Annotated in this window: 63 protein-coding genes, 1 tRNA gene and 1 pseudogene (2 of these 65 only partly in view); 34 read left to right on the forward strand and 31 right to left on the reverse strand. The window is 64.6% G+C overall.

The window, feature by feature from the left end:
- Positions 1 to 410, reverse strand: the 5' portion of a protein-coding gene (locus AUR64_RS09420; protein WP_058581655.1) for a DUF4112 domain-containing protein. It extends 19 nt beyond the left edge of the window; 410 of the gene's 429 nt are visible here — the first part of the coding sequence; the start codon lies at positions 408 to 410; its stop codon lies off the left edge, out of view.
- A 159-nt stretch (positions 411 to 569) separates the two neighbouring features.
- Between AUR64_RS09420 and AUR64_RS09425 the strand changes: the two genes are divergently transcribed.
- From AUR64_RS09425 to gfo6, 3 genes are all read left to right on the forward strand, one after another.
- Positions 570 to 2,105, forward strand: a complete 1,536-nt coding sequence (locus tag AUR64_RS09425) for an aldehyde dehydrogenase family protein (RefSeq protein ID WP_058581656.1) — start codon at positions 570 to 572, stop codon at positions 2,103 to 2,105.
- A 133-nt stretch (positions 2,106 to 2,238) separates the two neighbouring features.
- The gene (locus AUR64_RS09430) at positions 2,239 to 2,883 is read left to right on the forward strand and encodes a hypothetical protein (protein ID WP_058581657.1); all 645 of its coding nucleotides are present in this window, start codon (positions 2,239 to 2,241) and stop codon (positions 2,881 to 2,883) included.
- 163 nt (positions 2,884 to 3,046) lie between these two features.
- Positions 3,047 to 4,123 (forward strand): D-xylose 1-dehydrogenase Gfo6, encoded by a 1,077-nt coding sequence (gfo6, locus tag AUR64_RS09435; RefSeq protein ID WP_058581658.1) that lies wholly within the window; start codon positions 3,047 to 3,049, stop codon positions 4,121 to 4,123.
- 291 nt (positions 4,124 to 4,414) lie between these two features.
- Here the strand turns inward: gfo6 and AUR64_RS09440 are convergent, their stop codons facing one another.
- From AUR64_RS09440 to AUR64_RS09455, 4 genes are all read right to left on the reverse strand, one after another.
- On the reverse strand, positions 4,415 to 5,221 hold the full coding sequence (locus AUR64_RS09440; RefSeq protein WP_058581659.1) for a carbon-nitrogen family hydrolase: 807 nt from the start codon (positions 5,219 to 5,221) through the stop codon (positions 4,415 to 4,417).
- Between the two features lie 2 nt (positions 5,222 to 5,223).
- Positions 5,224 to 5,661 carry a CoxG family protein gene (locus AUR64_RS09445; RefSeq protein ID WP_058581660.1) on the reverse strand — a complete coding sequence of 146 codons (438 nt, stop codon included), beginning with the start codon at positions 5,659 to 5,661 and terminating at the stop codon, positions 5,224 to 5,226.
- 37 nt (positions 5,662 to 5,698) lie between these two features.
- Positions 5,699 to 5,923, reverse strand: coding sequence for a DUF7123 family protein (locus tag AUR64_RS09450; RefSeq protein ID WP_058581661.1), 225 nt, complete (start codon positions 5,921 to 5,923; stop codon positions 5,699 to 5,701).
- A 62-nt stretch (positions 5,924 to 5,985) separates the two neighbouring features.
- Positions 5,986 to 6,171 carry a DUF7525 family protein gene (locus AUR64_RS09455; protein ID WP_058581880.1) on the reverse strand — a complete coding sequence of 62 codons (186 nt, stop codon included), beginning with the start codon at positions 6,169 to 6,171 and terminating at the stop codon, positions 5,986 to 5,988.
- A gap of 220 nt (positions 6,172 to 6,391) precedes the next feature.
- On the opposite strand from AUR64_RS09455, the gene AUR64_RS09460 reads away from it, so the two are divergent.
- A complete protein-coding gene (locus tag AUR64_RS09460) occupies positions 6,392 to 7,621 on the forward strand; it encodes an LEA type 2 family protein (protein WP_058581662.1) in 1,230 nt (409 codons plus the stop codon).
- Positions 7,622 to 7,722: 101 nt separating this feature from the next.
- Positions 7,723 to 8,103 (forward strand): annotated as a pseudogene (locus AUR64_RS09465) (DUF7528 family protein); the annotation flags it as partial.
- A 112-nt stretch (positions 8,104 to 8,215) separates the two neighbouring features.
- On the opposite strand, the gene AUR64_RS09470 reads toward AUR64_RS09465, so the two are convergent.
- From AUR64_RS09470 to AUR64_RS09500, 7 genes are all read right to left on the reverse strand, one after another.
- Positions 8,216 to 9,247: a PhoU domain-containing protein gene (locus AUR64_RS09470; protein ID WP_058581663.1), complete on the reverse strand. Its 1,032-nt coding sequence runs from the start codon at positions 9,245 to 9,247 to the stop codon at positions 8,216 to 8,218.
- Between the two features lie 205 nt (positions 9,248 to 9,452).
- The gene (locus tag AUR64_RS09475) at positions 9,453 to 10,517 is read right to left on the reverse strand and encodes an ATP-NAD kinase family protein (RefSeq protein ID WP_058581664.1); all 1,065 of its coding nucleotides are present in this window, start codon (positions 10,515 to 10,517) and stop codon (positions 9,453 to 9,455) included.
- A 93-nt stretch (positions 10,518 to 10,610) separates the two neighbouring features.
- Positions 10,611 to 10,898: a HalOD1 output domain-containing protein gene (locus AUR64_RS09480; RefSeq protein WP_058581665.1), complete on the reverse strand. Its 288-nt coding sequence runs from the start codon at positions 10,896 to 10,898 to the stop codon at positions 10,611 to 10,613.
- A 339-nt stretch (positions 10,899 to 11,237) separates the two neighbouring features.
- Positions 11,238 to 11,930: a competence/damage-inducible protein A gene (locus tag AUR64_RS09485; RefSeq protein ID WP_058581666.1), complete on the reverse strand. Its 693-nt coding sequence runs from the start codon at positions 11,928 to 11,930 to the stop codon at positions 11,238 to 11,240.
- A 74-nt stretch (positions 11,931 to 12,004) separates the two neighbouring features.
- Positions 12,005 to 12,796: a DUF5803 family protein gene (locus AUR64_RS09490; protein ID WP_058581667.1), complete on the reverse strand. Its 792-nt coding sequence runs from the start codon at positions 12,794 to 12,796 to the stop codon at positions 12,005 to 12,007.
- A complete protein-coding gene (locus tag AUR64_RS09495; RefSeq protein WP_058581668.1) occupies positions 12,793 to 13,467 on the reverse strand; it encodes a DUF2110 family protein in 675 nt (224 codons plus the stop codon). The genes AUR64_RS09490 and AUR64_RS09495 overlap by 4 nt, the downstream gene beginning before the upstream one ends.
- The gene (locus AUR64_RS09500; RefSeq protein WP_058581669.1) at positions 13,467 to 13,991 is read right to left on the reverse strand and encodes a transcription factor; all 525 of its coding nucleotides are present in this window, start codon (positions 13,989 to 13,991) and stop codon (positions 13,467 to 13,469) included. Before AUR64_RS09500 ends, AUR64_RS09495 begins: the two co-directional genes overlap by 1 nt.
- Positions 13,992 to 14,122: 131 nt before the next feature.
- On the opposite strand from AUR64_RS09500, the gene AUR64_RS09505 reads away from it, so the two are divergent.
- Positions 14,123 to 15,148 (forward strand): M48 family metalloprotease, encoded by a 1,026-nt coding sequence (locus AUR64_RS09505; protein WP_058581670.1) that lies wholly within the window; start codon positions 14,123 to 14,125, stop codon positions 15,146 to 15,148.
- A 58-nt stretch (positions 15,149 to 15,206) separates the two neighbouring features.
- A complete protein-coding gene (locus AUR64_RS09510; protein WP_155120558.1) occupies positions 15,207 to 15,554 on the forward strand; it encodes a hypothetical protein in 348 nt (115 codons plus the stop codon).
- A 7-nt stretch (positions 15,555 to 15,561) separates the two neighbouring features.
- Here the strand turns inward: AUR64_RS09510 and AUR64_RS09515 are convergent, their stop codons facing one another.
- The gene (locus tag AUR64_RS09515) at positions 15,562 to 16,098 is read right to left on the reverse strand and encodes a tRNA (cytidine(56)-2'-O)-methyltransferase (protein ID WP_058581672.1); all 537 of its coding nucleotides are present in this window, start codon (positions 16,096 to 16,098) and stop codon (positions 15,562 to 15,564) included.
- A gap of 121 nt (positions 16,099 to 16,219) precedes the next feature.
- Here AUR64_RS09515 and AUR64_RS09520 point away from each other — a divergent pair, with 121 nt between their 5' ends.
- Together AUR64_RS09520 and AUR64_RS09525 are read left to right on the forward strand one after the other, a co-directional pair.
- The gene (locus AUR64_RS09520; RefSeq protein ID WP_058581673.1) at positions 16,220 to 16,957 is read left to right on the forward strand and encodes a helix-turn-helix domain-containing protein; all 738 of its coding nucleotides are present in this window, start codon (positions 16,220 to 16,222) and stop codon (positions 16,955 to 16,957) included.
- 81 nt (positions 16,958 to 17,038) lie between these two features.
- Positions 17,039 to 17,983 carry an NAD-dependent epimerase/dehydratase family protein gene (locus tag AUR64_RS09525; RefSeq protein ID WP_058581674.1) on the forward strand — a complete coding sequence of 315 codons (945 nt, stop codon included), beginning with the start codon at positions 17,039 to 17,041 and terminating at the stop codon, positions 17,981 to 17,983.
- Positions 17,984 to 18,033: 50 nt separating this feature from the next.
- Here AUR64_RS09525 and AUR64_RS09530 read toward each other — a convergent pair whose 3' ends face one another.
- A complete protein-coding gene (locus tag AUR64_RS09530; RefSeq protein WP_058581675.1) occupies positions 18,034 to 18,378 on the reverse strand; it encodes a BsuPI-related putative proteinase inhibitor in 345 nt (114 codons plus the stop codon).
- 38 nt (positions 18,379 to 18,416) lie between these two features.
- Positions 18,417 to 19,646: a S8 family peptidase gene (locus AUR64_RS09535; RefSeq protein ID WP_082230679.1), complete on the reverse strand. Its 1,230-nt coding sequence runs from the start codon at positions 19,644 to 19,646 to the stop codon at positions 18,417 to 18,419.
- Positions 19,647 to 19,855: 209 nt separating this feature from the next.
- Between AUR64_RS09535 and AUR64_RS09540 the strand changes: the two genes are divergently transcribed.
- The 3 genes from AUR64_RS09540 to AUR64_RS09550 all read left to right on the forward strand — a co-directional run bounded on the left by AUR64_RS09540 (position 19,856) and on the right by AUR64_RS09550 (position 22,851).
- The gene (locus AUR64_RS09540) at positions 19,856 to 20,665 is read left to right on the forward strand and encodes a DUF2797 domain-containing protein (protein ID WP_082230681.1); all 810 of its coding nucleotides are present in this window, start codon (positions 19,856 to 19,858) and stop codon (positions 20,663 to 20,665) included.
- A gap of 137 nt (positions 20,666 to 20,802) precedes the next feature.
- A complete protein-coding gene (locus tag AUR64_RS09545) occupies positions 20,803 to 22,215 on the forward strand; it encodes an NAD(P)/FAD-dependent oxidoreductase (protein WP_082230703.1) in 1,413 nt (470 codons plus the stop codon).
- Between the two features lie 171 nt (positions 22,216 to 22,386).
- Positions 22,387 to 22,851, forward strand: a complete 465-nt coding sequence (locus AUR64_RS09550) for a hypothetical protein (RefSeq protein WP_058581676.1) — start codon at positions 22,387 to 22,389, stop codon at positions 22,849 to 22,851.
- A 48-nt stretch (positions 22,852 to 22,899) separates the two neighbouring features.
- Here AUR64_RS09550 and AUR64_RS09555 read toward each other — a convergent pair whose 3' ends face one another.
- Complete coding sequence (locus AUR64_RS09555; protein WP_058581677.1) at positions 22,900 to 24,006, reverse strand: glycosyltransferase; 1,107 nt, start codon at positions 24,004 to 24,006, stop codon at positions 22,900 to 22,902.
- Between the two features lie 72 nt (positions 24,007 to 24,078).
- The gene (locus AUR64_RS09560) at positions 24,079 to 25,137 is read right to left on the reverse strand and encodes a glycosyltransferase family 4 protein (RefSeq protein ID WP_058581678.1); all 1,059 of its coding nucleotides are present in this window, start codon (positions 25,135 to 25,137) and stop codon (positions 24,079 to 24,081) included.
- Positions 25,138 to 25,271: 134 nt separating this feature from the next.
- Between AUR64_RS09560 and AUR64_RS09565 the strand changes: the two genes are divergently transcribed.
- From AUR64_RS09565 to AUR64_RS09575, 3 genes are all read left to right on the forward strand, one after another.
- Positions 25,272 to 25,553 (forward strand): ribonuclease P protein component 4, encoded by a 282-nt coding sequence (locus tag AUR64_RS09565; RefSeq protein WP_058581679.1) that lies wholly within the window; start codon positions 25,272 to 25,274, stop codon positions 25,551 to 25,553.
- An 88-nt stretch (positions 25,554 to 25,641) separates the two neighbouring features.
- The gene (locus tag AUR64_RS09570) at positions 25,642 to 25,887 is read left to right on the forward strand and encodes a YhbY family RNA-binding protein (protein ID WP_058581680.1); all 246 of its coding nucleotides are present in this window, start codon (positions 25,642 to 25,644) and stop codon (positions 25,885 to 25,887) included.
- Positions 25,887 to 26,822, forward strand: coding sequence for a mechanosensitive ion channel family protein (locus tag AUR64_RS09575; RefSeq protein WP_058581681.1), 936 nt, complete (start codon positions 25,887 to 25,889; stop codon positions 26,820 to 26,822). The genes AUR64_RS09570 and AUR64_RS09575 overlap by 1 nt, the downstream gene beginning before the upstream one ends.
- Positions 26,823 to 27,245: 423 nt before the next feature.
- Here the strand turns inward: AUR64_RS09575 and AUR64_RS09585 are convergent, their stop codons facing one another.
- The gene (locus AUR64_RS09585; RefSeq protein WP_058581683.1) at positions 27,246 to 28,388 is read right to left on the reverse strand and encodes an acyl-CoA dehydrogenase; all 1,143 of its coding nucleotides are present in this window, start codon (positions 28,386 to 28,388) and stop codon (positions 27,246 to 27,248) included.
- 119 nt (positions 28,389 to 28,507) lie between these two features.
- On the opposite strand from AUR64_RS09585, the gene AUR64_RS09590 reads away from it, so the two are divergent.
- The 3 genes from AUR64_RS09590 (at position 28,508) to AUR64_RS09600 (ending at position 31,378) form a co-directional block, all read left to right on the forward strand.
- Complete coding sequence (locus tag AUR64_RS09590) at positions 28,508 to 29,584, forward strand: phytoene/squalene synthase family protein (protein ID WP_058581684.1); 1,077 nt, start codon at positions 28,508 to 28,510, stop codon at positions 29,582 to 29,584.
- 184 nt (positions 29,585 to 29,768) lie between these two features.
- Positions 29,769 to 30,740: a phosphomevalonate decarboxylase MvaD gene (mvaD, locus tag AUR64_RS09595; RefSeq protein WP_058581685.1), complete on the forward strand. Its 972-nt coding sequence runs from the start codon at positions 29,769 to 29,771 to the stop codon at positions 30,738 to 30,740.
- A gap of 233 nt (positions 30,741 to 30,973) precedes the next feature.
- Positions 30,974 to 31,378 (forward strand): carboxymuconolactone decarboxylase family protein, encoded by a 405-nt coding sequence (locus AUR64_RS09600; RefSeq protein ID WP_058581686.1) that lies wholly within the window; start codon positions 30,974 to 30,976, stop codon positions 31,376 to 31,378.
- Positions 31,379 to 31,546: 168 nt separating this feature from the next.
- Here the strand turns inward: AUR64_RS09600 and AUR64_RS21240 are convergent, their stop codons facing one another.
- Positions 31,547 to 31,681, reverse strand: a complete 135-nt coding sequence (locus AUR64_RS21240) for a hypothetical protein (protein WP_276203532.1) — start codon at positions 31,679 to 31,681, stop codon at positions 31,547 to 31,549.
- Between the two features lie 196 nt (positions 31,682 to 31,877).
- Here AUR64_RS21240 and AUR64_RS09605 point away from each other — a divergent pair, with 196 nt between their 5' ends.
- On the forward strand, positions 31,878 to 33,017 hold the full coding sequence (locus tag AUR64_RS09605) for an NAD(P)/FAD-dependent oxidoreductase (protein WP_058581687.1): 1,140 nt from the start codon (positions 31,878 to 31,880) through the stop codon (positions 33,015 to 33,017).
- Between the two features lie 162 nt (positions 33,018 to 33,179).
- Here AUR64_RS09605 and AUR64_RS09610 read toward each other — a convergent pair whose 3' ends face one another.
- The gene (locus tag AUR64_RS09610) at positions 33,180 to 33,980 is read right to left on the reverse strand and encodes a BtpA/SgcQ family protein (protein ID WP_276203533.1); all 801 of its coding nucleotides are present in this window, start codon (positions 33,978 to 33,980) and stop codon (positions 33,180 to 33,182) included.
- Between the two features lie 98 nt (positions 33,981 to 34,078).
- On the opposite strand from AUR64_RS09610, the gene AUR64_RS09615 reads away from it, so the two are divergent.
- The gene (locus AUR64_RS09615) at positions 34,079 to 34,693 is read left to right on the forward strand and encodes an HD domain-containing protein (RefSeq protein WP_058581688.1); all 615 of its coding nucleotides are present in this window, start codon (positions 34,079 to 34,081) and stop codon (positions 34,691 to 34,693) included.
- 50 nt (positions 34,694 to 34,743) lie between these two features.
- Here the strand turns inward: AUR64_RS09615 and kynU are convergent, their stop codons facing one another.
- A complete protein-coding gene (gene kynU, locus AUR64_RS09620; protein ID WP_058581689.1) occupies positions 34,744 to 36,021 on the reverse strand; it encodes a kynureninase in 1,278 nt (425 codons plus the stop codon).
- A gap of 173 nt (positions 36,022 to 36,194) precedes the next feature.
- Between kynU and AUR64_RS09625 the strand changes: the two genes are divergently transcribed.
- The 3 genes from AUR64_RS09625 to AUR64_RS09635 all read left to right on the forward strand — a co-directional run bounded on the left by AUR64_RS09625 (position 36,195) and on the right by AUR64_RS09635 (position 39,018).
- Positions 36,195 to 37,220, forward strand: coding sequence for an AIR synthase family protein (locus AUR64_RS09625; protein WP_058581690.1), 1,026 nt, complete (start codon positions 36,195 to 36,197; stop codon positions 37,218 to 37,220).
- Between the two features lie 115 nt (positions 37,221 to 37,335).
- Positions 37,336 to 38,526 carry an MFS transporter gene (locus AUR64_RS09630; protein ID WP_058581691.1) on the forward strand — a complete coding sequence of 397 codons (1,191 nt, stop codon included), beginning with the start codon at positions 37,336 to 37,338 and terminating at the stop codon, positions 38,524 to 38,526.
- Positions 38,527 to 38,634: 108 nt separating this feature from the next.
- Entirely contained in the window at positions 38,635 to 39,018 is a 384-nt protein-coding gene (locus tag AUR64_RS09635; RefSeq protein WP_058581885.1) for a hypothetical protein, read from the forward strand.
- Between the two features lie 40 nt (positions 39,019 to 39,058).
- On the opposite strand, the gene AUR64_RS09640 is transcribed toward AUR64_RS09635, so the two are convergent.
- The 3 genes from AUR64_RS09640 to AUR64_RS21035 all read right to left on the reverse strand — a co-directional run bounded on the left by AUR64_RS09640 (position 39,059) and on the right by AUR64_RS21035 (position 40,995).
- On the reverse strand, positions 39,059 to 39,436 hold the full coding sequence (locus AUR64_RS09640; protein ID WP_058581692.1) for a VOC family protein: 378 nt from the start codon (positions 39,434 to 39,436) through the stop codon (positions 39,059 to 39,061).
- Positions 39,437 to 39,503: 67 nt separating this feature from the next.
- Complete coding sequence (locus AUR64_RS09645; protein WP_058581693.1) at positions 39,504 to 40,502, reverse strand: alpha/beta hydrolase; 999 nt, start codon at positions 40,500 to 40,502, stop codon at positions 39,504 to 39,506.
- Between the two features lie 91 nt (positions 40,503 to 40,593).
- Positions 40,594 to 40,995: a hypothetical protein gene (locus AUR64_RS21035; RefSeq protein WP_205628389.1), complete on the reverse strand. Its 402-nt coding sequence runs from the start codon at positions 40,993 to 40,995 to the stop codon at positions 40,594 to 40,596.
- Between the two features lie 148 nt (positions 40,996 to 41,143).
- Between AUR64_RS21035 and AUR64_RS09655 the strand changes: the two genes are divergently transcribed.
- Entirely contained in the window at positions 41,144 to 41,377 is a 234-nt protein-coding gene (locus AUR64_RS09655; protein ID WP_058581694.1) for a hypothetical protein, read from the forward strand.
- Positions 41,378 to 41,541: 164 nt separating this feature from the next.
- Here AUR64_RS09655 and AUR64_RS09660 read toward each other — a convergent pair.
- Positions 41,542 to 41,616: transfer RNA gene (locus AUR64_RS09660), tRNA-Arg, on the reverse strand.
- A 97-nt stretch (positions 41,617 to 41,713) separates the two neighbouring features.
- Between AUR64_RS09660 and AUR64_RS09665 the strand changes: the two genes are divergently transcribed.
- From AUR64_RS09665 to AUR64_RS09680, 4 genes are all read left to right on the forward strand, one after another.
- On the forward strand, positions 41,714 to 42,565 hold the full coding sequence (locus AUR64_RS09665; protein WP_058581695.1) for a geranylgeranylglycerol-phosphate geranylgeranyltransferase: 852 nt from the start codon (positions 41,714 to 41,716) through the stop codon (positions 42,563 to 42,565).
- A 138-nt stretch (positions 42,566 to 42,703) separates the two neighbouring features.
- Positions 42,704 to 43,306: an RAD55 family ATPase gene (locus tag AUR64_RS09670; protein ID WP_058581696.1), complete on the forward strand. Its 603-nt coding sequence runs from the start codon at positions 42,704 to 42,706 to the stop codon at positions 43,304 to 43,306.
- An 80-nt stretch (positions 43,307 to 43,386) separates the two neighbouring features.
- A complete protein-coding gene (locus AUR64_RS09675) occupies positions 43,387 to 43,809 on the forward strand; it encodes a CoA-binding protein (RefSeq protein WP_058581697.1) in 423 nt (140 codons plus the stop codon).
- Between the two features lie 93 nt (positions 43,810 to 43,902).
- Positions 43,903 to 44,202, forward strand: coding sequence for a hypothetical protein (locus AUR64_RS09680; protein ID WP_058581698.1), 300 nt, complete (start codon positions 43,903 to 43,905; stop codon positions 44,200 to 44,202).
- A 44-nt stretch (positions 44,203 to 44,246) separates the two neighbouring features.
- On the opposite strand, the gene AUR64_RS09685 is transcribed toward AUR64_RS09680, so the two are convergent.
- The 5 genes from AUR64_RS09685 to AUR64_RS09705 form a co-directional block, all read right to left on the reverse strand.
- Complete coding sequence (locus AUR64_RS09685) at positions 44,247 to 44,912, reverse strand: hypothetical protein (RefSeq protein ID WP_058581699.1); 666 nt, start codon at positions 44,910 to 44,912, stop codon at positions 44,247 to 44,249.
- Positions 44,909 to 45,520: a hypothetical protein gene (locus AUR64_RS09690; protein WP_058581700.1), complete on the reverse strand. Its 612-nt coding sequence runs from the start codon at positions 45,518 to 45,520 to the stop codon at positions 44,909 to 44,911. Before AUR64_RS09690 ends, AUR64_RS09685 begins: the two co-directional genes overlap by 4 nt.
- 176 nt (positions 45,521 to 45,696) lie before the next feature.
- Positions 45,697 to 46,329: a GAP family protein gene (locus AUR64_RS09695; protein ID WP_058581701.1), complete on the reverse strand. Its 633-nt coding sequence runs from the start codon at positions 46,327 to 46,329 to the stop codon at positions 45,697 to 45,699.
- 296 nt (positions 46,330 to 46,625) lie between these two features.
- The gene (locus AUR64_RS09700) at positions 46,626 to 47,606 is read right to left on the reverse strand and encodes a PLP-dependent cysteine synthase family protein (protein WP_058581702.1); all 981 of its coding nucleotides are present in this window, start codon (positions 47,604 to 47,606) and stop codon (positions 46,626 to 46,628) included.
- Between the two features lie 84 nt (positions 47,607 to 47,690).
- The gene (locus AUR64_RS09705) at positions 47,691 to 48,071 is read right to left on the reverse strand and encodes a DUF5798 family protein (RefSeq protein WP_058581703.1); all 381 of its coding nucleotides are present in this window, start codon (positions 48,069 to 48,071) and stop codon (positions 47,691 to 47,693) included.
- A gap of 182 nt (positions 48,072 to 48,253) precedes the next feature.
- Here AUR64_RS09705 and surE point away from each other — a divergent pair, with 182 nt between their 5' ends.
- Positions 48,254 to 49,042: a 5'/3'-nucleotidase SurE gene (gene surE / locus AUR64_RS09710; protein WP_058581704.1), complete on the forward strand. Its 789-nt coding sequence runs from the start codon at positions 48,254 to 48,256 to the stop codon at positions 49,040 to 49,042.
- 95 nt (positions 49,043 to 49,137) lie between these two features.
- Complete coding sequence (locus tag AUR64_RS09715; protein ID WP_058581705.1) at positions 49,138 to 49,593, forward strand: VOC family protein; 456 nt, start codon at positions 49,138 to 49,140, stop codon at positions 49,591 to 49,593.
- Positions 49,594 to 49,616: 23 nt separating this feature from the next.
- Here the strand turns inward: AUR64_RS09715 and AUR64_RS09720 are convergent, their stop codons facing one another.
- Positions 49,617 to 50,693 (reverse strand): aminotransferase class I/II-fold pyridoxal phosphate-dependent enzyme, encoded by a 1,077-nt coding sequence (locus AUR64_RS09720; protein ID WP_058581706.1) that lies wholly within the window; start codon positions 50,691 to 50,693, stop codon positions 49,617 to 49,619.
- 134 nt (positions 50,694 to 50,827) lie between these two features.
- On the opposite strand from AUR64_RS09720, the gene AUR64_RS09725 reads away from it, so the two are divergent.
- The 4 genes from AUR64_RS09725 to AUR64_RS09740 all read left to right on the forward strand — a co-directional run.
- A complete protein-coding gene (locus AUR64_RS09725) occupies positions 50,828 to 51,508 on the forward strand; it encodes a carbonic anhydrase (protein ID WP_058581886.1) in 681 nt (226 codons plus the stop codon).
- A gap of 75 nt (positions 51,509 to 51,583) precedes the next feature.
- Complete coding sequence (locus AUR64_RS09730; protein ID WP_058581707.1) at positions 51,584 to 51,979, forward strand: CopG family ribbon-helix-helix protein; 396 nt, start codon at positions 51,584 to 51,586, stop codon at positions 51,977 to 51,979.
- A gap of 137 nt (positions 51,980 to 52,116) precedes the next feature.
- Positions 52,117 to 52,560 carry an ester cyclase gene (locus tag AUR64_RS09735; RefSeq protein WP_058581708.1) on the forward strand — a complete coding sequence of 148 codons (444 nt, stop codon included), beginning with the start codon at positions 52,117 to 52,119 and terminating at the stop codon, positions 52,558 to 52,560.
- 188 nt (positions 52,561 to 52,748) lie between these two features.
- A protein-coding gene (locus AUR64_RS09740; RefSeq protein ID WP_058581709.1) for an alpha/beta fold hydrolase crosses the window boundary here: on the forward strand, positions 52,749 to 53,119 show its beginning. It continues 499 nt past the right edge of the window; 371 of the gene's 870 nt are visible here — the first part of the coding sequence; the start codon lies at positions 52,749 to 52,751; its stop codon lies off the right edge, out of view.

Consider the following 53,119-nt stretch of genomic DNA (forward strand, 5'->3'; position numbering starts at 1 on the left):
ATTTTGACCGGGTCGCTCTCGAACTCGTCGTCGTCGCCGGCCATCGATTCGAGGTGGTCTTCGACCATCTCGACGTTCTTGACGTTGGCTTTCCAGATAGCGTCGAACAGCGTCCCGAGGACGGGAACCGCGCCGACGACGGTGTCGACGGTGACGTTCGCTATCATCCGAAGGAGTTTGTTCAGCGGAACGCCGAGGTTCGCCGCCTCCGCGACGATGTACATCGACATCCCCGCCGAGACGAGGTCACCGGCCACCGGAAGCGCGCCCAGAATCGGGTCCGCACCGATTTTGTAGCCGACACCGGGAATCTCGACTGACTCGTCGAGGAACGTGGCGACGGCCCGGATGCGTTTCAGCGCGGGTTCGTCCAGCGACTCCGGCGCGTCTTCGATGGAGTGGTCGTCCATATCCCCACAGTTGTGGTCCAGACGTATGACGGCTCTGCCTGTTCTGTCACCAACCAGTTGGGCGACCGGACGGTCACGCCGCGGGTCGGGACCGACCCGGCGAACCGTTCCGTGACCGGGTGTCTTTTTAAGCTATCCCTTCGCAAATTTTGTCACAGTATGAGCCAACAGACGGGCGACGTTTACCAGCACTACATCGCCGGCGAGTGGACCTCCGGTGAGGGAGAGGAGACGTTCGAGAGCACGAACCCGGCGACGGGCGAGACGCTCGGTGAGTTCCAACGCGGCACTGAAGCGGACGTGGACCGCGCACTCGCGGAGGCCGAGGAGGCGTTCGACGAGTGGCGCAGTCTCTCGCACATCGACCGCGCGGAGTATCTCTGGGACATCTACCACGAACTGCGTGAGCGCACCGACGAACTCGCAGAAATCGTCACAAAGGAGTGTGGCAAGGAGATTTCCGAGGGCAAAGCCGACGTCATCGAGGCGTACCACATGGTCGAGTGGGCCGCCGGCGACGCCCGCCACCCGAAAGGCGACGTGGTTCCATCCGAGATTCCGAGCAAGGACGCCTACATGCGCCGCAAGCCGCGCGGCGTCATCGGCTGTATCACCCCGTGGAACTTCCCCGTCGCCATTCCGTTCTGGCACATGGCCGTCGCACTCGTCGAGGGGAACACGGTCGTCTGGAAACCCGCCGAGCAGACGCCGTGGTGCGGCCAAATCATCGCCGAGATGTTCGAGGACGCCGGAATTCCGGACGGCGTGTTCAACATGGTCCAAGGCTTCGGCGACGCCGGCGCGGCCGTCGTCGACGACCCGCGCGTCGACACCGTTCTCTTCACCGGCAGCGCCGAAGTCGGCCACGAAATCGCCTCGAAGGTCGGCGGCGAACCCGGCAAACTCGTCGCCGCCGAGATGGGTGGCAAGAACAACATCGTCATCACCGAGAACGCGGACATGGACACCGCCGTCCACTCCGCGGTCATGTCGTCGTTCAAGACGACCGGCCAGCGCTGTGTCTCCTCGGAGCGTCTCGTCGTCCACGCCGACGTGTACGACGAGTTCAAAGAGCGCTTCGTCGACATCGCCGAAGACGTCGCCGTCGGCGACCCGCTGAGCGAGGACACGTTCATGGGCCCGCTCATCGAGCCAGAACACAAAGAGAAAGTCTCGAACTACAACGAACTCGCAAAAGAAGAGGACGTGAACGTGCTCGTCGACCGTACGGAACTCGACGACAGCGAGATTCCCGACGGTCACGAAGACGGCAACTGGGTCGGTCCGTTCGTCTACGAGGCGGACCCCTACGACGACCTGCGCTGCACCCACGAGGAAGTGTTCGGCCCGCACGTCGCACTCCTGAAGTACGACGGCGACATCGAGGAGGCCGTCGACCTCCAGAACGACACCGAGTACGGCCTCGCGGGAGCCATCATCTCCGAGGACTACCGTCAAATCAACTACTTCCGCGACCACGCGGAAGTCGGCCTCGCCTACGGCAACCTCCCGTGCATCGGCGCGGAGGTCCACCTGCCGTTCGGCGGCGTCAAGAAGTCCGGCAACGGCTACCCGTCGGCGCGCGAAATCATCGAAGCCGTCACCGAGCGCACCGCGTGGACGCTCAACAACTCCTACGACATCCAGATGGCGCAGGGGCTGTCGGCGGACATCAAGACGAAAGACGACGAGTAGCGACGTAGTCCCCGAATTTTCCCGCGTTCTTTCGAAGCGGACGAACCCCGATGAGTGCGAATCGGTCGCGGATTTATGGTGCTTCCAGCCTAACGTTCGAGTAGTTCCTACCGAGAGATTCGGTTGATACACCGTGGCCAATACCACCATCTCAGACAGGGAGAACCGCCGGTCGAATCCGACGTCGCGGCGCGTCGCGGGTGTCGCAGCGCTGCTCGGCACGCTCCTCGTCAGTGCGGGCTTGCTCCAGCAGGCGCTCACCGACGTGACCGCCGGCGGCGACGTCGTCTTCGACGTACAGAACACCGTCTTCCTCGTCGACCAGGTTGCGCTCGTCGCGGGCATCCTGCTGCTGCTCGTCGCACTCGTCGGCTTCGTGCGCTACCACGAGGATGCGGGCGGCATCTACTGGTGGGCGGGCGTTCTCGGCACCGGCAGCGGGATGGTGCTCAGCCTCGTCAGCGCCGGCGCGCAGTTCGCTCTCGGGATGGTCGGAATGGCGACGTTCGCGCAGTACGCCGCCTACGCGTTCCTCGCCGGCAACATCGCGTTCATCGGGGCGTCGCTGCCGCTGGGCATCGCGCTCCTGTTGAGCGGATGGGCGAAAGCGCCCGAACTCCGCCTCGCCGGCGTCGCCTTCGCCGGAACCGGCCCTTCCATCTCGCAGGGGGCCATCTTCTTCGGCCTCAACGGCCTCTTCGGCGGCTTGCTGTTCGTCGGCGCGTACGCGACGGCGTGGCTGCTCGTGGCGTACAACCTGCTTCGCGCCGACTTCTGAACCCGCTTGCGTCGCTTCCGTCGCTTTCGCCACTCCCGCCGCTTGCGTCGCTTCTGTCGCTCCCGAACTGTTCATCGCCGCCGCCCGTCACTCGTCTCGACAGTCAGAGAGCGCGAACCCACAGTCCGAGTATCACTTTTGTGCTGGCCGTCGTAGGCGACGTATGCAGATTCACGACTACTTCGACGAGTTCGCACGACGTGACTGGGACAGCGGTGCCGACGGCACCGTTCGGTTCGCCATCGTCGGCGTCGGCGGATTCGCGCGCAAAGCCGCCCTCCCCGCACTCGCCGACGCCGACTACGCCGAGGCGACGGTGCTCGTCACCAGTTCTCCGGAGAAAGTGGAGGATGCAGCGGAGAACCACGACATCGACCACGTCCTCACGTACGACGAGTACCACGACGGTGCGGCGACCGACGCCTACGACGCGGTGTACGTCGTCACGCCGAACGCGCTCCACCCCGAGGCTATCGAGACTGCCGCCGAACACGACAAAGCCGTCCTCTCGGAGAAACCGCTGGCAGCGACCGTCGAAGGTGCCGAACGCGCCGTCGACGCCTGCGAGAGCGCTGACGTGCCGCTGATGACCGCCTACCGGATGCAGTTCGACCCCGTCGTTCGCCGACTCCGTGAGTACATCCGCGACGGCGGTATCGGTGACACACTCCAACTGGACGGCGGGTTCGCCTTCGACGTGATGGGCGGGAGTCGCGGTCCCGACCAGTGGCGACTCGACGCCGAACTCGCCGGCGGCGGCGCGTTGATGGACGTCGGCGTCTACCCGCTGAACACCGCACGTTATCTCGTCGACGCCGACCCCGTGGCGGTGACGGCGACGATGCGCGGCGAGGGCGTCTTCGCCGACGTGGACGAACATATCGCGTTCCAACTGGAGTTCCCCGACGGCGTCACCGCCTCCTTCACCGCCGGCTTTTCGGGATACACGAAGAGTCACCTCTCGATTCGCGGCACGGAAGGCCACGTCGAACTGTCGGGGTCGGCGTTCGGCACCGAGGACCCGCGCCGGGTGACCGTCCATCGCAACCGGGTCCGAACGGTCGTCGACGGTCCCGGAACGAGCGAGATACGCGAGGAGTTCGACTACTTCGCGCACGCGGTGCTCACCGGCGAGGAAATCGGGCCGGACGGCGAGGAAGGACTGCGTGACGTACGGGTGACGACGGCGGCGTACGAGGCGGCGGAGACGGGCGAACGCGTCGAGATTCGGTACTCCTGAGTCGAGCGTCGGGACTCTGGAGTCGAAATCGAGTGTCGGGACAGAAGGCGAGGCGGGAGCGCTCCCCCACCGGGCGGGGGGAGCGGTGCGGCGATGGCCACAGTGGACCCCTCACTGCAGCGTGGTGCGGCGGTTGATTTGTGCCGAATCGTCGACGAGAAAAGCGTCGATATCTTCGGCGAATTCGGCTAAGGAGTACGTCTCAATAAAGGCATCGACACGATGAACTGATTCCGCTAGCAGGGCTCACGGTACCGTGGGCCGTGGACAACTCCGACGAGACCGAGACTGTCACCGACGGTCGGCGAGCGCCGGAAACTCCTCGCGGACCCGCGTCACCTCGTCGGGGTCGAGGTCGGCCGTAACGTGCGCGGGGCGGTCACCTGCGCTGGCCAGCGCAGTACCCCACGGGTCGTACACGGTCGAGCGACCGAGAAGCGTCGCCGAGTCGAACGCGCCCACGCCGTTTATTGCGCCGAGATACCAGAGGTTCTCGATGGCTCGCGCCCGCGTCAGCGTCTGCCAGTGCTCGACGCGTGGGTACGGCCACGCACTCGGGACCAGAAGCAACGTGACGCCGTCGTCGACGAGTTCGCGCGTCAGTTCGGGGAATCGGAGGTCGTAGCAGGTACACGTGCCGACGGTGAACCCGTCGAACTCGAACGGTTCGAGATGTTCGCCGGCGGTAAGCAGTCGCGCCTCGGCGGACTCGTAGCCGAACAGGTGGTGTTTGCGGTACGTCGTCTGTAGCGAGCCGTCGCGGTCGAAAAACGTCGTCGTGTTCGCCAGTCCTCCGTTGTCGGGCACGTCGTAGCCCGCGTCGGCGCTGGCTTCGAGGTCTTCGACGTGGCTGCCAGCCAGCAAGCCGACGTCGTGGTCGGCGGCGATGTCGCGCAGACGGCCGAACGTCGGGCCGTCCAACCCCTCGGCGACTCGGGCGTACGACTCGAACGCGAAGTAGCCGACGGCGAACAGTTCGGGGAGCGCAACGAGGTCCGCGCCGTCGGCGGCGGCGTCCTCGACCGCGGATTCGGCGGCGTCGAGCGCCGTGTCGACGCTCCCGGCATCCTGTTCGAGTTGGGCGAGCGTGAGACGCATGGTTACCGCTCCGAGTTCGAGAGGTCGCGGCGCAACGCGGCTTCGAGGTTGTCTAGCTCACGGTCCAGATTTCGTTTGAAGAAGCTCTCGACGCCCGGCAGACTCCCGTCGACGATGAACTCGTTGACGAGACGAGCGCCGTTTTCGGTCTCCTCGACGGTGTGTTCGCCGGTGACGCGCAGCGCACGCGAGCGACCGACGAACTTCACGTACCGGGGCGGTTCGCGGGTGACGTCCTCGGTCTCGACGGGCACCGTCGAACGGATGACCGGGATGGGAAGTGCGACGTGCCACGTCGCCTTCCGCTCGTCGGTCGGGTGGAGGTCGAACTCCTCGACGACGCTAATCGCGCCCGCCCGCTTCTCGGGGTCGGAGATGAACGCCCACACCGACTCCGGGGGATGGTCGAACTCGAAGGTCCGCGTAACCCTGACAGTCATGTGCGTACGTTGGGAGGAGAGGGCAAAAGTCCGTGGATTAGCTGCGGGTGACGCGCCACGTCGTCGAGCGCGCGCGGCCCCACTTTTCGATTTCGACGTCTTCGGATTTCTCTGCGAGTCGTGGAAGGCGCGACCCGACCTGCTTCGCCGAGAGGCCGATAGCCTCGGCGATGTTCTTTGCCCGGAAGTACCGCTCACCGCGAGTGACGCTCTCCCGGAGGTAGGCGATAATCCGCTGTTCCTCGTCGGTGTATTCGGTCATCGACGTTCCTCCTACGTGTCTGACGATATTAACGGTTACTCGGTCGGACGGCACAACCGCCGTTAGCTAGAGTACACTTGAACGGCGACGACAGCCAGCGAGGCGGCGACCATCGCGCCGGCGAACCCCCACGCCTGCGTCAACTGATTGGGTCCAACGAGCATCACCGCCGCCCCGACGAGCGCGAGCACCGAAAACAGCATCGCCACACCGATGCCCATGTCCGTCCGAGTCGTCTGCGTTGCCATATCTCTCGGTTCGGCGGTGCGCACTTAGTTTATTCGACAACGGCGAGGGGCCGCCGTACGTCAGGTCCGGCGGTTCGATGGGTTCTCCCGGCCGGTCCTTCGTTTCACCCACCGTATCGGCTAAGTAGCCCGCACACACTGCTTTCGTATGGACCCGAGCGGGGTAGGCGGGCCGAACGCGTCGAATACGTCGGAATCGGAGGACAGGTCGAGTCGAGGGATGCTGCGGAGCTGGTCGGGGTCGATTGCGGTCGTTCTCGTCGCCGCAGTCGCTGCGCTCGTCGTCGCCTCGGCGTTCGGGTACGTCGGCGCGCCCGGCGTCACCGAAATCAGTAACCGAATCGTCGCCGTCGACGACGAGACGACGACCATCGAGACGAACATCACCGTCCGGAACCCGAACCCGCTCGGCGTCAGCATCGACGGTGCGACCATCGACTACGGCGTCCGGATGAACGAGGTTGCGATGGCGTCGAACCGGCGGACCGGCCTGCGAATCGGTCGCGGCAACTCGACGCTGTCGTTTCGAACGGAGATGCGAAACGAGCGCATCCCCGAGTGGTGGGTAACCCACGTCCGAAACGACGAGCGGACCGTTCTCCGCGTCGACGCCGACGCCGGCTATCGGGGTGTCAACGCGACGTTCGAGGGGCCGACGGTCGAACGCGAGATTCGAACCGATATCGTCTCGGGGTTCAACTCGACGCAGACGCGACCCATCAACGCGAGCCAACCGTTCGTCCCGGACCCGATTCTCTACGTCAACGAGACGAGCGCACAGTGGGGCGAGGTCAACGAGTCGGCGACGCCGATTCGAACCTCGTTCGTCGTCTACAACCCGCAGTCGGTGCCGGTGACGGTGAGTGAACTCGGCTACGACATCCGCATGAACGGCGTCCGCGTCGGGCAGGGGTCGACGAACCGCGAGTACGTCGTCGGCCCGAAGCAGACCCAGCGAATCGACGCGACGGCGGTCATCCGAAACGGCCGTCTCGACGAGTGGTGGGTGACACACGTCCGCCGCGGGGAGGTGACGACGCTCACCATCGACTTCTCGGCGGCCGTTCGTCTTCCCGGTGACGTTCGAGTAGACCTTCCGTTGGAGGACGTGCAGTACTCACAGACGGTTCGGACCGACGTGTTCGGCAGTGAGACGACCGCCGGGCAAACGAACGGGAGTTCCGCCAGCAGCGAAGCGACGGCCGACGGCTCTGGGAGTGACGGGTCCACCAGCGACAACTCGACGGACAACAGTTCGACGTCCAACGGTTCTGCGGGCAACAACACGGACACGACGAACCGGGTCTCGAACACTGACCTCGAAGCACAGCGTCGAGACAACTCGACCCTCCTCGGGGCCACCGTGGCTGCCACCGCCTCGCCAAACCTGCAGTGGCCGACAACGTTTTTACCACGTCCGTTCGTGTATCGGGTACATGCAACGGAGTAGCCAGTCTCCTGGTCGAGTTCTTCTCCCGCGATGAGAACGCCGTCTCGGTGACGAGCGACGACGAATCGATTCTGCTGCGCATCGGCGACCGTACCTGTGAACTGTCGAGAGCCGACGCTGCGAAACTGCAAGACACCATCGGCACCGCGTTGACCGAGAAGCGCGAGTTCTTCCGCACCGCCGGCGAGTACCGCGAGGACGGCAGTTACGTCGTCTCCCGGCGCGGTGCGGAGTCGGCGGGCAACACGAAAGTGTTCGAGAGTTTCGAGGCGCTGCGCCGCCTGTACGACCGCCTGCCGCACGAGTTCACCGCCGACGACGTCGGCCGAACCGGTATCACTGGGTCGCGTCGCCACATGCTGATTCGACACTTCGGCGAGCATCCGGCCTTCGACTGTCGCATCACCCGCCGGAACCCGCTGACCGTCGAACGCCACGATACGGGTGCGAACACGGATGCGGAAGCGAATGCGGACGCCGACACTACCGACACCACCGATTCCCACGTCAGCGACGCCCGAAAAGAGATGGACGCGACGGCGGACTGAGTCGTCAGTCGCCGTTCGCAGAAACGAAGGAGGATGCTTTCCGGTCTCAGGAAATCGTGACGTGGTCGGATTCGGCGTTGAGCGCGAGATTCGCCGCGATTTCGGCGTTTCGCATCGCGTACTGCGCCGTCTGCTGGAGGCTCACGAGCACTTCCCGAATCCGAAGCAGTTCCTCGTTCGACACCTCGGGAATCTCCGAGAGAATGTCCTGTTCGCGGTCGGTGAGTTCGCGGAACTGCTCTCTGACCTCGATAGTGAGGTCGTAGTCGCGGTCAACGACCGACTGGACGGCTTTGACCGTGATGTCGTCGACTTGGTCGGTGAACTCGCGAATGCGCCGCATCGTCGCCGAGTCGACGTCGATGGTGTGGCCTTCGGTGTTGAGGACGATTTCGGCGATATCCTCGGCGTTGTCGGCGGTGAGTTCGAGATTCTTCGCCACCGAGCGGTAGCCGATGAGCGGGAAGCCGGATTCGAGGCCGACGGCCCGACAGAGGTTCGGGTTCTGGTAGGCGGTGAAGATGAGCCGAAGCACGAGAACGAAAATCTTGTTCGCCTGTCGCTCGCGGTTGAGCGCCCGCTGTGCCAAGTCCGGGTTACCGTGCGCCAGCGCTTTTACTGCCTCGCCACGCATCGTGCTGCCGGTGTTTTCGAGACGTTCGAGCAGGTTGTCGAGCGTGAAGTCCTCGGGGTCGACCGAACACCGGATGGCGATGCGTTCGGGCGTCTCCTCGATGACGCCGAGACCCATCAACTGCGTCTCGGCTTTGTAGACGGCGTTGATGTGCTCGCTGTCGAGTGCGCCCTCGGACTTCTCGACGTGGATGACGCGTCGCCCGAGTACGTACTGAGCGACGATGGCGCGTTCGAGGCCGTCGGCGTCGAGGTTGTCGGCGTGAATGACTGCTTCAGAGTCCTCCGTCGACGCCGACTCCGGGAGGACGGTGAGCGTTCCCTTGCCGCCCATCCGAATCGACACCTCGTCGCCTTTGTTCACGCCGTGTTCTTTCGCCCACTCCGCCGGGAGCGTCATCGCCAGCGTCGAAGGACCGAGTCGCTGGACTTTCCGCGTCTCCATGGCAAGCCGTATCCCTTCTATGACCTTAATCTTCACTATAGGGAGATAATACATCATAAAACGGGAGGGTTCTCCCACAGGTCACCACGAATGTGTGGTTTCGTTGGTACGAATGCGGCGGTCGAGACACCAGAAAGGAACCGAAATCGGCGTCGAACATCAGCCGTCGCTCCCGTGTCTCTCGGTGACAGCACGGACAGAAGGCTCAGACGACCTTCATCATCCGACGCTCGAATCGGCCGACGCGAACTTTCGTCCACCCGCCCAGTTCGGCGTCGAGTTCCGGGTCGTCGGTGTCGACACGGAGCACCGAGATGTCGTCGAGTTTCGACCGCGAGGCGACGACTTCGACCGAACACCGGCGGATGACTGCGGGTGACAACTGCGGGTTGCCGCGGCCGAAGACGAATCCCTGTCCGCCGATAGGCGAGACGACGATGACGTTCTCGTCGCCGAGAGCGTCGAGAATCTCGGCTTCGCTGGCGTCGCGGACGACCACCTCGCCGTCCCGCCAGACGTCGACGCCGATGGGTGACCCCTCGAAGCCGAGTGCCTCTTTCACCGCGCCGACGGTCGACCCGGGACCGAGAACGTAGGTGACGCCGGACTCGACGTCGGCGGCGACGCCTTCGGCCAGTGCTTCGACGGTGCCGCCACCCAGTTGCTTCGAGGACTGCAGGTCGTCGGCGACGGGCACCGTGGCGACGGCGCGGAGTTCCGGGTGAACCTCGCCTTCGCGGTAGTCGTCCTCGTCGATATCCATCACCTCGCGGCGCTCGGTTCGCTCGAACGACGAGACGATTCCGGCGGCATCCTCAGGAGAGACGGCGAACACCGACGAGTACACTTTCACTCCTGCGGGGACGCCGAGCATCGGGGTTCGACTCTCGAACTCGGCGAGCGCTTCGGCCACGTCGGCGGCGGTGCCGTCGCCGCCGACGAACAACACGAGGTCGACGCCGGCGTCGACGAACGACGAGACGGCGCGTCGGGTGTCGTCGGCCGTCGTCTCCGCGTCGCCGGGTGCGCCGACGACGTCGGGGTCGAACCCGGCGTCGCGGGCGGCGTCTTCACCCATCTCGCCGCCGTAGACGACGAGTTCCGCGTCGGGGAGGCGCTCGCGGAGTTCCGTTAGCGCACGACGCGCACGCTCGGGTGCGCGTGGCTCCGCGCCGCGCGCTCTCGCCTCCGCGACTTTCCCGTCCGTCCCTTTGAGTCCGACTCGCCCCCCCATCCCGGCGATTGGGTTGACGACGACGCCGATTCGCATACTCGAACTCAGCGGCGGCGGCGGCAAAAACACGCCGACTCGGCGAGACGGGCGCAGTCGCTGGGGGCCGCGAGCGATTGACTGCAGAATCAACTACCGGACGCGTTCGGTGTGTTCATCGAAGACGAACACGTCACCGGCGCTCGTGACGAGCACCTCGTATCCGGAGAGGCCGAACGCGACCGAGGCCGCCGACCGGTCGACGAACAGCGCGTCGAGTGCATCGGGGTCGACGAACCGATACAGCTGTTTCATCTCGGTCGGGTCGACACCCTTCGCCTCCGCGACTGCGACGGCGGCGGCGGTACTCGGCGGCGTCGACTCGTCCCACCGAGCGGCGTGGACCGCCGACTCCGAGAGGGCCGCCGCGCTGTCATCCATGGTCGTAGTCCACCGTTGCGACGTAGTTCAACTTTCGCATGTCTCTTCGTAGTTCGTTCGACTCACCGGCATCGACGTTGTTCGTTCCGCTCACTCACGGCGATTTTGGCATCGCCTCTCGCTTCTCACGACGGCGTGCGACACACGTCAATGCGAACCGTCAACAGTTAAACCGGGTGCCTGATAACCTACGGCTATGTTCGTACTCGCCTCGGAACAGTCGCTGCCGGCCGCCGAAACCGGCGGCGTCGTGCTCCTGTTGAGCCTGCTCATCACCGTCGGCTGGTTGCTCTATCTCTACCGCTGAGTCGACTCGAAGCGCGACTGCACAACTGCGGTTCAATCGTCGACGGCGTCCGCGTGCTCTCGGAGCCAGTCGGCCGCCTCGTTCGCCGTCTCCGGGTCCGCAGCGCTGATTTTCACGCGAACGCCGTCGCCCGGATAGCTACCCACGGTGACGCCAAAGCGACGCTGGAGTTCGGCTAAGCGCTCGGCGAGTGCGCTCTCCGGTTCGTCGACGAGTACGCGTTCGACGTACGTCTCAGTCCCTGTAAAGTCGTTTTCGACGCGCTCGAACATCGCTTTCATCTCGGCGGGGACGCCCGGAAGCACGTACACCGACTCGACGACCGCGCCCGGAGCGACGCCCTCGTCGTTCGGGAGAAAGCGCGCACCGGCGGGGAGTTCGACCGTTCGAGGTTCCCCGTTGTCGGCGGCGTAGCCGCCGCGGTCGGCCAGCCACGCCGACGCCTCCGCGTGCGACTCCAGCGACTTGCCGACCGCCGCTGCGACGCCCTCCATCGTTACGTCGTCGTGTGTCGGTCCGAGACCGCCGGTGACGATGACCGCGTCGTAGGCGGCCAGCGACTCGTTGACGACTTGGGCGATGTCGGCGAGGCGGTCCGGCACCGTCGTCACCCGTTCGACCGTCACCCCGCGTGCGGCGAGGCGTTCGCCCAACCACGCTGCGTTCGTGTTTACCGTGTCGCCGACGAGGAGTTCGTCGCCGACGCTGACGATTGCGGTTCGCATCGCTCGAAAGAGGAGTGGCGCGTCGAAAAATCTCGCGTTCGCCGAGCGAATCGCCGGTGTCGGTGCGACTACGATTACATCCCCGGCGGCCGACGGCGACCGCCGTCGTCGGACGTATCCACGTCGAGACCGAGTTCCTCGCGCTGTTTTCGCAGTTCGGTGATGCGGCGGCGGTAGTAGAGGCCGCCGACGAGGGCGACGACCGCAGAGACGCCGAGGATTGCGCCGAAGATGTAGAGGTCACGCTGGAGGTAGAACCGGACCGAAATCCCGTCGCGCTGGACGTCGTTCCAGTAGAGGTGAACCCGGCCGTCTTCGGTGGCCTGTCGGTCCGGATTCGGCCGTGTGCTGCTGAGAAGCGGCACGTCGACGCGGCGGTCCTCCGGCAGGACGATTTCGTACGAGCCCTTGACGAACGTCCGCATGGTGAACTGCTTCGGCGTGCTTTGGCCGGTGAACGCCAACTGGCCGGCTTCGTTGCTCGGTGCGTCCGCTGGCGGTTGGACCACGACACCGTCACGCTGTTCTTCGATGCTCCCACCGCGGGCGATGAGCGTCGTTCCGTTGATGACGCTGCCGTTCGGGTAGCGGTAGCGAACTGCTTCGACGTAGAGTGGGTCCTCGGTTCCGAAGCCGGTGCGGTAGAGTCTCAGTTCTTCACCCTCGAAACGATACACCGCCTGATACGTCGCCTGCTCGGAGATGTTGATGTACACGTCGGCGTCGGCGTCCCAGTTGTACTCGCCGGAGACGTTGCCGTCGAGACGGCCCTCCGGAATCTGGTTGTCGCCGAAGAAGCCGAGACACCCCGAGGTGAAGAGGAGCACAACGACGGCGGCCGACGCGAGGAGGAGTCGACGGTTCATGGAATGACACAGCGGAGTTCCGACGGGAGATACGAACCGATACTCGCCAGAAGCCCCGGTGGGTCCGTCCCTTCCGCACAGATGATGCTCTGTTCGAGGAGGCCGAGTCGCTCCACGGTGACGATGTCGTTGGCGTGGCCGGCGCGGTTCACCGTCGCGCGGACCTCGCCGCGGGTTGCACTGTTGACGTTCACTCGCCCCACACCGCGTCGCCAGTCGTACAACTGGTCGCGCGTCTCGTCGGCGAGACGAGAGGGTTCGTCGTCGCCGCCGTAGACGAACTTGAGGCGCTGGTGCTGGACGAGGCCGAACCGCTCACGTATCTGTGAGGGACTTCCTCGGCCGAGGCCGATTTCGTCGGTCGGGATGCGAATCTCCTCGCCGACGTCGAGGACGAACCCGTCGTCGTCCCACGATTCGAGCGTCCCGATGTACGTTTCGCCGGCGTCGAGATGCGTCGGAATCTCGCCCCACTCCTCGCGGAGAGCGTTGCGGGCGACGGTTTCGTCGTCGCCTTCGACGGTGACGGCGACGAACTCGTCGTGACGGACGCCGACGGTGAACTCCACGTCGAGCGAGCCGATTTCGTTTGCGACGAGCGACCGGAGGCTGTCGAGGGTTCGCTCGCGGGCGTCACCTTCGACGTAGCATTTGGTTGCGAGAACGACCATCAGCCGGTCACGTCGGCGTTCAGTTCCTCGCGGAGTTCACCGACTCGTCGGTTCATCGCGTCGACGAGGCGGTTGTTCTCCATCGATTCGAGCGGCGACCCGCACTCGGGACACTCGAAGCCGAAGTCCATCGCCTCGCCGAACTCGAAGCGAATCGAACAGACTTCACAGAGATAGAACTCGTGGTTCTGTTCGTACTCCTGACGCTCTTCGAGCGCGTCGAGCAGGCGGTGCATCTCCTCTTCGAGGTTCTCGGGGATGTTGTCGTACTCGAACGTCCACAGGTAGGTGAGCCATCCGGAGTCCTCGTCGCGGACCCGACGGTACGTCGCCAGGTCGTTCTCGTAGAGGATGAAAAGCGCCCGGCGCACGTCGTTGAGTTCCAGTCCGAGTTCCTCGGCGAGTTCCTCGTCGGTCACCTCGCCGTCCGGCGGCGCGGCGGCGACGGGCATTCCCGTCGGTCCGACCAACTCGTGGAGGTACTTCTGAATGACAGGGTCTCCCAGTAGGTCCTCAAAAGCCATTGTCTTACTACTCTGTCACAGAATCGTTTAAAAGCACCGGATGCCGGCGTGAAGCGGTGTTGACGGGGCGCTTCCGCAACTGCCCGGAGAGTTCCCGACAGCTTGATGACTCTTCAGTTTGGCCTGCTACCATGGATTGGCAACCCGACTGGAACCTCCGCCTCCGGATGGCCGTCGCCGTCGGCCTCGTGTTCCTCCTGCCGTTCGCGTTCGTGACGGCGATGCTGTGGGTGTTCAACGTCGCCGTCCCCACCGTCGCTTCGGCGTTCGAGGTGACGTTCAACCCCGACCTCCAAATCAGCAGCAGCGTGTTGCTCGTGGTCGTTCTCCTCGGCGTGGCGCTACAGTACCTCTTCGGCGAGAAACTCGCCCTTCGGTCGGTCGGCGCGCGGACGCTGGCGGCCGACGACCGGCCGGACCTCAGACGACGAGTCGACCGGTTGGCTCAGCAGGCGGACCTCCAACCACCCGAACTCGCAGTCGTCAACACCGAGATGCCGAACGCGTTTGCGATGGGCCGTTCGCCGAGTCACGCGACGGTGGTCGTGACGAGTGGCCTGCTCGACGCGCTCGACGGCGACGAACTCGACGCCGTCTTGGCGCACGAACTCGCGCACATCAAGAACCGCGACGTGACCGTGATGACCGTCGCGTATCTGCTGCCGACGCTCACCTACGTCGTCGCCGTCGCCGCGTACACCCTCTTGCGCGTGTTCTTCGACGTGGGCCACGCGCTACACGACACCGACGACGGGCGAGCGGTCGCCGCCGCACTCGCCATTTTCCTCACGACGACGATACTGACGCTCGCTATCTCGGCGTTCTTCTGGGTGAGTAGTTTTCTGCTGTTTCGCGTGCTCTCGCAGTACCGCGAGCGGGCCGCCGACCGCGCCGCGGCGCGACTCACCGGAAATCCGCTCGCGCTGGCGTCGGCGCTCGAAACCATCGACGGCGAGATACGGACCGTCCCGGACCGTGACCTCCGCGAGTACGACGGCGGTATCGAGGCGCTGTACATCGCGCCCTTGGACACGCCGACGTTCACCGACGACGACGACGCGCTGTTGAGCACCGACGTGTTCCCGGATACGCATCCGTCGACGGCGTCGCGGATTTCGGAGTTACGGGAGATGGCGGGCGAACTCGAACGGACGTGAGGCGTCGACCGAAACAAGCGAAGACACGGTTATGTTGGCTCGAATGGATATTCGAACCGTGAACGCCGAGACCCGAACGGCCGCCAAAGACTTCGTGGGGTGGCTACTCGTCAGCGCGCTCCTGTTCGCCGGAGCGGCGGCGTTTCGGCTTCCACTGCGAAACGTGGCTGCGGTCGTTGTCGTGTTCCTCTCGATTCGGCTTGTCGAACTCCTCGTCGCCGGGTTCGACCTGCCGCGACAACTCGTCCGAATCTATCCGGGTGTGTTGCTCGCACTCGGGGGCATCTATCTCGCTGTTACCGGGGAGTCACCCGCGCTCGCGGCCTTCTGCGCGTTCGCCGCCGGATGGATGCTCCGCGGCGACCTCCCGCCGCTGTGGCGCGACCGGGGCGACAGCACGTCGTGAGAGAGTGCTATTCGACTTCTTCGACGCGCTTGCCCGTCTCCATCGGAATCACTTCGCGTTCGGCGTCTTCCCACTCGCGCTCCAGTTCGCGGCCTTCGAACAGGCGGTCGAGAAACACCGACAGCGCCGCGACTTCCGAGTGCGGTTGGTTCGTCACGCCGACGTTGAAGTCGGCGTAGTCGTACACCTCGAACGGGACTTTCTCCGCGCCGACGACGACCAAAACCGGTCCCTCGGCGTGGGCCGCGCGGATGTCCTCTTCGACGTCTTGGACGCGTTCGCCGTACATCGTCAGGTGGACGACCGTTCCCGCCCAGTCGCGGATGATGTCGCGGTAGGAGTCGACGACTTCCACGTCGAACGGCCCGCCGAATCTCGTCGTGATGTCTCGCACCGTCGTCTCCGACTGACTCGCGTCGCCGACGAGGAGCGCGCGGTCCGCTCCGAGCGCCCGCGCCGTCAACCCGATGTGTGTCGTCATCCGGTCGTCGCGGCCCGGTCGGTGGCCGAGACGCAGAACGACGACTTCGGATTCACCTTGCATGCTCGCTTCGAGGCGAGGCGACGGTTAGGGGGTTTCGGAACTCGGTCGTCCACGGGGAGGGTTCGAGGGTTCGACTCGCGGAGGGACCACACCGAAGTATCTCCGCGGTGGACTCCCTCCCATGAGCAGCATCGCCGAGTTCGTCATCCCGGTCGAGGAGTTCGTCCTCGGGGACGTCCTCTCCTCGGCGTCGGGGCTCGAAGTCGCTATCGAACGACTCGTCGTCCACACCGAAGGTGGCCTCGTCCCGTACATCCGCGTCGTCGGCGACGACCTCTCGTCGTTCGGTGACGCGCTCGAAGACGACCGAACGATAGCCGACGTTCGGTTAATCGAGTCGTTCGAAGGTGAACGACTGTACCGCGTCCACTGGGTCGCCGAAACCGACGCCCTCGAAGCGGCGCTCAACCCGATAGACGCCTCCATCGTCCGCGCCGTCGCGGGCGAGCGGTACTGGCATCTGCGTGGGTTGTTCGCCGACCGCGAGGCGCTCGCGTCCTTCTACGACGCCTGCCGCGCGGCGTACAGCATCGAGTTGGACAACGTCTACGACCGGCGGAATCCGGCCACGTTCGGCGAGTACGAGGTGACGCCCGAACAGCGGGACTTGCTTGTCGCCGCGTTCGAGGGCGGCTACTTCGAGGTGCCGCGGCGCATCACGACCCAAGACCTCGCCGAGGAGTTCGATATCTCCGTGCAGGCGGTATCGCAACGTCTGCGACGCGGCCATCAGAACCTCCTCCGGAACACGCTGGCCGCCGGCGTCGAGAACGAGGACGTCGACGACGGCGGTCCGACGCTCGACGAGCACGCAGACGTCGAAGGGCGCGACGGGATGCTCGACGACACGCCGGAGTGACGCACACACCGATTCCCTGTCGCGTCTTCGTCGTATGCGAGCGACCACAATCGACTTACTGCCGTCGCCTGAGAGTGGAGTATGAACCTCGTAGACAAGCGAGTCGTCGTCACTGGTGGTGCGGGTCTCGTCGGGTCGCACCTCGCAGCGAAGCTCTCGGCGGAGAACGACGTCGTCGTCGCCGACGACCTCTCGAAAGGCACCGAGTCGCGCGTCCCCGACAGCGTCGAGTTCGTCCGCGCGGACATGCGAGAACCCGCCGACGTCGCCGAGGTACTCACCGAAGACGTCGATATCGTCTTTCACCTCGCGGCGTACACCGACACGAACTACGAGGACCCCCGCAAACTGTTCGAGGAGAACACCGAGATGACGTACAACGTTCTCGAACGGATGGACGAGGTGGGTGTCGACAACGTCGCGTTCACCTCTTCCTCTACAATCTACGGTGAGGCCCCGCGGCCGACGCCCGAGGACTACGCGCCAATCGAACCTATCAGCGCCTACGGTGCGAGCAAACTCGCCGACGAGGCGCTGATGTCGACCTATGCACACTCACACGAGTTCACGGCGTGGGTGTTCCGCTTCGCCAACATCGTCGGCCCGAAACAGCGCGGTAACGTCATTCCCGACTTCATCGAGAAACTCCTCTCCGACCCCGAGACGCTCACCATCCTCGGCGACGGCCGACAGGAGAAATCCTACCTGTACGTCGAAGACTGCGTCGACGCCATCTGCCACGTCGTCGAAAATGCGGAAAAATCGATGAACACCTACAATCTGGGGACCCGAACCACGACGTCGGTGAACCGTATCGCCGACATCGTCGCCGACGTGATGGGGTTAGCGCCCGACTACGAGTACACCGGCGGCGAACGCGGCTGGAAAGGCGACGTGCCGAAGATGCGACTCTCCATCGAGAAGCTCTCGGCACTCGGTTACGAACCATCGACGGCCAGCGACGAGGCGGTCGAACGCGCTGCGAGCGAACTGTACGAGGAACTTCGCGCCGAACACGAGTCGTAGTCTGTGGGCCGTGGTCGGCGCGTCGGTGTCGGTTGCGCTGCGTGCGTCGCTTACACCGACTCGACCGAAAAGTGCGTCTCGGCGTCGGCGTCCGCGTCGGCGGCCGCGAGTTCGCCGATGGCGACGTACTCGCCCGGGACCGGGTCGTCCCAGACGCCCTCGAACGTCATCGATTCTCCGGCGTCGAGCGTCTCGCTGCCGAGCATCTGTGCGAACATGCGGCCGTCGCTCCACCGCCACACCTCGCCGTCGCCGGCGGCGTCGCTGACGACGAACTCCGCGCGGCGGGCGTCGCGGAACGAGAGCGTCACGCTCTCGTCTCCTTGGTTTTCGACCGTCAGTTCGAACTCGACGTAGTCGTCTCGAGGCGTCGTGGTGAGCGTAGCTGTGAGCATACTGTGGATACGAAAAAGCGGAGAATAACTCCCCGGGTCTACAAGTTGTCGTCGAGGTCCAACGCCGCCGCGACGTTCAGCAGTCCGGCACCCTGTCGAATCTGTTCGAGACCGAGGTCGTCGGCGGTCCCGACGAGTCGCTCTCGGGCCTCCGCTGGACTGAGTCCCGTCGAGACGAGCAGTGCCGCCGCGCCGGCGACGTGTGGACACGCCATCGACGTGCCCGAGTACTGGCGATAGCCCCCCGGAACCGTCGAACGGATGTTCGCGCCGGGGGCAGTTATGTCGATGCGTGGCCCCGTCGACGAGAAGGGGGCGAACCCGCCGCTGCGGTCGACAGCACTCACGGAGAGAACGCTCGGCAGCGTCGCCGGAAAGCCCACCGTGTTCGGTCGTCCCCGGCCGTTACCGGCAGCGGCGACGAGCAACACGCCCTCCTCGGCGGCGTACGCACAGGCGTCGCGGATGAGGTTCGTCGGGCGCTGGGACCCGAAACTCAGACTCGCCACGGGCCACCCTTGGTCGGCGACGTACTCGATACCTGCGGCGATGTCGGAGACGAGGCCTACCCCGGCGCAGTATATCACTTTCACCGCGTGTAGCGTCGCCTCGGGAGCGACGCCGACGACACCCTCGTCGTTGTCGACGGCCGCGACGACGCCCGCACAGTGGGTGCCGTGGTTGTCGTCGTCGTCCCAGTCGGCCTTACAGGCGTTGCGGTTACCGGCAACACGGCAGAGTCGCGGTCGGCCCCGACAGTTGACGAACGCTCGCCCCTCGCCGAGGTTCGCCTGCAGGTCGGGGTGGTCGGAGTCGATACCCGAGTCGATAACGGCAACGTCGACGCCGTCGCCCGTGATGCCGGCTTCTCGGGCGAGTTGTGCGCCGATGCGAGTGATTCCGTACGGAATCGTCTGCACCGTCGACTGCTGGTACGTCCGCATCGTTCCGTTCGTCTCGACGTACCGAATCTCGGGCCGCTGTCGAAGCGCAGTCACGGCGTCTCGCGGGAGTTCGACCGTCAGGGCGTCGAAGGAGAACTGTCGGACGAGACGAGTCGCCACCCGTCGAACGACGTCGGGCCCGCCGATGTCGGTGGCTGGGTCGAATCCGACGTTCACGACGACTGTGTCGCCGTCTCTTCGGTCTCCGCCGACACCCACGTTCTTCGTTCCCCCCCGGACACTGCCCGCAGCGAGTCCGGTCGCTGCACCCCCACCCACCGCCCGCAACACCCCTCTGCGCGTCGTCGCTGACTGTCTCGACATTCTTCGAGTGGTTAGGACCACTGTCGCTTATCTCTAATTTCGGCTGACACGACGGTCCGCGTATCCGGTCTCTCAGCGCCGGCGGACGGTCCGATTTTCGGGAGTACGGTTTCCGTTCGACTTCTGTGTGGGGCCGTTGTTCGTCGCAGTCGTGCAACCGACGGGTCCACGACGGAGACGCTTTTACCATCCCGACTGGTAGTGAAACCGTGCAAGTCGTCGGCTACGATTCACTCGACGGAGGTCTCTATCTCGCGCCGGGCGAGGAGACGACGGTCGGCGAAAACGCGACCGGTGATGGGTTCGGCGCTGCGACGGCCGACCCAACAGAAATCGAGTATCTCTCGCTCGATGCCGGCGACGAACTCACCTACCGACTCGACTCCCGACACTGCGCCGGCACGATAGCCGACGAGGGCCACTACGGCTGTGAGAACGACGACGCCCCCTACTGCGAGTATCACCGGAGTACGTGGGTCTGCGCCCGCTGTAAGGGTACCTGTCTCAAAGACGAGATGGACTGCTTCGACGACCACGCCATCTACCTCGCGGCGTTCGCACCCGACGTGTTCAAAGTCGGCGTCACCAAGGAGTGGCGACTCGACACCCGCCTCCGAGAACAGGGAGCGGACAGGGCCGCCCATCTTCGGACGGTCGAAAACGGCCGCATCGCCCGCGAACTCGAATCCGAACTCGCCCGCGAGTTGACCGACCGGGTGCGCGTGCCGACGAAACAAGCGGGTCTTCATCTCCGTGTCGACGCCGAGAAGTGGGCGTCGCTGCTCGCGGAGTTCGACCCGTTCGACACCTTCGAGTTCGACTACGGGTTCAGCCTCGACAGTCGACCGATGGGCGAGACGATGGCTGCCGGGCGCGTCGTCGGCACGAAAGGTCGGTTGCTCGTTCTCGACAACGCTGGAACCACGTACGCCGTCGATATGCGTGATCTCGTCGGCTACGAACTTCGCGAGGGCGACAGCGACAGAAATCTGCAGTCGAGTCTCGGCGCGTTCGAGTGAGGCGACTCTCGTTCGTGACGATAACCCCCGTTCGGGCGTCGAAACCGTCCCGTCGCCGAGTCTGTCCGACCTTTATTGGTGTGTGGCAACAACTAACACAGTATTGCTCGAACTCACGCTTAGAGGGAGTGACGACCATGACCTTGGCGACAGTGCCGCGGTACGACAGCGAACAGGTGACCGAGTGGGGCGACCGGGCGGTGGTGGTCGGGGCGGGCATCGCGGGTCTGCTCGCCGCGCGCGTCCTCGCCGACGGGTTCGACGAGGTGACCGTCGTCGACCGAGACCCACTGCCGGACGAACCGGTCGCTCGGCGCGGCGTGCCGCAGGCACAGCACATTCACGTCCTGCTGAGAGGTGGTGAGTCCACGATAGCGGACCTCTTTCCGGGCTACGGAGAGGAACTGCTCGCCGCCGGCGGCGTCCAGTTCGACGGGTCGCGGGACGTCCACTTCTACCTCGAAGGCGGCTACCTCGCCGACGGCCCCGAACGTATCCCGCAGTACGGGGCGACGCGTTCGCTGTACGAGCAACTGCTTCGCCGCCGCGTCGCCGCCCTCGACGGCGTCGAACTCCGGTCGCGGTGTCGACTCGTCGACTACCGTCTCGACGACGCGGGAACGACTGTCGACGGCGTCGTCGTCGACGACGAAGCGACCGGAGAGGCGGAACTCGACGCCGAGTTGGTCGTCGACGCGACGGGTCGGACGAGTCGAACGCCGGCGTGGTTGGAACGGTCGGGATACGAGCGGCCGGTGACCGACGAAGTTCACATCGACCTCGCGTACAGTACGACGCTCGTCGAACGGCCGCCGACGGAGCGTCGGTCGTACGTCGTCGCGGCGTCGCCGGACTCTCCTCGTGGGTCGGGGATGGCTCCCGTCGAAGACGACCAGTGGCTGGTGACGCTGTACGGCGTCCACGGCGAGCGACCGCCGACGACGTTCGAGGAGTTCGAGGCGTACGCAGCGACGCTTCCGGTCTCGGACGTAGCCGACCTACTCCGCGAACACGACCAAACGAGCGAGAAAGTCGTCCACTACCGGTTCCCCTCCAATCGACGATGCCGGTACGAGGACCTCGACGAGTTCCCCGAAGGTCTCGTCGTTGTCGGCGACGCGATTGCGAGTTTCAACCCCATCTACGCGCAGGGGATGTCGGTCGCCTCGTTGGAGGCTGTACTCCTCCATCACGCACTCGCGGAAGGCGGCCGAGACGACCTCGGGAGACGGTTTTTCGCGCGAGCATCGGAGGTCGTCGACATCGCGTGGCTGATGGCCGTCGGCGGCGACTTCGCCTTTCCGGAGACGACGGGTCCGAAGCCCCGCGGAACCGACCTCGTGGGCCGGTATCTCTCGCAATTGGCCGAGAAAGGCCACACCGACGGCGTGTTGCGTGACGCGCAGTTCCGCGTGATGATGATGGAGCGACCGCCGACGACGCTGTTTCGGCCACAGATAGCGTGGCGCGTGCTCAAGCCGAGCGACGGTCTCCCGAGTCTTCGGCCGAGGATGCCGCGTCTCCGTGACTCGCCGTATCTCAAACAGTGAGTTATCACATCGGATTCTTCTGACGGCGTCGCCGAGACGAAAGTCGAGTGCGTCGCTACGTCCGCCGTCGAGCGAGGTGTCGAAGGCGAGAAAAGCGAGAAAATCGCCAGACTCCACCACTCCGTCGCCTCAGTGCCAACGCTTTTCGGCGTGGCGTGCGAACGGCGACGCATGCCAGAAGACGAACCCGACGAGTCCACCGAGTCCGAGGATATCGACGTCGAAGCCGAGGAGAACGTCGACGCCGAATCCGAATCCGGCGACGACGAGGAGAAATCGTTCCGCGAGCGAGTCGAAGAGATTCGAGAGCGACGCGCCAAAGAGCGAGAGGAGCGCGGCGAGGAGGGCGAGGACCCGATGGCCGAGATGATGGGCGGCGGCGGTCCGGGCGGCCCCGGCGGCATGGGCGGCGGCGGCAACCCGTTCGCGCAGATGATGAGCGGCATGATGGGTGGCGGCGGTCCCGGCGGGATGGGCGGCGGCCCCGGCGGGATGGGCGGTGGCCCCGGCGGCCGACCCGAGGAGAGTCGCAACGACAACGAAGCGCTCGTCCGCGAGGTCCGACAACTGCGTGACGAAGTCCGCGACCAGACCCGACAGCTCCAGCGCATCGCCGACGCGCTCGAAGACGACTGACGACCCGTTCGCCCGGTTTTTTCTTCGGCTAATCGCTTCGGTGCGTCGCTATCGACGCACCGCGTCGTACACTTCGGCGAGTCGGTCGACCGCGTGTTCGACGCTCATCGACTCGCGCCGGTCGAGACAGCGGCGTTCGAGGGCTTCGACCTCCGAGAGTGTCCGCTCGATAGCCGCGGTGAAGCCGTCGATGTCGCCGAGGTCGTAGTGGTAGCCGGTGACGCCCTCTTCGATAGTGTCCGAGAGCGCGCCGCCGTCGACGCCGACGACGGGCGTCCCGCAGGCGTTGGCTTCGAGCGCGACCAACCCCTGCGTCTCCACGGGACTCGGAAAGAGAAACGCGTCGAGCGAACTGTAGAACGCCGGAAGTTCCTCGCGGTCGAGAAAGCCCAAGAACCGAGCGTCGACGCCGCGCGCTCGTGTTCGGGCTTCGAGCTGTTCGCGGGCGGGGCCGTCGCCGCCGAAGACGACCGTCGCGTCGAGGCCGTCGGCGGCGTCGATGATGTCGCTCAGACATTTCTCGTAGCCGTGGCGACCGGTGTAGCCGACGAGCGTCTCTGCATCAGTGAGGTCGTGTCGTTCGCGGAAAGCGTCCGTGTCGACGGGCCGAAAGCGCTCGATATCGACACCGTTGGGGACGACACGGATGGAGACGTCGTCGCCGACTCGACTCTGCAGGTCGTCTCTGGTCGCCTCGCTGGGAACGACGACGGCCGCGGCGTGGCCGAGGAACCATCGCTCGTACGACTCCGAGAGCCGTTCGATGCCGGATTCGATGCGCTCGCGCGAGGTGAGATACGAGGCGTACTCGCTGCTTGGGGTGTGATAGGAGACGACGAACGGCAGGTCTTCGCGGCGGGCGAGGCGCAGTCCGCCGAGACCGAGCGCGAACGGCGTGTGCGCGTGAACGATATCGACGTCACGCACCGCTCGGGGGACGCGCGGCAGACCGAACCGGAAGCCGTCGTAGAACGGGAACGGGAGGCTTCGAATCGGATACTCGCCGTCGGCGGGGTCGTAGTCGTCGGCGTCGGGGTAGACCACGTCCATCCGTCCACCGCGGGCCAACCAGCGCTCGCGCCACGACTGGACGGTGTAGGTGACACCGTTGACCGTCGGCAGGTAGGTGTCGGTGAACGCGACGACCGAGTGCATTGTCACGCGATTCGACGACTTGGGGTTAAGTCGTTGTGACTTTCCGCGTCGGCGGGACCTTCATCACAGGGGTCAGACGCGCCCGGCCGACACGTCCTCGTACGCTTCGACGAGTTCCTCGCCGACGCGCTCCAGGCTGTGTTCGGCGGCCGTCTTTCTTGCGTTTTCGCCGAGTCGTTCGCGGAGGTCGGGGTCGCGCGCCAAGAGGTCGAGCGCGCGGCGGAACTCCGCACGACTCGAACACTTCAGGCAGTCGTGGCCGTGGGTGTAAAACTCCTCGAAGACGGGGATGTCGCGGAGGACGACCGCCTTCCCGCAGGCCATCGCTTCGAGCACGGCGATGCCCTGATTCTCGTTTTTCGTCGGGAAGAGGTAGACGTCGCCCGCGCCGAACGCCCCGCGCTTGTCGTCGACCCATCCGGTGAAGGTGACGTTCTCGGGGGGATTTTCGGTCCAGTGTTTCACTTCCGTCGACGCCTGCGGCCCGGAGTCGTACGGGCCGAACCACGCGAACTCGTACTCCGTCTCTTCTGCGAGTTTGCAGAACGTCGTCAGCCCTTTGCGCTCGAAGACGTTGCCGACGGTGAACACGACGAGGCCGTCTAAGTCGAATCGCTCGCGGTACTCCTCGCGGAACGTCTCGAAGCCGTCGAGCGAATCGACGTCGACACCGTTCGATATCGGACGAATGGGCGCGTCGACGGGGTACGATTCGAGAATGCGCTTCGTATACTGGCTCGGACAGAGCACCAAATCGGCCTGCGAGTAGAACCGCCGAAGGTACTGTCGAAGGGGTTTCGCGGCGAGGGTCGACCCGCGGAAGCTCTCGGCGAAATCCTCGCTCGTGACGTGACTGTGCAGGACGAGCGGTTTGCCGTAGTGTTTGGCGTGGCGAGCGACAGCGAGACTGCCCGGGCCGATGAGGTTGCAGTGGGCGACGTCGAACTCGACGACGGGGTTGCGGCCGCGAAGCGCGCTCAGCGGGATGTGCGCCGGTGACCCGCCGCGCCACGGCGATGTGACGACATCCACGTCCGTCTCTTCGAGGGCCGCCCGCTGGTGGTCCGTCGAGGTTCCGATACCGCTTCGGTGCAGTTGCGAGGCGAGTTCGAGGTAGTTGAGGACGCGCACTGGTCTGTCGGTTCACCGGATTCGACTTTTAGTGTAGCGGCTTCGAGTTGTTTTCGAGATTGTGAAAGACGAACCCGCGACGTACAGTTCTGCTTCGGAACACCTATCAGAAAACCCCGACCCAGTACAGACAAATGCCGAGCATCGCCGAGGAGCGAATCGCGCGCCTCCACGAACTCGCCCGCGACGCGACCGAAGCGCGCGAGTTCGACCGCTCCCGCGAGTACGTCCGTCTCGCCCGCCGCCTCGACGAGCGACACCGATGCGGCCTGCCCCGCGAGTTCAAACGCTTCTCCTGTGACGCCTGCGACGTCTACCTCGTCCCGGGACTCAACGCCCGTGTCCGCCTCCAGTCGGGCCGTGTCGTGGTCCGCTGCGACTGCGGGCACATCGACCGGTTCCCGTACCGCGATTGAGCGTCCGGTCCGCCGCCGAGTTTCGGCGGCCGGTACCGTCGGTCGGTAACTAAAGGTTCAAACCGCGGCGCTGGCTACGACGGGACAGATGGTAGACAACGAGTTGCGCAAAGAGGCCCACGACCTCGACGTGACGGTCTGGGTCGGCAAGAGCGGCATCGACGCGGTAACCGAGGAACTGCGCGACCAACTGGACGACCGGAAACTGGTGAAGGTGAAGTTCCTGCGGGCGGCCCGCGGCGGCACTTCCACCGATGAACTCGCCGACGAACTCGCCGAGGCGGTGAACGCGACACTCGTCGAAACACGTGGAAACACGGCGGTGTACCACTGATGGGAATCCTGCTGCAGGCAGGAACCGACACGTCCGAAATCGTCCCCGACGGCCCTATTGCGAACTTCCTCGTGAACTCGCTGGGGTTCGGCGATAACGTCGCGATAGCGAACACTATCGATGCGGCGGTGACGTTCGTCGTCGTCTTCCTCGTGGTGTATCTCGTCGGACGACTCGTCGTCGGTCCGCTCGTCGGTCGCCTGTTGGACGCGCGCGGACTGGAGGCGCACGCCCAGAAACCGCTCCGCAAACTCATCGGCGTCGTCGTCGTCTTCATCGCCGTCGGCGTCGCGTTCGGTGCCGCCGGTTACGGTGACTTCCTCACCGCACTGGCGACCGTCGGGGCGGCGGCGACGCTCGCCATCGGTTTCGCGATGCAGGACGTCATCGCCAACTTCGTCGCCGGCGTGTTCATCTTCACCGACAAGCCGTTCCGCATCGGCGACTGGATAGAGTGGGACGGCAACTCCGGTATCGTCGAGGACATCAGCTTCCGCGTCTCCCGGGTCCGGACGTTCGACAACGAACTGCTGACGGTGCCGAACTCCCATCTGACCGACGGCGTCATCAAGAACCCCGTCGCCAAGGACAAACTCCGCCTGCAGGTCCCGTTCGGCATCGGCTACGGCGACGACATCGAGAAAGCGACGGATATCATTCTCGAAGAAGCCGAGAAGCGCGGCGACATCCTCGCCGACCCCGAACCGTCGGTTCGCCTGACGGAACTCGGCGACTCGGCGGTGGTTCTCAAGTCGCGCATCTGGATTTCGCAACCGAGTCGCGCCGACTTCGTGAAGACCCGCGGCGAGTACGTCACGAGCGTGAAACAGCGGTTCGACGCTGAGGGAATCAACATCCCGTTCCCGAACCGCACCCTCACCGGTTCGCTCGACATCGAAGGACTGGACCGCGTGATGGCCAGCGCCGACGACTGAGTCGGCGTCTGCGGTCGAATTTTTCTTCTCATCGGCTGTCACAATCTTGAATGAGAGAGTTGATGCGTGCTTTTGTCTCGGTATCGTCTACGGTGGTTCTGTTCCTATCGTTGGAGCGCTTGTCTCTGCTCAACCCCCTGGCGGCCAGAGTATTGAATGTGTAGTGCATAGAAACGAAGGGCACAACTCGGAGATTGACCAATGGACAAATCAGTCGGGGGGTTCTTAGTTGGATTGTTACTCATCGCTTCCCCGATTCTCTTATTGGGTACGTTCGAGAACGAGATGATTCGGTTGCTCTTGCTTTTCGTCAGTATCTGTGGGGGTTTCATCGCAGTCACTTATGGAGTCAAAATGGAACGAAAGTACGTATACAACAAGTAACAGAGCGAGTTGAAAACGAAGAAAAGAGAAGAGACCGCTTCAGTCCAGCAACTGCGCGGCGATAGTGTTCCGAAGGATTTCGCTCGTTCCCTCGTAGATTTCGTTGAGTTTCGCGTCGCGGTAGTAGCGTTCGGCGGCGAAATCCTTCGTGTAGCCGTAGCCGCCGTGAATCTGGATACCCTCGTTTGCGACTTCGCGGCTGATTTCGCTGGCGTACAGTTTGGCCTGTGCGGCCTCTTTGATGAAGTTCTCGCCGCGAATCTTCTTGTCCGCCGCTTGGTGCATCAGGAGTTTGGCGGCCTGAATCTTCGTGTCCATGTCGGCCAGTTTGTGCTGGATGGACTGGAAGCGCGCAATCTGCTGGTCGAACTGCTCGCGCTCTTGGGCGTACTGGAGCGCGTCGTCGCGGGCGGCACGGGCGATGCCGATAGAGCGCGCGGCGATGGTGATGCGGCCGCCGTTGAGCGTCTTCAGCGCGTGGACGAAGCCGTCGCCCTCCTCGCCGAGCAGGCGGTCTTCGGGGATGCGCATGTCGTCGAAGCGGAGTTCCGCGGTCGGACAGCCCTTGTCGCCGAGTTTGTGCTCGGTGCCCTCGACGACGAATCCGTCGTCCTCCTCGGGACGGACGATGAAGGAGCTAATTCCTTTGTTGCCCGCGTCGGGGTCCGTTTTCGCAAACAGAGTCACCGTGTCGGCGACCGAGCCGTTCGAAATCCAGAGCTTGCCGCCGTTGACGACGTACTCGTCGCCATCTTTCTCTGCCGTCGTCGTCATCGAGGGCACGTCGCTGCCCGCGCCCGCCTCCGAGAGCGCGAACGCGCCGATATCCTCGCCGGTGTTCACCGGCGTGAGGTACTCCTGTTTCTGTTCTTCGTCGCCGAAGGCGTACACCATGTTGCCCGCGAGGCTGATGTGGGCGGCGACGACAGTCCCAAGGCCGCCGCTGCCGCGCGAAATCTCTTCGAGGCCGATAGCGTAGGAGTGGTAGTCGAGACCCGCACCGCCGTACTCCTCGGGGAACGGCATCCCCATCAGGCCGAGTTCGGCCATCTCGGAGACGAGGTCGGCGGGGAACTCGTCGTTCTCGTCGATATCGGCGGCGACCGGCCGAATCTCCTCGTCGACGAACTCCGCGACCATATCCCGAATCTGCTTCTGCTCCGCGGAGAGCTGAAAGTCCATGCATCGGTCTTTCACCGTCGTCCGTTTAGGTTTTCCGGGTGCTGGGCGTCAGCTGTTCACATTCGACGGAAGCGCCACGAGGCTTTTTATGTCTCCTTCCGTAAGCACGGATACTTCGGATGCCTGAAGACGCAGATGCCCGCCCGCCCGGGAACGACGCAGACTTGCAGTGGTGTCACGACGCCGTCCAAGGCGTCTCGCGGACGTTCGCACTCACCGTGCGCGTCCTCGACGAGCCGATGTCATCGTACATCTGTCTCGGCTACCTGGTCTGCCGTATCGCCGATACCGTCGAAGACGCCGAGCACATCCCCGCCGACGAGCAAGCCCGCTTGCTCCGTCTGTACGACGCGGCGCTCGACCCGGACGACGAGACGAGTATCGAACAGTTCACCGAGGCAGTCGACCCGTGGCTGCCCGCCCCCGAGGCGCGAAACGACGACTGGGAAGTCGTCGCCGAGTCGCCACGCGTGTTCCGCACGTTCGAGGCCCTCCCCGAGGACGTGCGCGAGGCCGTGACGCCGCCAGCGCGCGAACTCGTCCAAGGGATGGTGATGTTCGTCGAACGCTACGCCGACACCGACGGCCTCCGCATCCAGTCGCGCGAGGAACTCGAAGAGTACTGCTACTACGCGGCCGGAACGGTCGGCAACCTCATCACGAACCTCGTCACCCGCGGCGACATCGACTCCGAGCGTCGCAAGCGCCTCTACAACACGGCCGAAGAGTTCGGCTTGCTTCTCCAACTGGTCAACATCTCCAAAGACGTCTACGACGATTACACCGAAGAGAACAACGTCTATCTCCCCGCCGAGTGGCTCGAAGACGAGGGCGTCCCCCAAGACGGCGTCGTCGACCCCGCGAACAAAGCGGGCGCGACGAACGTCGTCCGCCGGACGGCGTCGCACGCGCGGACGTTCCTCGACGACGCCCAGACGTACCTCGAAACGGTGCCGACCACCGACGGCAACACGCTCGCGGCGTGGGCGATTCCGTTTCTCCTCGCCGTCGGGACGCTCCGGGAACTGTCGGCGAACCCCGAGGACGCGCTCACCGGCCACGGCGTCAAGGTGTCCAGACAGGAAGTGTTCGCCGTCGTCGGCGCGATGACCGGCGGCGGACGCCAGTCGCTCGCAGAACTCCGCGAGGCGATCTCGCGTGCGCCGTACCACCGCGTCGCCCAACAGGCAGACTGACGCCACGACTGCAGTCTCTTCTCGTTCTCCTGCGGCCACCATCCGAAGACGGGGCGTATCGGCACGTCGCTAGTGCTTCCGACATCCACCGCACCCTCACCGAGGTTCACCGCACTCTCACTGACGCTCCCGAACCCCACGGGCTTCCGGGACGTTTAACCCGGAGTCGCGCGCCCGTCTTGGCATGAAAGCCACCGCGCGAGCACACCCGATTCAGGGACTCGTCAAGTACCACGGGATGCGTGACCCGGAACTTCGACTGCCGTACCACGACAGCATCAGCGTCTGCACCGCACCGTCGAACACGACGACCACCGTCGAGTTCGACCCCGACGCCGACGAAGACGTGTTCCTCATCGACGGTGAGGAAGTCGACGGCCGCGGTGCCGAGCGCATTCAGGCCGTCGTCGACCACGTTCGCGACCTCGCCGATATCGACCACGCGGTCCGCTTCGAGAGCGAGAACAACTTCCCCTCGAACGTCGGCTTCGGCTCTTCGTCGTCTGGCTTCGCCGCCGCCGCGATGGCGCTGTCGGAGGCCGCGGGACTGGACCTGACGCGCCCCGAAATCTCGACTATCGCCCGCCGTGGTTCCTCGTCGGCCGCCCGCGCCGTCACGGGTGCGTTCTCGCAACTGTACACGGGGCTGAACGACGACGACTGTCTCTCCCGGCGCATCGAGACGGACCTCGAAGACGACTTGCGCATCGTCGCCGGTCTCGTCCCCGCCTACAAGGAGACCGAACAGGCCCACGAGGAAGCCGCCGAGAGCCACATGTTCCAAGCGCGGATGGCGCACATCCACGGCCAAATCGCGGAGATGCGCGACGCGCTTCGAGACGCTGACTTCGACCGGACCTTCGAACTCGCCGAGCACGACTCGCTGTCGCTGACGGCGACGACGATGACCGGCCCCTCGGGGTGGGTGTACTGGCAACCCGAGACCATCGCCATCTTCAACGCCGTCCGCGAACTCCGAGACGAGGGCGTCCCAGTTTACTTCTCGACGGACACGGGCGCGAGCGTCTACGTCAACACCACCGAGGAACACGTCGACAAAGTCGAGCAGGCCGTCGCCGACTGCGGCGTCGAGACGATGGTGTGGGAAGTCGGCGGTCCCGCCCAGATTCTGCCGGAAGCGGACGCGCTGTTCTAAGCACGCTCGTTGCGCGCCGCGACTTTCGACTACGGTCGCATACGACAGTCAGACGTGGCGACCGGACGAGCTGACAGACAGTCGTTAGATTCGTGTGGCGACCTGCTAACCGTACGGAGCAGTTCGAGTGACAGCATCGGAAACTGTGAAGCGTGCTAGCAGAGTACACGTAGGTGGATTCCGACGGGCCGTCGACAGGACCCCCGGCCTGTCTCAGGAATCCGGGAACGAACATGGTGTCAGACCAGACACGAGCGGAGATAGAAGAGTATCTCGGGCAGGTACCGAGTTGGCTCGACGCGCTCTCGGAACCCGCCGCCGACCACAGTTGGGGCGTCGTCCGCGACCTCGAATTCGGGGAGACGGAGTTGGCGGGTCGGGAGAAAGCGCTCGTCGCACTCGGTGCCGCCGCGGCGATGAACTGTCCGTACTGCATTCACTTCCACTCCGAAGAGGCGCGACTGGAGGGAGTCGACGACGTGGGCCGAAACGAAGCCGTCAACGTCGCCGCCGACGTTCGGTACTTCTCGACTATCCTCCACGGCGCGGAGGTCGAAGTCGACGATTTCAGGCGCGAAACTGCCGAAATCGTCGGGTACATCGAACAACAGGGAGCGGAAGCGGCCGGAGCAGACTGAGCTACTCACACGACGCACTTTTTTTACGAATCACGCGGTGTAGCCGAGGTAGCGAAAGAACGAGGCGGAGACAGTCGAGATGCGAGAGGTTGCCGGTGACGACGGAGGCAGTCGGCGGCGAGTGGAGTGCGGGGAGGGCGATGGTAGACGTGTCGTTGAGGGCGGCGCTCAGACGAACCGCTCGCGGGGGAGCGTCAGTCGTCCGGGTCTGAACCGGTGGGTGCATTTCGGACACTGGACGTCGGCTTGAACGTGCTCGGGGACTTCGAAGCGGTTCTTGCACTCCGCACATCGAACAATCATTGTCTCTTGCTACCGTGACGAACGGGAAATAACAGTTGGCCGAAAAACACGACAGTCACTTCTCCCTGTAGATATTGGCGGAACCGAAAGTCGAAGTCTCGTCGGTACGCGGCGGGCAGCGAGCAGTTCGAATCACCCGCGACGACGGTCACGAGTGGCCCACATCCTCTTTGCTTCGTGGTTCTAACCTCGGGGTATGAAAGTGGCCGTACTGGGTGCAGGGTACGCAGGTCTCGTCCTCGCGCAGCGTCTCGAACGTCGCCTTCCCGCCGCCGTCGACATCGTCGTCGTCGACGAGTCGCCGACACATCTGGTCCAACACGAAGTCCACCGCGTGATTCGGCGTCCGACCGTCGCCGAAGCTATCACCCTCCCGCTACATGACGCTCTCGACCGAGCAGAAATCGTCACCGAGCGTGTCGAACACGTCGACCCCGAAGCGGGCCTCGTTGAACTCGGCGACGGAACCGAGTTGGAGTACGACTTCGGCGCTGTCTGTCTCGGCGCGGAGACGAACTTCTACGACCTCCCGGGGGTCGAAGAACACTCGCTTCCGCTGAAACGCGTCCACCACGCCGAAGCGATTCGCGCACAGTTCCTCGACGTCTGCGAGTCCGGCGGCACCGCCGTCGTCGGCGGCGCGGGGCTGTCTGGCGTCCAGACGGCGGGCGAACTCGCCGCCCTCGCCGACGAACGCGACGCGTCCGACCGCGTCGACATCGTCCTCCTCGAACAGTTCGACAGCGTCGCGCCGAACTTCCCCGAAAACTTCCAGCAGGCGGTTCGTGAAGAACTGGAGACCCGCGACGTAGAGATTCGAACGGACACGCCGGTCCAGCGTGCGAGCGCCGACAGTATCGAACTCGACGACGAGGAACTGCCGTACGACCTCTTCGTCTGGACCGGCGGGATTCGAGGTTCCGACGCGATGGCTGGCGACCGCCCCATCGTCCGCAACGACCTCCGTCTCACCGAGAAAACGTTCGTCGTCGGCGACGCCGCCCGCGCCGTCGACGCCGACGGCGAAGCCGTTCCCGCCAGCGCGTCCGCGGCGATTCGTGAGGCTGGAACCGTCGCCGGGAACCTCGAACGCCTCGTCGAACACGAACTCGACGGCGACGGCACCGACTTCGCACCGCGACTGAAGCCGTACCGCTTCGAGGTGCCGGGATGGATAGTCTCCGTCGGCGACGGGGCGGTGGCGCAGGTCGGGCCGAAAGTCGTCACCGGCCCGGCCGCGAAGGCGATGAAGACGAGTGTCGGCGCGGGCTATCTCGGGTCGGTGAAAGCAATCGAGAAGGCAGCAGAGCTGGTCGAAGAGGAACTCGACGCGTAGCACGGTCGGACTCGACCGACGCCGAACGTTCATATACCGGACCGAAGCCAGTTCGACGAGTGACGTGAAAGCCGACCGTTGGCGGTCAGCGACAGTGCGGCCACCCGCCGACGGAGCGTCGACCCGACCGGCCGCCTGTTCGCTACGTTGGAGAGCGCCGAGCTACGACTTCGCCGCTTCGACCAGTTCTCGAACCCGACGCTCGTCCACCGGGTTCGTCGTCACTTCGTCCTCTTTGAGCGCCGTTCCGACGATGGCTCCGTCGGCGACGTCGAGTAACTCCGAGACGCTCTCGACGGTCGTTCCACTGCCGACGACGACGGGTGCATCAGAGCCGAGTTCGTCGCGGTGAGCGACGACCTCACGGAGTCCGTCGCGGTCGACCGCTTCTCCGGTCCCGACGCCGGAGACGACGACGCCGTCGGCGAGCCCTCGCTCCAGCGTCTCCGCGACGACTTCGCCAGTCTCGCGTGGCGTCACTGGAGCGGAGTGTTTCACGTCGATGTCGGCGAGCACTGCGACGTCGGCGTCGAGTCGGTCTCGGAGACGCATCGTCTCGTGTGCTCGCCCGGAGACGACACCTTGGTCTGTCACCCGCGCGCCGGTGTGGACGTTCACACGAACGAACGACGCACCGGTCGCCGCTGCGACCGAGAGCGCCGCCTCGGCGTCGTTTCGGAGGACGTTGACGCCGACCGGAACCGACACCGACTCGCACACTGCGCTGACGAGCGTCGTCATCGACGCGACGGTGTGTTTCGGCACGTCGTCGGGGTAGAACGGAGCGTCGCCGAAGTTCTCCACCATCAGGGCGTCGACGCCGCCGGATTCGAGCGCCCTCGCGTCGGCTACCGCACGCGCCCGCAGTTCGTCTCGGTCGCCATCGAACGCCGGTGCGCCGGGCAGCGCTGGGAGATGGACCATGCCGACTATCGGCGCGTCGAGTGCGAGAAAGTCGTTCACACGCGTCGCTCGGAGGGCAGTCACAAAGAAACGGCGAGTTCGAGTCGCGTCACTCCGAACCGACGCGTATAATCCGTGCTTCGAGAGAACACTGGTCGATGGCCGAGACGATTCGGTACGACGAGAACGCGTTCACCGCGGTCTGCAAGCGACTGCCCGAAGTCGCGCGCATCGGGGACCAAGAGCTGATGCGTGCGACCGCCGTCGCGTTCTTCGAAGGGCACGAAGACTACTTCTGGACCGCGCCCGCGGCGTCGAGTTACGCGCATCACAACCTCTACTGCTGTGGCGAACGCGGCCTGTGGATACACACGAAGATGGTGTTCGCCGCCTACGAGCGTCTCGTCGACTCGTACGTCGAACAAGGGATTCTTACCGAAAGGGAAGCGAACCTCGGCCGCGCGGCGTGCCTCCTCCACGACGTGAAGAAGTACGGCGAATCGTACGAAGAAGGCGACCACGCCGCCCGCGACCACGACGTGCAGGCGGCCGACTGGCTTCGTTCGGAGACGGAGTTGGATTCGCGCGTCGCCGACGCCGTCGAACGACATATGGGACCGTGGTACGACGGTCCCGAACCGGAGACGCCGCTGCAGCAACTCGTTCACCTCGCGGATATGACTGCGTCGACGAAGAACGCCACTGTCGGCGTGTTCCAACCGCACGAGAAGATTCGCTCGCTGTATCCGTCGATTCCGGAAGCGACGCTCTGACTTTGGGTCGCTCCAGCGTTACCGACAACGGTCGTTCTCGTCTCGTCGAACTACGTCACGCCGCCGTCGGGTCGGTCGAACTGTTCGTACGCCTGCTCGTCGAGAATCGCTCGAAGTTCGTCGACTACCTCCCAGACGTCTTCGTGGCTGTTGTACAGCGGTGCGGGGCAGATGCGGACGACGTTCGGCGGGCGGAAGTCGACGACGATGTCTCGCTGTTTGAGCGCGAGGTTCACCCGATACGCTTCGGGGTGTTCGACGGCGACGTGCCCGCCGCGGCGGGCGGCGTCTCTGGGCGTCCCGACCTCGCAGTCGTATCCTGCCGCCGAGAGCGCGTCGACGAGGTCGACGAGATAGTCGGTGAGCGAGACGGATTTCTCGCGGACGGCATCGATACCAGCCTCCTCGAACATCTGTAACGACCCTTCCAACGGCGCGGCGCTGAGCATCGGCACTGTCCCGATTTGCCACGCGCCCGCGTCGGCGGCGGGTGTGAACGTGAGGTTCATGTCGAACTGCGTCTCTTTGTCGTGGCCCCACCACCCGGCGAGTGCGGGCGTTTCGCCGAAGTGTTCGCGGTTGACGTACAGTCCCGCGATGGCCCCCGGCCCGGCGTTCAGATACTTGTAGCCGCACCAGACGGCGAAATCGACGCCGACGCCCGAGAGGTCGTGGTCGACAGCTCCGACGGAGTGTGCGAGGTCGAACCCGGCGAGGATACCGCGCTCGTGTGCTTCCTCGGTCAAACGTTCGATGTCGAGCAGTTGGCCGCTCCGATACAGTACCGACGGCATGAACACGATGCCCGGGTCGTGGGCGTCCATCGCGTCGACGACATCGTCTTCTTCGATAGTTCGCCCGTCTCGACTCTCGACGGCGACGAGATGCTCGTCGGGGTCGTAGCCCCGCTGTCGGAGTTGCGCGCGAATGGCGTAGTGGTCGGTCGGAAAGTCGAGGTCGTTCACCAGCACCGTCGGCGAGTCGACGACGTCGAGAAACGTCCCGAGTAGCGTGTGGATGTTCACCGTCGTCGAGTTGGCGACGACGACTTCCGACTCGTCGGCCCCGACGAGCGGCGCGGTCATCGAGCCGAGTCGTTCGGCGTATGAGAACCACGGTTCGTCGGCGTCGGTCCACCCACGAATCCCGAGTTCGCGCCACTCGTCGACGACGCGGTTCAGCGTTCGTTCGGCGTCTTCGGAGATGGGGCCGAGCGAGTTGCCGTCCATGTAGTGGCCGTCGGGCACCTCGAAGCGGTCGGCGAACTCGGCGAGTGGGTCCTCGCGGTCCAACTCGCGGGCGGCGTTGCGGGGCGGGAACTCGTCCATAGCCGACACTGTGCGGCGGCCGATATAGAAGTGGGCGAAGCGGAACAGAGTGAGTCGAAAGCAGGGCAGACAGGAAGGAGGACGAGTGGAAGACGAGCGAAACGAAAGGGAGAGCGAGTCGAAGCCGAGTCGGAGGACGGCATCGTTTTACTCGCCGCGTTCGCACGCCCGGTATGTCCGACCTCGGGAAAATCGACCCGGAGTTCTTCGACGAGTATCTGTATCCGCGTCTCGGCGCGTCGCGCGACGACGTCGCCCTCGGCCCGAAACACGGCGTCGACTTCGGCATGCTCGACGTCGACGGAACGGCCGTCGTTCTCGCCACCGACCCCGTCTCCGTGCTCCCGGAACTCGGCTTCGAGCGTGCTGGCCAATTTGCGCTGCACATCGTGCTCTCGGACGTTGCGGTGTCGGGTCTCGCGCCGTCACACCTCGCTATCAGTTTCTCGCTGCCTCCCGAGATTTCGGACCGAGAGTTCGCCGAACTCTGGGCCGCCATCGACGACGAAGCAGAACAGTTGGGAATCAGCATCGTCACCGGTCACACCGCCCGATACACGGGGTGCTCGTTCCCGTGGGTCGGCGCGGCGACGGCGCTCGCCGTCGGCGACAACGACGACGTAGTTCGACCCGACGGCGCACGACCCGGCGACAGCGTACTCGTGACGAAGGGTCCAGCGGTGGAGGCGACCGGACTGCTCACGACGTTGTACGGCGACCGGATGGAACTGTCGAAAGAGACGCTCGACGAGGCACAGGCCCGACTCGACGAAACACGAACCGTCCGCGACGCGCGCGCTATCGTCGGCGCGGCGGGGGCGGACGGCGTGACGGCGATGCACGACGCGACGGAGGGCGGCCTTCAGGGCGCACTGTGCGAAGTCGCCGGAAGCGCGGGCGTCCGAATCGACGCCGAACGCGACGCGGTGCCACTGCGACCCGGCGTCGCCGAGACGTGCGAGTATCTCGATATCGAACCGTGGCACGCGACGAGTTCAGGAACGCTCGTCGTGGCCGTCGCGGAGTCCGCCGTCGACGACGTAGTTTCGGCGCTCGAATCTCGGGGGACGCCCGTCGGCATCGCCGGCACCGTCTCGGAGGGCGAGGGCGTGTATCTCGACGGCGAACGGGTCGAACATCCGCGCGTCGACCCCTCGTGGGCGGTGTACGAGGCGTTCGCCGAAGCTGATTCCGAGTGAGCGACGGGAGCGTAACTCCGGCCGTTCGCGGGTGATTCCGGCCGTTCACGAGATACTGTGAACGGTTGCCGCGACACCCATCGTTATGCGTCGCCGACGAATTGGCCGTACCTGAATGGACGTTCGACGCGTCGTCTCGCTCATCTTCGTCTGGCAACTCGCGGCGAGCATCTGCTACTACGCAGTTTTCGCGGCGACGCCCTTCTTCCGCGACCAGTTCGGCCTCTCGGGGACGGCCGTCGGCCTCGTCGTCACGTCGCTGACGCTCGGGTACGCGGTGTTTCTGCTTCCGCTCGGTGCGTTGACCGACCGTCTCGGAGAGCGGCGAACGCTGACGGTCGGACTCTTGGGGCTCTCTGTGGGGGCGTTACTCGTCGCCGGTGCGTGGTCGTACGCGACGCTTCTCGTCGGCGCGTTCCTGCTCGGGTCGCTGTACGGGACGGCCATGCCGGGAACGAACAAGGCCATCTTCGACAGCGTGCCGACGGGCCGACAGAACCTCGCGGTCGGCGTGAAACAAGTCGGTGTGACCGCCGGTAGCGGGGTGAGCGCCCTGCTCGTCACGGGTATCGCCGGCGTACTTTTCTGGGAGGCGGGGTTCTACGTCGCGGCCGCGGGCGGCCTCCTCGTCGCCGTCCTCTTTTGGCTCGCCTATCGCGGCGCTGACACCGACGGCGACGCCGAGTTTCCGAGCTTTCGACGACTGTCCCGTAACCGACCGTACCGCTCGCTCACCGTCGCGGGTGCGTTTCTCGGCGCGGGACTATTCACGACGACCGGGTACACGATTCTCTACGTCGAGGAGTCCGTCGGCGCGTCCGTCGCCTTCGGTGGCCTCGTGCTCGCGGCGCTGCAGGTAGCGGGAAGTGTCGGCCGCGTTATCACGGGATGGCTGAGCGACGCACTCCCCGGCGACCCCCGGCGGCGCATCGCCACGATTCTACTCGCACAGGCCGTTGCGAGTGCTGCGCTGTTCGTCGTTGTCGCGTTCGTCGAGACGAGAATCGCCGCGACGGTGGCGTTCGTCGTCCTCGGCTTCTTCGTCCTCGGCTTTACCGGCGTCTACTACTCCTGTATGGCGACGGTCGTCTCCGCCGAGGAGATGGGTGGGGCGACCGGCGGCGGACAGTTGGCGCTTACTTCTGGGGCACTCGTCGCACCGCCGGTGTTCGGCTACCTCTCGGACACGTTCAGTTACCGGGTGAGTTGGCTCATGCTCGCAGCGCTGGCGCTCGCGGCGACGGTGTTCGTCGTCCAGGTCATCCGGGCCGACCCACCGGCCGACGTCACCGCTGCGGCGGACTGACGGTCTGTCCTGTCGATGCGGACCGATATTTCGTCCGTTGCGTGCAACCACCCAGCCACCTCGTCGCTCGTGACAAACGCTATCACACTCGGGTGCGACAGACGGCCGATGCCGTATCTCGCGCTCGATACCACGTACGCGCCGACCGTCGACGAGCGACGCGCCTGCACCGAGTCGTTGACCGAACTGTACACCGAGAAGATGGAGACGACTGCCGGCCACGTCGCCGTCGCCGTCAGAGCACACCCGCAGGAGTCGATGTCGTTGGGGCGCGCCGTCGATGGCCCGATAGCGGTGTTGAACGCCGACGTGCGTCGCGGGCGACCCTTCGAGCAGCGTCGGGCGTTCGGTCTCGCTGTCGTCGATTGGCTGGAGGCGGCCTGGAACTTCCCACGTCCGAACGTGAAGGTGGTGTTCACCGAACACGAGGGACACGACCTGATGGGGGCCGACCGAGTCGGCGGCGAGTGGTCGCCCGAAGAAGAGTCCTGAGTTCTGAGTTCTGAGCCGAGAGTCCTGTCGAGTCCGGCGCTCAGACGCGTTCGACGAGTTCGACCACGTAGCCGTCGGGGTCTTCGACGAAGGCGACGCGACGGTTTATCTGTTCCATCGTCGTCGGCGCTTCGACGACCGGCGGGTCGCTGTGGTCGACGAGGCGTTCGAACGTCGCGTCGGTGCTGTCGACGCCGACGGCGAGGTGGTCGAAACCGCCGCCGGGTCCCGCCGGACCGCCGTCGTGTGGGTCGAACTTGAACTGGAACTCGCCGTGTTCGCCGCCGACGTAGACGTTTCGGACGCCGTCGCTCGTGAACTCCCAGTTGTGGTCGAGGCCCATACCGTCGACGTAGAAGTCGAGCGTCGCGTCGATGTCCGACACCCAAATCGCCGTGTGGATAACGTCGCTTCTCACGGAACTGAGGTCTACGTGGGTCGCATAAACTGTGTCGGTGCGAGAGTGTCTCTCTCACTTTTTCTGTCTACTCGTCGAGTGCGCCGAGTTGGCCGCGGATGTCGTCGGCGACGGTCGTCATCGCCTCCTCGGCGGCGTCTACGTCGTCGGTCAGGCTGAGAAAGCCGTGAACCATCCCGGGGTAGTGACGATGTTCGACGGCGACGCCTTCGTCCGCGAGTCGGTCCGCGTAGGCGACGCCCTCGTCACGTAGCGGGTCGTAGCCGGCGGTGACCACCGTCGCCGGCGGCAGGTCCGAAAGGTCGGCGGCCAGAATCGGCGCGGCGAAGGGGTTGTACGCGTCGACCGGACTGCGGAGGTACTGCTCCCAGAACCAGCGAACGTCCCGCGTCGAGAGCAGATACCCCTCGGCGTTCTCGGTGTAGGAGTCGCGGTCGAACGCCCGCGAAATCATCGGATACAGAAGCGTCTGGTGGCTGATGGTCGGTCCGTCCATCTCGCGGGCGCGAAGCGCGGTGACAGCGGCGAGATTGCCGCCGGCGCTGGTTCCGGCGACGCCGAGGCGCGTCGGGTCGCCGTCGAATGCGCTCGCGTGGTCGGCGACCCACTCGACGGTCGCGTAGGCGTCGTCGACGGCCGTCGGAAACGGATGCTCGGGTGCGAGACGGTAGTCGACGGAGACGACGAGACAGTTCGCTCGACGGGCGAACTCCCGACAGACGCCGTCGATGGAGTCCAAAGTACCGAGCGTCCACCCGCCGCCGTGGTAGTAGACGAGCGTCGGAAACGGACCGTCGCCTGCGGGTCGGTAGACACGAACCGGAATCTCGTCTGGAGCGGCGGTGGCGTCGGCGAAGTCGACGGAGACGTCCGAGGTCTCGAACGCGAGGTCTCGGACGTACTCGATACCGTCGTCGTCGGGTTCACCGTCGGGGGTAAACAGGTCGTCTTCGACTCGGCGGGCGCAGTCGACCGACATGGCGTGCCACTCGGGGACGCCCAGCCGTCGAATCTCGTCGACGACGGCTTCGACCTGCGGGTCGAGGGCGTCTCGTCTCTCGGACATACGTCGCGCTCACAGGCGGCGCTCTTAGTCGTCGGGGTATCCGAACGCTGGACCGTAGTATCTCACCGCGAAAAAGCCGAAACAGGGAGCGTTACCGGCTCGGAAGACCGCGCTGCGCCGAGGCCGCGATGATGAACACCGCGAACAGGGCAACGACGAGCCACTGGCCGGTCTGTGACGACAAGGCGCCGGCGACGACCCCTAAGAGGTCGAGTCCGACGGCTTGTCCCAGTGCGAACAGGAGCAACACGAAGCCGATGATTGCGAGACCGCTGCGAAGTGCAGCCTCGGCGAACCACGACGACATGCGCTCGAACGCACCCGGGCGCTCCGTCCGTCGCTCGGCGGTCGCTGACGCGTGAGCGTCGGCCGACTCGTTGGCGTTCGCCTGATTGTTGGCGTTCGCCTGATTGTCGGCGGCTGCTCGGTTGTCGGCGGTACCTGACTGACGGCCGTTGTTTCGTCCGTCTCCGCTATTTCGTGCTTGGGGCATGTTGTGTTCCCCGGTCGGTGAAGACACCGGGAGGGCAATAGTATGCACAACTTAACGGAGTCTCAGCGACGCTGTAGTGTCACTCGAACGAGAAGACAGCAGGCTATCGAAAGAGCTACACCGACGCTCTCGGAGTCGAAGACGACAGATGACCACCTCCGACCCGACGGAGACACTTGCGGCGGCCTCGGGTTTTCGCCCTGTCGACGCCCCGTACGTCGGCGCAGCGCTGTGGCTCCTCGGTACGTTACTCGCCGGCTACGCCGGTTACGAACTGCTCGTCAATCAGCTCCGGTACCCGACGCTGTGGGGCGTTTCGCTGGGACTACTCGTGTTCTCAGTCGTCGTCTTGGGACAGCATCTGCTTCGGACGCGGTACTGAACTGGGGTCCGCGGAGATTGGTCTTGCTCTGTGAGGCCTACTGAAGTAAAACGGTGGACAGGCGCTGCAGGATTGCGAACCTCGGTCGCTCACCTTCGTTCGCTCCCTGCTTCAAATCCTTCGCGGTAGATGGTTCTCCGCTCACGGTGTTCGCGGAAGAATCATGGGCGCTGCAGGATTTGAACCCACGGCAACTTGGTCCGAAGCCAAGCACTCTGTCCAGACTGAGCTAAGCGCCCTTCACGTTATCCGAATACGGCGTACCGTTTAAATGCCGTGGTTTGCCGCCGCACTCACTTCGCGCGATTTATCATCGCCGATGCAACAGTGCCAGCTATGTCTCTCGGCGAGCGCCTCCGCGGTTTGCTCGACCTCACTCGGCCGGGCAACACCATCGCGGCCGCGTTACTCACGGCGACGGGTGTGTTCGTCGCCGCGCCGGATGCGATTCTCGGCGGGCAGCGAGAGGCGGTTGCGGCTATCGCAGCGACGGCGTGTGCGACCGCTGCGGGCAACGCGGTCAACGACTACTTCGACCACGAAATCGACCGCATCAACCGCCCCGACAGAGCGATTCCGCGCGGTGCCGTCTCGCCTCGCGGCGCACTCGCGTTCAGTATCGCGCTGTTTCTCTCCGCCGTCGTCGCCGCCGCGGCGTTGCCGCTCGTCGCCATCGCCATCGCGGTGACGAACCTTCTGGCGCTCGTCGCGTACACGAAACTGTTCAAAGGGCTCCCCGGCGTCGGCAACGCCGTCGTCGCGTATCTGACCGGCAGCACGTTCCTCTTCGGCGCCGCCGCCGTCGGATGGGTGAGCGACGCCGCCGTGCTGTTCGTCCTCGCCGCCGTGGCGACGTTCACCCGCGAAATCGTCAAAGACGTCGAGGATATCGACGGCGACAGAGAACAGGGACTTCGAACCCTCCCTATCGTCGTCGGCGAGCGACGGGCGCTGTGGGTCGGCGTCGTAGCGATGGCGCTTGCGATTCTCGCCAGTCCCGTCCCATACATTTTCGGAACGCTCGGCGTGGTGTACCTGCTGTTGGTCGTCCCGGCCGATGCACTCATGCTCGGGGCTGCCTTCCAGTCGTTCGAGAACCCGAGCCGCGGGCAACGACGACTGAAACTCGGGATGTTTCTGGCCGCCGGCGCGTTCATCGTCGGCCGGGCGACGGGAGCGCTCGTCTGACCCGATGGCCGGTGCGTCCCAATCAAAAAGAATAATATCGGCACACCATATGGTCACATCACCCTATGACTCCGGGTGAGGCGCTGCGCCCTGCTGGCGGCAATCTCCGACCGGAAATCTCGGTGGTGAGCGACGCGGATGTATGACCTCTCGCCCGCGCTCGACGAAGCCGTCGACCCCGGAACGAATCTGCTCGTCACCGGACCGCCACTCACGGGAAAGCGCGCGCTCACTCTGGATATTCTCGCCTCCGGCACCGAGAACGGTGACGGAAGCATCTTCGTAACCACCAAAGATAGCGCCACGCGCGTTCTCGACGAGTTCGACGACCGAAGCGTCTACGAGGACCGCCCCGTCGCCGTCGTCGACTGCGTCACCCGCCAGCGCGGCGTCGGCGACGCCCGCGACGACAACCGCGTGAAGTACACCTCCTCGCCCGTCGATATGACGGGTATCGGTATCAAGCTCTCCGAGTTCCTCCAGACGTTCTACGCCGACCAGCGCGTCGAACGAAACCGCATCGGCGTCCACTCGCTGTCGACGCTGTTGATGTACTCGAACCTCCAGACGGTGTTTCGGTTCCTCCACGTGTTCACCGGACGGATTCAGAGCGTCGATGGACTGGGCCTGTTCTGTATCGACTCGACGGTCCACGACGACCGGACGCTGAACACGCTCAAACAGCTGTTCGACGGCATCATCACCACGAGCGAGGACGCGCCGCCGACGGTTCGGCTCTGATTCGGTTCTCACGCGAATCCAAACCCATCCGATTCCCACCCCCGCCAAGGCTTTTGCTCGCAGACGGCCACCGTTTAGCTATGCCCATCACCGACGACGAGGGACTGCGGAGACTGCTCGCACACGACACCGTCGCGGTCGTCGGCTGTTCGACGACGCCCGGGAAAGCCGCCCACGACATCCCGGCGTATCTCCACGACCACGGCTACGATGTGATTCCGGTCAACCCCTACGCCGACGAGGTTCTCGGCCGGAAGGCGTACGACTCGGTCGGAGACGTCGAGGAAGATATCGACCTCGTGGACGTGTTCCGCCCGAGCGAGGAAGTCGCCGGTATCGTCGACGAAGTTGTCGCCAGAAAGCGAGAACGAGGCGACGTGAAAGCCATCTGGCTACAACTCGGTATCGAAGACGACGACGCGGCAACGCGCGCGGAGGCGGCGGACCTCGAAATCACGCAGGACCGCTGCATGAAGGTCGAACACGGGAGACTGATGGACTGAAAGTCGGTCGCCCTCCGCTATGTCGAAACACGACACGCATCGACCAACAGCGAAACACCGTACTCTTCTTGCCAGCGCTCGGTAGCGACACGTATGAGACCCTTCCAGTCGCTGCCCGACCGGGCGCTGACCGACGCCGAACTGCAGGCACTCCGCGAGAGCGACGCCATCACCGAGGCGGCTCCGATGGCGCTCGTCGCACAGGAACCCGGAATCAGACTGCTCGCGCTCCAGTACGAGGAGACGCTGTACGGACTCGGCTACGACCCCGAGGAGGGGTGGACCGTCGTCACCGAACGGGGAGCCGACGACCCGAAAGACCTCGAAGCGGTGCGCGACATCCTCCGCGGGTGGGCCGACGGCGTCTACCGGGACGCGACGCACGTCGACTGACCGTCACCGACCACCTGCTCCGTCGACTGACCGTCCGCAACCACCTACTCCGCCGACCGCAGTTCGAGGCGTTCGACCAACTCGTCGCTCACACCCGTCAGGTGGGCGGTGCCGAAGACGCCGACGAGCACGCCGCCGAGCGTGTTGTAGAACAGGTCCAACACGGTGTCGTCGAGGCCGTACTGAGTGAGGATGGTCCCGCCGCCGAGGAGAGCGCCGACGACGGAGATATAGAACTCCAACAGTTCCCAGAGCACACCGAACGCCATGACGAACATCAACAGGTAGACGAACAGGAACCGAGAGGGCATGCTGATAGCGTCGGTGTACTCGTCGAACGCTCGGAGTGTCGCGTAGGCGGCACCGGCGACGAGCGACGACGAGAGCGCGTGGGTCATGTGGTCCCACCACCACGTCGCGCCGTAGGGGCTGAGAAAGTCCAGCGCCGGGAGCGGAACCGTCCCGAAGGCGTGTAGGAACATGGCGACGGTAATCCAGAGCACGAGGGCGATATCCATCGTGAAGTCGTACCGCCGGTTGAGCATCGCCGGGAGGAACGTCACCAGAAGTCCAACACCCGCGTTGACGGTGATTCCGGAGTGGCCCAACCAGAGGCCCAACGCGAAGATGAGCGCCATGAACACCTGAAGTATTCGGACGAGAACCCCTTGGTTCCGCGTCGACAGGTGGAGACGAGTTCGGACGCTCATGCGACATCACCGTGAGACTCCGCGACGGTCCCATCGGTCGGGTCGGTTCCGAGTCGCCGCCGGAACGTCCACCTGAAGGCGAGTCCGGTGCCGACGCCCCCGAGTACTGCGGCGGTGAAAATCGTCATCAACTGGTCGTTCGAGTCGACGAACGCTGTGCCGAACACGGCCGCTGACGCTGCCGACCCGACAGCCCAGAGGCCGGTGACCGCCAGCGTAGCGATAGTGACGAACACGATAGCGAACGAAGGCGTCATCCGAAGCGTCGTCGTCATCTGCAACGCGACGACGCCGAGCAGTGCGAGTGCGGCGAGGCCGACGCCGACGAGAACATCGGCGACGAAGTCGAGTCCGAACAGACCCAGTGCCTGCGGAAGCGACGCGAGGAACACCAACGGCCACGGCATCGCGTGCCTCCACGAGCGCTCGACGACTGCGGGCACCACCGCGACTGCGACCGCCGCCCCCGCTATCGCCGCCTGTGCGAACAGTTCCTGCAGAACGCTTCCGACGACGGTCAGCGTGAGGAGTCCGACGAGCACCCACGTGAGTATCGCGTTCACTCGTGTGTTCCGCACGAACCAGTCCGACTGTAATTGTTGACTCATCGATAATCGGCCCCCCAGAGCTCGGGGGGTGCGCGTTCTCTCCCCGGAGTCTGTGTGGTTGTTGCTCCCTACGTCAGGCTTAAGAATCAAAGATTTGTCACGTGTTCGAGACAGTCAGCGTCCCGTGTCGGTCGGTGGCGACGTTCGTGTCTGGTCTCGGGAGTGTCGACAACCACTCATCCGAACAGATTGTTCAGGGTCAACCCGACGAACAGCAGAATGACCGCCTCCGAGACCAGCCACGAGTTGTCGTTCATCCAGTCGCGGACCTTCGGGAGTGCGGTCTCGGCCCGCTTGCCGAGGGCAAGAACGCTAAGCGACGGCAGCGCCAAAAACAGGAGCGTGACCGCGACGAACCCCGACGCGTCCGTCACCGGTGCGTCGTTCGCCGCGAGGTAGGTACCGACCGTCACGGAGGTGATGATGTCGGTTGGGAAGACGCCCAAGAGGAGGAATCCGAGTTTCAGCGAGAACCGCGGCGTCGCCGTCGACAACGTACCCATCCACTTCGGCGGTTCCGACACGTTGCGCGTGCGGTAGGTGTCGAAGGCGACGTACACCAAAAGAACGAGGACGGCGGCGTTGAGAACGGTCTGCGCTCTCGTCCCCAGAAGGCTGCCGCCGCTACTGACGTTGCTCCCGAGGAAGTAGGCGACAACCACGATGAGGCTAATCGAGAGCGACGCGCCGAAGACGAACGCCGCCGAATTGCGTCGCCACTGCTCGCTCGTTGCGAGAAAGATTGCGCTGAGAATCTGTGGGCCCGCCACCATCACCACGGCGAGCGGAAGAACAGTCGCGAGACTCATCGGAGGGCCTCGTATTCGTTCAGGTCAGTACTCCGTCTACAGCGCTGTTCGTCGTGGGGCCGCTCGATATCACACATTGCCATCTCCCGTGCGGAAACAGGCTGAACGCTCCGTCTCCGTCGGAGGGTCAGTCCTGTCACAACTGAGAAATTAATCGTTCAGCAAGAGAATCAATCTTCTCAACGACCATTGAGCCGGTATGTCACGCGCCGCGATAAGTGGTCGGACGACTACAATCGAGCATGTCTGCACTGCGACGACAGTGTGTCTCTGTGTGAGACGCGACGCCTCGAAGACTACCCTTCCCACTCCTCGAACGACCCGTAGACGCCTTTCGAGAGGTATCGCTCGCTGGAGTCGGCGAAGACGGTTACGACCGAGTTGTAGGGGGCGTCGATTTCGCCCGACTGGATGCCTTCGGCGACGTCGCGGGCGACGAGGCTGTTGGCGGCCGCACTGGAGGCGACGAGGTGGCCTTCTTCGGCGGCGAGTCGCTGCATCTCGGCGTGGGTGTCTCGGTCGGGGACGGCGACCACGTCGTCGACGAGTTCCGGGTCGAACAGTTCGTTCGTGCTCGTGTCGTGTGTTCCGATGCCTTCGGTTTTGTACTCGCCTTCCTCGGCGGGTTTGCCTTTGAGTGTCCGGTAGAGCGAACCCTGTGGTTCGACGGCGACGACGTAGGTGTCGGGGTGTAGTTCGCGGCCGTAACGGGCCATCCCCATGAGCGTGCCCGCGGTGCCGCATCCGGCGACGATAGCGCCGACTTCGTCGTCGAGGGCGTCGTAAATCTCGGGGCCGGTCGTCTCGTAGTGCGCCTCGGCGTTGAGGGGGTTCGAGAACTGTTGGGGGACGACGGCGTCGTCGAGTTCCTCGGCGAGTTCGTGGGCGCGGTCGATAGCGCGGCCCATCCCGTCCTCGCTCGGGGTGTTGACGACTTCCGCGCCGAGTGCGCGCATCAACTGCTGTTTCTCGACGCTGAACCGTTCTGGAACGACGAAAACGGCGTTCAACTCCAGTTGCCCGGCGGCGACGGCGATGCCGATTCCGGTGTTGCCCGCGGTCGGTTCGATGACCGTCCCGCCGGGGGAGACGTCGCCGCGTTCGAGCATCCGTTCGAGCATGTACTTACCGATGCGGTCTTTGATGCTCGCGCCGGGGTTGAACGACTCCAGTTTGGCGTAGACGGGAACCTCGTCGGGAGCGGCGTGCACCGAGACCAGCGGCGTCTCGCCGATGGCGTCCAGCACCGAATCGAGTGGAGCGGCGTGGGTGGTCATGCGCTGGCAAAAGTTGCCCCCGAACCTTAGTGTTGTTATCGCCAGCGACCTGTCGGCGAGTCCGCCGCGAAATCGAGCGTGACGCTACGCGCTGTCGGTCGTCGTCGACGCACCGTTCTCTTGGGCGGTTGCGTCTTCGGCGACGTCCGTCGACGTGGCGTCTGCCGACGTGGTGTCGCTCGACCCCTCGGACACTCCCTCGGTGTCGGCGGCATCTTCGGCTTCGGCGATGTGTGCTTCCGCGGTCACGGCGTCGACGTCGACGCCCTGTGCGTCGGCGACGGCTTCGAGAATCGCGCGCTGTTCGGCCACCTCGGTTTCGAGGCTGCCGACCCGGTCTTTCGTCTCGGCGACGGTGTCCTGTGTGGCTTGTACCTGTTCGCGGACTTCGTTGAGGCGTTTGTAGACGTCTTCGGCCATATCCGCGACTTTCTGCAGCGTTCGTGCCGTACTTCCGAGTCCCATAGACGGGTCATACGTCCGCAACTTTGTGTGCGTTCCGACTCGCGTCGTTCCGTGTGAACCTCGACTGCCGGCCGTCAGCCCCGGCGGGTGGCAGCCTCCGCGGGTGGCGACCGGTGGGTGGTAGCCTCGTACGCGACGGCCGCGAGCGGAGCGCTTTTTGGACCCCCGCGTGAGTGTTCGACATGGATAGGCCTCGCATCCTCTTGACGAACGACGACGGCATCGAGAGCGTCGGGTTCGTCGCGCTGTACGACGCGCTCTCGGAAGTCGCCGACGTGACCGCCGTCGCCCCCGCCGACGACCAGAGCGCGGTCGGTCGGAAGATGTCCCACAGCGTCGACGTGACCGAACACGAACTTGGCTACGCCATCGAAGGCACGCCCGCCGACTGCACCGTCGTCGGTCTGGAAGCGCTCTGTCCGGACGCCGACATGGTCGTCGCTGGCTGTAACAAGGGCGCGAACCTCGGCGCGTACGTGCTCGGTCGCTCCGGCACCGTCAGCGCCGCCGTCGAGGCCGCCTTCTTCGACGTACCGGCTATCGCCGTCTCGCTGTACATCCCCGCGGGCGACGTACCGTGGCAGGAGGCGGCGACCGAACCCGGCGATTTCCGCGAAGCCACCGAGGCCACGACCTACCTCGTCGAGAACGCGCCCGATGCGGGCGTCTTCGAGCAAGCGGAGTATCTGAACGTCAACGCTCCGCTGCCGGGTGACGACCCCGCACCGATGGAGGTGACTCGGCCGTCGACGATGTACGAGATGACCGCCGACCACGACAGCGAGAACGGCCACATCACGCTCACCGACAACGTCTGGACGCGGATGCGAAACGACGACATTCCGGACCCCGACGGCACCGACCGCCGCGCCATCGTCGACGGAAAAGTGAGCGTCTCGCCGCTGACCGCCCCGCACACCACCGAGCGACACGAGTCGCTCGACGGACTGGCGATGTCGTATCGGGGGTAGTTTCTCGGGTCATCTCAGCTCATCCGACCCAGCCGAGACACGGAGTAGCATACCTCCGGCGTCGTTATCCTCGTACCCGGATTACTGGTGTTCGTATGGAGACCGACCACGAGATTTACCCGATGCCGCTGTTCTGTCAGTTAGCCGTCTCCGACCTCGATTCCTCGACAGCGTGGTACGAGGCGCTCGGTTTCGCCGAAATCTACTCGATGCCGGCGATGGCACACCTCCGATATCGAAAGTACGCCGACGTGATGCTCGTCACCGACGAAGCGAGGTTCGCTGAGGGACAGAACCGAAAGGAGCGACGAGGCGGTGGCGTCTCGATATATCTCACCGTCGAAACCGAGTCTGTCGACGACGTGGCGAACCGGGCGAGAGAGTACGGTGCGAACGTCGTTCGAGGACCGTCCGAGACTGGGTGGAACACGCGCGAACTGGTCGTCTCGGACCCCGACGGCTACGAACTGGTGTTCTCCGAACCGGTCGACACCGAGAAATCCTTCGAGGAAGTCGTCGGCGCGGAAGACGACGCGAATCCGGAGCGGTGAGGTAATCTTCCAGCCCCCTCGAACTACTCGCCGCGAACGGCGTCGATATGACGACCGATGCGTTCGAGGCCGTCTTCCAACTCCTCGGTGTGCAGGCCGAACCCGAGACGGAACCGGTCGGGGTAGCCGAACACCTCACCCGGTGCGAGCGTGACGCTTTCGGCGTCGTACACCGACCGACAGAACTCCTTGCCCGAGTCGAATCCCTCAGGTACTGTCGGGAACGCGTTGACGCCGACCGGTTCGAACCAATCGAGGTCATAGTCGTCGACGAATTCGGCCACCCGGTCGCGGTTCGCTTTCGCGTGGGCGCGGTTCTCGCGGAGGATTTCGTCTTCTTGCTCGCCGAGCGCCTGTTTTGCGATATGTTGGCCGAGCATCGGCGGTGAGATGGTCGTGTAATCCTTCCACTTGCGGACCTCGTCGGCGAGTTCGGGGTGGGCGACGACCCAGCCGAGTCGTGCACCCGCGAGGCCGTAGGATTTCGAGACGCCCGCAGCCGAAATCGCCCGCGGACCGAGCGCCGCGGCGGGCGGGTGGGGGTCGTCGGCGAGCATCCGATAGACCTCGTCGACGAGCAGGTAGGCGTCGTTGTCGGCCGCGAGGTCGTACAGCGCCCGCATCGTCTCCGGCCCGAGATACTTGCCGGTCGGGTTGCTCGGGTTCGTCAGCACGACGAGACGCGTCTCCGCTCGCATCGCGTCGGCGACGGCGTCCACCGAGAGGTCCCACGCCGGCGGTTCGGTTCGAACCTCGGTGACCGACCCGACCGACTCGGGGACGCTCTTCAGCGACTGGTACGTCGGCGAGACGACGACGGCGTGGTCGCCCTCCTCTAAGAGCGCCATGAACGTCAGGAAATCGGCTTCCTGCGTGCCGCAGGTGAGGACGACTTCGTCGGCGCTGCGGTCGTATCGCTCGGCGATGTCGGCGCGGAACTGCGGGTCGCCGTCTGTCGGGATGACGTAGCCGAGTTCGCCCACATCGAGGTCGAATCGGTCGGCCGGCAGACTTCGGACGCCACTTTCTGCGAGCATCAAATCGGCGTTCGGTTCGTACTCGTCGAGCCAACGCTCCAACTCGAACGGCGGAAGGTCCATGCAGTGAGCGACGGGGACGAAGAGGTTACGTGTTCTGATGGTGCTACAGAGAGATGGAACGAAGATTCGACGAACGAACCGGCAACAGTTGCCCGATATCCGGGAATCTTCGAGCAGTCTGTCGTACGGCCAGTATGAACGACACACTCACCGACCTGCTACAGCGAAACGCCGAACACGCCGACGCGTTCGAGAACCGCTTCGACGACGTCCAAGACGCCCAACACCCCGACGCGGTCACCGTCTGCTGTTCGGACTCCCGCGTGCTGCAGGACCACATCTGGGGCAACGAGAAGCCGGGTCACATCTTCACGTGCAGCAACATCGGCAACCGCGTCGTCCAGCGAACCGACGCCGGCGACGTCGTCTCCGGCGACGTGCTCTACCCGATTGCGCACACTGGAACCGAACTCGCCGTCGTCGTCGGCCACACCGGGTGCGGCGCGGTGACGGCGACGTACGACGCGTTGACCGACGGCGTCTCCGACGCCCCCGGAATCGAGCACTGTCTCGACCTGTTGAAGCCGCGTCTGGAAGCGGGCGTCGAGGCGCTCCCCGACGACGTCGGCCGGGCGGGCGCGATAAACCGACTCGTCGAGTACAACGTCGACAGACAGGTCGAAGCCCTCCGAGAGAGCGACGACGTGCCCGACGCCGTCGACGTCGTCGGCGTCGTCTACGACTTCCAAGACGTTTACTCGGACCGTCGCGGCGAAGTCCACGTCGTCAACGTCGGCGGTGAGACGGACGTCGAGACGCTGCGCGAGCAGCATCCGGAGGTTGCGTCGCGCATCGACCGACTCTGGGAGTACTGAGCGGGTCGCTTTCGGTAACACGACGAAGCGATTCGACGCGGTAGCTTTCTTGCGCCGTGGCCACACAGCACGGGTATGCGAACCAGCTTCAGCATCCCCGACGATGTCGTCGAGGAGTTCGACCGGGTGTGGCACGAACAGGAGCTCGAAAGTCGGTCTCGGGCGGTCAGAGAGGCGATGCTGGAGTACATCGAGGCGCACTCCCGACTGGAGGAGACGACGGGCGACGTCGTCGCGCTCGTCGCCTTCGACTACCGCCACCACGAGGTCATCGGCGAGTTACACGCCGTCCAGCACGAGTATCAGGACGTCATTCTCAACACGAGCCACACCCACCAAGGCGAGTGGTGTCTCGAATCGCTGTTCTGCCGCGGGGCCGCCGAGCGCGTCCGTGAACTCACGTACCGACTCCGGGACTTCGACGGCGTGCGGCGAGTGAAGCTGATGGTCATCCGCGACAGCGTCGAGTGAGCGGTGCTCGAAGCGAGAGCATCTCCCCGTGAAACGTGATAACTGATATACATACACACGACGTACAGAACCCGACGTTCACTGCCGCTCGGACGGGTGGAGACGCCGGGTAGAGTGACCGTGAACGGGAGTTCGTCATGGAAACCAGCAGCATCGAAGCGAACAAGGAACTCGTCCGCCGCGAATCAGCCGAAATTCTGGAGAAGGACAACTTCGACTTCTTGGACGAGGTGTACGCCGACGACATCACCGTTCGGATGGTGAGAGCAGGCTCCGAAGACCCCGTCGTCGGGAGAGAAAATATAAAGACCGTCTACGAGGAGTGGAAAACCGCGTTTCCCGACCTCACCGCCGAAATAAACGCCGAAGCCGCCGAAGGTGACGTCGTGATGCATCATCTGACTCTCCGAGGGACGCACGAGGGACCGTTCAGAGGTGTCGACCCGACCGGAAACGAGATTCAGGTCAACGGATTTCACCTCCGACGAATTCACGACGGGAAAATCGTCGAGACGGCGTCGATGGTGGAGATGAGTGAACTACTGCGACAGATTGGCGTCGACCTGCCAATCGAAGGGTGAGTGGCGGTCGGGGAGCGACAGAAGAGATTCATCACGTCGTTTGCGCGAACCGGTGTGAATCGCCGTGGTTTCGTCACTGTCACCGGAACACTCGAACTCGACGGCGTCTACGAGTAGTTCGGACGGAGTCGACAGTTCGTCGTCAGGTCCGCTACCCTCATTCTCTCACGTGCCGTATCTACAGGGATATGCCGACCGCTCGAACCAACGATATCGAGACGTACTACGTCGCGCGGGGAGACGGCCCGCCGGTCGTGTTCGTCCACGGGATGATTATGTCCACGACCATGTGGGAGTCACAGATGAATGCCCTCAGCGACGCGTTCACCACCATCGCCTACGACGTCCGCGGGCACGGGCGGACCGGCGGTTCCGAGCGGGAGACGTACTCCATCGGTCTCTTCGCGGACGACCTCGAAACGCTCTTAGACGCACTGAACATCGACCGAGCGGTCGTCTGCGGCCTCTCCATGGGCGGTGCTGTCGCGCAGGCGTTCGCCGCCGCCCACTCCGAACGAGTCGCCGGACTCGTCCTCGCGGACACGTTCCCCGCCGGTCC

Origin of the sequence: Haloprofundus marisrubri (genome assembly GCF_001469955.1) — an archaeon.
Taxonomy (GTDB): domain Archaea; phylum Halobacteriota; class Halobacteria; order Halobacteriales; family Haloferacaceae; genus Haloprofundus; species Haloprofundus marisrubri.

Bases quoted from the DNA above. Each gene is read 5' to 3' on its own strand.
- AUR64_RS09490 (WP_058581667.1), bottom strand. From the start codon at position 12,796: ATGAACCGTCGACTCCTCCTCGCGTCGGCCGCCGTCGTTGTGCTCCTC.
- AUR64_RS09475 (WP_058581664.1), bottom strand. From the start codon at position 10,517: ATGCGAATCGGCGTCGTCGTCAACCCAATCGCCGGGATGGGGGGGCGA.
- AUR64_RS09655 (WP_058581694.1), top strand. From the start codon at position 41,144: ATGACCACCTCCGACCCGACGGAGACACTTGCGGCGGCCTCGGGTTTT.
- AUR64_RS09500 (WP_058581669.1), bottom strand. From the start codon at position 13,991: ATGGCTTTTGAGGACCTACTGGGAGACCCTGTCATTCAGAAGTACCTC.
- AUR64_RS09565 (WP_058581679.1), top strand. From the start codon at position 25,272: ATGCCGAGCATCGCCGAGGAGCGAATCGCGCGCCTCCACGAACTCGCC.
- AUR64_RS09550 (WP_058581676.1), top strand. From the start codon at position 22,387: ATGCCAGAAGACGAACCCGACGAGTCCACCGAGTCCGAGGATATCGAC.
- gfo6 (WP_058581658.1), top strand. From the start codon at position 3,047: ATGCAGATTCACGACTACTTCGACGAGTTCGCACGACGTGACTGGGAC.
- AUR64_RS09535 (WP_082230679.1), bottom strand. From the start codon at position 19,646: ATGTCGAGACAGTCAGCGACGACGCGCAGAGGGGTGTTGCGGGCGGTG.
- AUR64_RS09630 (WP_058581691.1), top strand. From the start codon at position 37,336: ATGGACGTTCGACGCGTCGTCTCGCTCATCTTCGTCTGGCAACTCGCG.
- AUR64_RS09450 (WP_058581661.1), bottom strand. From the start codon at position 5,923: ATGACCGAATACACCGACGAGGAACAGCGGATTATCGCCTACCTCCGG.
- AUR64_RS09570 (WP_058581680.1), top strand. From the start codon at position 25,642: ATGGTAGACAACGAGTTGCGCAAAGAGGCCCACGACCTCGACGTGACG.
- AUR64_RS09665 (WP_058581695.1), top strand. From the start codon at position 41,714: ATGTCTCTCGGCGAGCGCCTCCGCGGTTTGCTCGACCTCACTCGGCCG.
- AUR64_RS21240 (WP_276203532.1), bottom strand. From the start codon at position 31,681: ATGATTGTTCGATGTGCGGAGTGCAAGAACCGCTTCGAAGTCCCCGAG.
- AUR64_RS09675 (WP_058581697.1), top strand. From the start codon at position 43,387: ATGCCCATCACCGACGACGAGGGACTGCGGAGACTGCTCGCACACGAC.
- AUR64_RS09505 (WP_058581670.1), top strand. From the start codon at position 14,123: ATGGATTGGCAACCCGACTGGAACCTCCGCCTCCGGATGGCCGTCGCC.
- AUR64_RS21035 (WP_205628389.1), bottom strand. From the start codon at position 40,995: ATGCCCCAAGCACGAAATAGCGGAGACGGACGAAACAACGGCCGTCAG.
- AUR64_RS09705 (WP_058581703.1), bottom strand. From the start codon at position 48,071: ATGGGACTCGGAAGTACGGCACGAACGCTGCAGAAAGTCGCGGATATG.
- AUR64_RS09730 (WP_058581707.1), top strand. From the start codon at position 51,584: ATGCGAACCAGCTTCAGCATCCCCGACGATGTCGTCGAGGAGTTCGAC.
- AUR64_RS09545 (WP_082230703.1), top strand. From the start codon at position 20,803: ATGACCTTGGCGACAGTGCCGCGGTACGACAGCGAACAGGTGACCGAG.
- AUR64_RS09700 (WP_058581702.1), bottom strand. From the start codon at position 47,606: ATGACCACCCACGCCGCTCCACTCGATTCGGTGCTGGACGCCATCGGC.
- AUR64_RS09555 (WP_058581677.1), bottom strand. From the start codon at position 24,006: ATGCACTCGGTCGTCGCGTTCACCGACACCTACCTGCCGACGGTCAAC.
- AUR64_RS09530 (WP_058581675.1), bottom strand. From the start codon at position 18,378: ATGCTCACAGCTACGCTCACCACGACGCCTCGAGACGACTACGTCGAG.
- AUR64_RS09615 (WP_058581688.1), top strand. From the start codon at position 34,079: ATGGCCGAGACGATTCGGTACGACGAGAACGCGTTCACCGCGGTCTGC.
- AUR64_RS09695 (WP_058581701.1), bottom strand. From the start codon at position 46,329: ATGAGTCTCGCGACTGTTCTTCCGCTCGCCGTGGTGATGGTGGCGGGC.
- AUR64_RS09445 (WP_058581660.1), bottom strand. From the start codon at position 5,661: ATGACTGTCAGGGTTACGCGGACCTTCGAGTTCGACCATCCCCCGGAG.
- AUR64_RS09425 (WP_058581656.1), top strand. From the start codon at position 570: ATGAGCCAACAGACGGGCGACGTTTACCAGCACTACATCGCCGGCGAG.
- AUR64_RS09485 (WP_058581666.1), bottom strand. From the start codon at position 11,930: ATGCGAACCGCAATCGTCAGCGTCGGCGACGAACTCCTCGTCGGCGAC.
- AUR64_RS09455 (WP_058581880.1), bottom strand. From the start codon at position 6,171: ATGGCAACGCAGACGACTCGGACGGACATGGGCATCGGTGTGGCGATG.
- AUR64_RS09635 (WP_058581885.1), top strand. From the start codon at position 38,635: ATGCCGTATCTCGCGCTCGATACCACGTACGCGCCGACCGTCGACGAG.
- AUR64_RS09575 (WP_058581681.1), top strand. From the start codon at position 25,887: ATGGGAATCCTGCTGCAGGCAGGAACCGACACGTCCGAAATCGTCCCC.
- surE (WP_058581704.1), top strand. From the start codon at position 48,254: ATGGATAGGCCTCGCATCCTCTTGACGAACGACGACGGCATCGAGAGC.
- AUR64_RS09440 (WP_058581659.1), bottom strand. From the start codon at position 5,221: ATGCGTCTCACGCTCGCCCAACTCGAACAGGATGCCGGGAGCGTCGAC.
- AUR64_RS09480 (WP_058581665.1), bottom strand. From the start codon at position 10,898: ATGGATGACAGCGCGGCGGCCCTCTCGGAGTCGGCGGTCCACGCCGCT.
- AUR64_RS09525 (WP_058581674.1), top strand. From the start codon at position 17,039: ATGAACCTCGTAGACAAGCGAGTCGTCGTCACTGGTGGTGCGGGTCTC.
- AUR64_RS09460 (WP_058581662.1), top strand. From the start codon at position 6,392: ATGCTGCGGAGCTGGTCGGGGTCGATTGCGGTCGTTCTCGTCGCCGCA.
- AUR64_RS09590 (WP_058581684.1), top strand. From the start codon at position 28,508: ATGCCTGAAGACGCAGATGCCCGCCCGCCCGGGAACGACGCAGACTTG.
- AUR64_RS09680 (WP_058581698.1), top strand. From the start codon at position 43,903: ATGAGACCCTTCCAGTCGCTGCCCGACCGGGCGCTGACCGACGCCGAA.
- mvaD (WP_058581685.1), top strand. From the start codon at position 29,769: ATGAAAGCCACCGCGCGAGCACACCCGATTCAGGGACTCGTCAAGTAC.
- AUR64_RS09520 (WP_058581673.1), top strand. From the start codon at position 16,220: ATGAGCAGCATCGCCGAGTTCGTCATCCCGGTCGAGGAGTTCGTCCTC.
- AUR64_RS09645 (WP_058581693.1), bottom strand. From the start codon at position 40,502: ATGTCCGAGAGACGAGACGCCCTCGACCCGCAGGTCGAAGCCGTCGTC.
- AUR64_RS09625 (WP_058581690.1), top strand. From the start codon at position 36,195: ATGTCCGACCTCGGGAAAATCGACCCGGAGTTCTTCGACGAGTATCTG.
- AUR64_RS09470 (WP_058581663.1), bottom strand. From the start codon at position 9,247: ATGGAGACGCGGAAAGTCCAGCGACTCGGTCCTTCGACGCTGGCGATG.
- AUR64_RS09735 (WP_058581708.1), top strand. From the start codon at position 52,117: ATGGAAACCAGCAGCATCGAAGCGAACAAGGAACTCGTCCGCCGCGAA.
- AUR64_RS09715 (WP_058581705.1), top strand. From the start codon at position 49,138: ATGGAGACCGACCACGAGATTTACCCGATGCCGCTGTTCTGTCAGTTA.
- AUR64_RS09670 (WP_058581696.1), top strand. From the start codon at position 42,704: ATGTATGACCTCTCGCCCGCGCTCGACGAAGCCGTCGACCCCGGAACG.
- AUR64_RS09515 (WP_058581672.1), bottom strand. From the start codon at position 16,098: ATGCAAGGTGAATCCGAAGTCGTCGTTCTGCGTCTCGGCCACCGACCG.
- AUR64_RS09690 (WP_058581700.1), bottom strand. From the start codon at position 45,520: ATGAGTCAACAATTACAGTCGGACTGGTTCGTGCGGAACACACGAGTG.
- AUR64_RS09685 (WP_058581699.1), bottom strand. From the start codon at position 44,912: ATGAGCGTCCGAACTCGTCTCCACCTGTCGACGCGGAACCAAGGGGTT.
- kynU (WP_058581689.1), bottom strand. From the start codon at position 36,021: ATGGACGAGTTCCCGCCCCGCAACGCCGCCCGCGAGTTGGACCGCGAG.
- AUR64_RS09725 (WP_058581886.1), top strand. From the start codon at position 50,828: ATGAACGACACACTCACCGACCTGCTACAGCGAAACGCCGAACACGCC.
- AUR64_RS09600 (WP_058581686.1), top strand. From the start codon at position 30,974: ATGGTGTCAGACCAGACACGAGCGGAGATAGAAGAGTATCTCGGGCAG.
- AUR64_RS09720 (WP_058581706.1), bottom strand. From the start codon at position 50,693: ATGGACCTTCCGCCGTTCGAGTTGGAGCGTTGGCTCGACGAGTACGAA.
- AUR64_RS09585 (WP_058581683.1), bottom strand. From the start codon at position 28,388: ATGGACTTTCAGCTCTCCGCGGAGCAGAAGCAGATTCGGGATATGGTC.
- AUR64_RS09605 (WP_058581687.1), top strand. From the start codon at position 31,878: ATGAAAGTGGCCGTACTGGGTGCAGGGTACGCAGGTCTCGTCCTCGCG.
- AUR64_RS09495 (WP_058581668.1), bottom strand. From the start codon at position 13,467: ATGGTCGTTCTCGCAACCAAATGCTACGTCGAAGGTGACGCCCGCGAG.